This window comes from Achromobacter sp. 77 (genome assembly GCF_020541125.1).
Lineage (GTDB): Bacteria > Pseudomonadota > Gammaproteobacteria > Burkholderiales > Burkholderiaceae_B > Achromobacter > Achromobacter mucicolens.
The window spans coordinates 1,136,173-1,192,973 of record NZ_CP059848.1; the positions used below are offsets into that span (position 1 = coordinate 1,136,173).

At 66.3% G+C, this 56,801-nt stretch carries 50 protein-coding genes and 2 tRNA genes (1 of these 52 running past the window's edge); 32 read left to right on the forward strand and 20 right to left on the reverse strand.

Annotation, left to right across the window (positions count from 1 at the left end):
• The 5 genes in view from tssH to tssM are tightly spaced (at most 24 nt apart) and all read left to right on the forward strand, a layout consistent with a single transcriptional unit that may run on beyond the window.
• A protein-coding gene (tssH, locus tag H4P35_RS05145; protein ID WP_226848340.1) for a type VI secretion system ATPase TssH crosses the window boundary here: on the forward strand, window positions 1-2,196 show its 3' portion. It extends 381 nt beyond the left edge of the window; the window shows 2,196 of its 2,577 coding nt (coding positions 382-2,577); its start codon lies beyond the left edge, outside the window; it ends in the stop codon at window positions 2,194-2,196.
• Between the two features lie 9 nt (window positions 2,197-2,205).
• The gene (locus tag H4P35_RS05150; RefSeq protein WP_226848341.1) at window positions 2,206-3,771 is read left to right on the forward strand and encodes a sigma 54-interacting transcriptional regulator; all 1,566 of its coding nucleotides are present in this window, start codon (window positions 2,206-2,208) and stop codon (window positions 3,769-3,771) included.
• Window positions 3,768-4,457: a type VI secretion system-associated protein VasI gene (gene vasI, locus H4P35_RS05155; RefSeq protein WP_226848342.1), complete on the forward strand. Its 690-nt coding sequence runs from the start codon at window positions 3,768-3,770 to the stop codon at window positions 4,455-4,457. The genes H4P35_RS05150 and vasI overlap by 4 nt, the downstream gene beginning before the upstream one ends.
• A complete protein-coding gene (gene tssA, locus H4P35_RS05160) occupies window positions 4,445-5,899 on the forward strand; it encodes a type VI secretion system protein TssA (RefSeq protein WP_226848343.1) in 1,455 nt (484 codons plus the stop codon). The genes vasI and tssA overlap by 13 nt, the downstream gene beginning before the upstream one ends.
• Window positions 5,900-5,923: 24 nt before the next feature.
• A complete protein-coding gene (gene tssM / locus H4P35_RS05165) occupies window positions 5,924-9,625 on the forward strand; it encodes a type VI secretion system membrane subunit TssM (RefSeq protein WP_226848344.1) in 3,702 nt (1,233 codons plus the stop codon).
• An 8-nt stretch (window positions 9,626-9,633) separates the two neighbouring features.
• On the opposite strand, the gene H4P35_RS05170 is transcribed toward tssM, so the two are convergent.
• Window positions 9,634-10,299 carry an SOS response-associated peptidase gene (locus tag H4P35_RS05170; protein WP_226848345.1) on the reverse strand — a complete coding sequence of 222 codons (666 nt, stop codon included), beginning with the start codon at window positions 10,297-10,299 and terminating at the stop codon, window positions 9,634-9,636.
• A gap of 562 nt (window positions 10,300-10,861) precedes the next feature.
• Between H4P35_RS05170 and H4P35_RS05175 the strand changes: the two genes are divergently transcribed.
• The 4 genes from H4P35_RS05175 (at window position 10,862) to H4P35_RS05190 (ending at window position 15,127) form a co-directional block, all read left to right on the forward strand.
• Window positions 10,862-11,776, forward strand: coding sequence for a LysR family transcriptional regulator (locus tag H4P35_RS05175; RefSeq protein WP_142050530.1), 915 nt, complete (start codon window positions 10,862-10,864; stop codon window positions 11,774-11,776).
• A 173-nt stretch (window positions 11,777-11,949) separates the two neighbouring features.
• The gene (locus tag H4P35_RS05180) at window positions 11,950-13,158 is read left to right on the forward strand and encodes a CaiB/BaiF CoA-transferase family protein (protein ID WP_152383611.1); all 1,209 of its coding nucleotides are present in this window, start codon (window positions 11,950-11,952) and stop codon (window positions 13,156-13,158) included.
• Window positions 13,159-13,233: 75 nt separating this feature from the next.
• On the forward strand, window positions 13,234-14,193 hold the full coding sequence (locus tag H4P35_RS05185; RefSeq protein WP_180098962.1) for a tripartite tricarboxylate transporter substrate binding protein: 960 nt from the start codon (window positions 13,234-13,236) through the stop codon (window positions 14,191-14,193).
• A 16-nt stretch (window positions 14,194-14,209) separates the two neighbouring features.
• Window positions 14,210-15,127: a hydroxymethylglutaryl-CoA lyase gene (locus tag H4P35_RS05190; protein WP_226848346.1), complete on the forward strand. Its 918-nt coding sequence runs from the start codon at window positions 14,210-14,212 to the stop codon at window positions 15,125-15,127.
• 1 nt (window position 15,128) lies between these two features.
• On the opposite strand, the gene H4P35_RS05195 is transcribed toward H4P35_RS05190, so the two are convergent.
• Together H4P35_RS05195 and H4P35_RS05200 are read right to left on the reverse strand one after the other, a co-directional pair.
• Window positions 15,129-15,566, reverse strand: coding sequence for a universal stress protein (locus H4P35_RS05195; protein WP_062840446.1), 438 nt, complete (start codon window positions 15,564-15,566; stop codon window positions 15,129-15,131).
• 63 nt (window positions 15,567-15,629) lie between these two features.
• Window positions 15,630-15,717, reverse strand: a tRNA-Ser gene (locus tag H4P35_RS05200).
• A gap of 124 nt (window positions 15,718-15,841) precedes the next feature.
• On the opposite strand from H4P35_RS05200, the gene H4P35_RS05205 reads away from it, so the two are divergent.
• The 14 genes from H4P35_RS05205 (at window position 15,842) to H4P35_RS05270 (ending at window position 30,000) form a co-directional block, all read left to right on the forward strand.
• A complete protein-coding gene (locus H4P35_RS05205) occupies window positions 15,842-16,819 on the forward strand; it encodes an NAD(P)H-quinone oxidoreductase (RefSeq protein WP_062840447.1) in 978 nt (325 codons plus the stop codon).
• A 152-nt stretch (window positions 16,820-16,971) separates the two neighbouring features.
• Complete coding sequence (gene tpiA / locus H4P35_RS05210) at window positions 16,972-17,718, forward strand: triose-phosphate isomerase (protein WP_056321524.1); 747 nt, start codon at window positions 16,972-16,974, stop codon at window positions 17,716-17,718.
• Window positions 17,719-17,739: 21 nt separating this feature from the next.
• Window positions 17,740-18,222, forward strand: coding sequence for a preprotein translocase subunit SecG (gene secG / locus H4P35_RS05215; protein WP_062840449.1), 483 nt, complete (start codon window positions 17,740-17,742; stop codon window positions 18,220-18,222).
• A gap of 77 nt (window positions 18,223-18,299) precedes the next feature.
• A complete protein-coding gene (locus H4P35_RS05220) occupies window positions 18,300-19,241 on the forward strand; it encodes a LysR substrate-binding domain-containing protein (RefSeq protein ID WP_226848347.1) in 942 nt (313 codons plus the stop codon).
• An 82-nt stretch (window positions 19,242-19,323) separates the two neighbouring features.
• Window positions 19,324-20,709 (forward strand): VOC family protein, encoded by a 1,386-nt coding sequence (locus H4P35_RS05225; RefSeq protein ID WP_226848348.1) that lies wholly within the window; start codon window positions 19,324-19,326, stop codon window positions 20,707-20,709.
• Window positions 20,706-21,899: an alpha-hydroxy acid oxidase gene (locus H4P35_RS05230; protein ID WP_226848349.1), complete on the forward strand. Its 1,194-nt coding sequence runs from the start codon at window positions 20,706-20,708 to the stop codon at window positions 21,897-21,899. The genes H4P35_RS05225 and H4P35_RS05230 overlap by 4 nt, the downstream gene beginning before the upstream one ends.
• A gap of 84 nt (window positions 21,900-21,983) precedes the next feature.
• Window positions 21,984-22,973, forward strand: a complete 990-nt coding sequence (locus H4P35_RS05235) for a tripartite tricarboxylate transporter substrate binding protein (RefSeq protein ID WP_180098969.1) — start codon at window positions 21,984-21,986, stop codon at window positions 22,971-22,973.
• A 140-nt stretch (window positions 22,974-23,113) separates the two neighbouring features.
• Window positions 23,114-23,198, forward strand: a tRNA-Leu gene (locus H4P35_RS05240).
• Window positions 23,199-23,602: 404 nt separating this feature from the next.
• On the forward strand, window positions 23,603-25,093 hold the full coding sequence (locus H4P35_RS05245) for a hypothetical protein (RefSeq protein WP_226848350.1): 1,491 nt from the start codon (window positions 23,603-23,605) through the stop codon (window positions 25,091-25,093).
• A gap of 1 nt (window position 25,094) precedes the next feature.
• Window positions 25,095-25,538, forward strand: coding sequence for a hypothetical protein (locus H4P35_RS05250; protein ID WP_180098972.1), 444 nt, complete (start codon window positions 25,095-25,097; stop codon window positions 25,536-25,538).
• Window positions 25,539-25,551: 13 nt separating this feature from the next.
• A complete protein-coding gene (locus tag H4P35_RS05255; protein WP_056321546.1) occupies window positions 25,552-26,172 on the forward strand; it encodes a penicillin-binding protein activator LpoB in 621 nt (206 codons plus the stop codon).
• 11 nt (window positions 26,173-26,183) lie between these two features.
• Window positions 26,184-27,671, forward strand: coding sequence for a DUF6844 domain-containing protein (locus tag H4P35_RS05260; protein WP_175156786.1), 1,488 nt, complete (start codon window positions 26,184-26,186; stop codon window positions 27,669-27,671).
• Window positions 27,672-27,702: 31 nt separating this feature from the next.
• Complete coding sequence (locus H4P35_RS05265; RefSeq protein ID WP_226848351.1) at window positions 27,703-28,962, forward strand: hypothetical protein; 1,260 nt, start codon at window positions 27,703-27,705, stop codon at window positions 28,960-28,962.
• Between the two features lie 294 nt (window positions 28,963-29,256).
• The gene (locus tag H4P35_RS05270) at window positions 29,257-30,000 is read left to right on the forward strand and encodes a YrbL family protein (protein WP_217617767.1); all 744 of its coding nucleotides are present in this window, start codon (window positions 29,257-29,259) and stop codon (window positions 29,998-30,000) included.
• 20 nt (window positions 30,001-30,020) lie between these two features.
• Here the strand turns inward: H4P35_RS05270 and H4P35_RS05275 are convergent, their stop codons facing one another.
• The 12 genes from H4P35_RS05275 to H4P35_RS05330 all read right to left on the reverse strand — a co-directional run bounded on the left by H4P35_RS05275 (window position 30,021) and on the right by H4P35_RS05330 (window position 42,498).
• Entirely contained in the window at window positions 30,021-30,650 is a 630-nt protein-coding gene (locus tag H4P35_RS05275) for a helix-turn-helix domain-containing protein (protein WP_056321556.1), read from the reverse strand.
• 86 nt (window positions 30,651-30,736) lie between these two features.
• Entirely contained in the window at window positions 30,737-31,663 is a 927-nt protein-coding gene (locus H4P35_RS05280) for an N-carbamoyl-D-amino-acid hydrolase (protein ID WP_152383623.1), read from the reverse strand.
• On the reverse strand, window positions 31,660-33,132 hold the full coding sequence (locus H4P35_RS05285) for an amidohydrolase family protein (RefSeq protein WP_226848352.1): 1,473 nt from the start codon (window positions 33,130-33,132) through the stop codon (window positions 31,660-31,662). The genes H4P35_RS05280 and H4P35_RS05285 overlap by 4 nt, the downstream gene beginning before the upstream one ends.
• 37 nt (window positions 33,133-33,169) lie before the next feature.
• The gene (locus H4P35_RS05290) at window positions 33,170-34,168 is read right to left on the reverse strand and encodes an ABC transporter ATP-binding protein (protein ID WP_226848353.1); all 999 of its coding nucleotides are present in this window, start codon (window positions 34,166-34,168) and stop codon (window positions 33,170-33,172) included.
• A 17-nt stretch (window positions 34,169-34,185) separates the two neighbouring features.
• The gene (locus tag H4P35_RS05295; RefSeq protein WP_152383625.1) at window positions 34,186-35,193 is read right to left on the reverse strand and encodes an ABC transporter ATP-binding protein; all 1,008 of its coding nucleotides are present in this window, start codon (window positions 35,191-35,193) and stop codon (window positions 34,186-34,188) included.
• Window positions 35,194-35,201: 8 nt separating this feature from the next.
• On the reverse strand, window positions 35,202-36,077 hold the full coding sequence (locus tag H4P35_RS05300) for an ABC transporter permease (protein WP_180098977.1): 876 nt from the start codon (window positions 36,075-36,077) through the stop codon (window positions 35,202-35,204).
• A 13-nt stretch (window positions 36,078-36,090) separates the two neighbouring features.
• Window positions 36,091-37,026: an ABC transporter permease gene (locus H4P35_RS05305; RefSeq protein WP_056321574.1), complete on the reverse strand. Its 936-nt coding sequence runs from the start codon at window positions 37,024-37,026 to the stop codon at window positions 36,091-36,093.
• Window positions 37,027-37,078: 52 nt separating this feature from the next.
• Window positions 37,079-38,650, reverse strand: a complete 1,572-nt coding sequence (locus H4P35_RS05310) for an ABC transporter substrate-binding protein (protein ID WP_226848354.1) — start codon at window positions 38,648-38,650, stop codon at window positions 37,079-37,081.
• Between the two features lie 70 nt (window positions 38,651-38,720).
• Entirely contained in the window at window positions 38,721-40,166 is a 1,446-nt protein-coding gene (locus H4P35_RS05315) for a M81 family metallopeptidase (protein WP_226848355.1), read from the reverse strand.
• A 119-nt stretch (window positions 40,167-40,285) separates the two neighbouring features.
• Window positions 40,286-40,681: a RidA family protein gene (locus H4P35_RS05320; RefSeq protein ID WP_152383630.1), complete on the reverse strand. Its 396-nt coding sequence runs from the start codon at window positions 40,679-40,681 to the stop codon at window positions 40,286-40,288.
• A gap of 31 nt (window positions 40,682-40,712) precedes the next feature.
• Window positions 40,713-41,849 (reverse strand): FAD-binding oxidoreductase, encoded by a 1,137-nt coding sequence (locus H4P35_RS05325; protein WP_152383631.1) that lies wholly within the window; start codon window positions 41,847-41,849, stop codon window positions 40,713-40,715.
• Window positions 41,850-42,006: 157 nt separating this feature from the next.
• Window positions 42,007-42,498 carry a MarR family winged helix-turn-helix transcriptional regulator gene (locus H4P35_RS05330; RefSeq protein ID WP_180098982.1) on the reverse strand — a complete coding sequence of 164 codons (492 nt, stop codon included), beginning with the start codon at window positions 42,496-42,498 and terminating at the stop codon, window positions 42,007-42,009.
• Window positions 42,499-42,631: 133 nt separating this feature from the next.
• Between H4P35_RS05330 and H4P35_RS05335 the strand changes: the two genes are divergently transcribed.
• The 8 genes from H4P35_RS05335 (at window position 42,632) to H4P35_RS05370 (ending at window position 50,837) form a co-directional block, all read left to right on the forward strand.
• A complete protein-coding gene (locus H4P35_RS05335) occupies window positions 42,632-43,897 on the forward strand; it encodes a flavin-dependent oxidoreductase (RefSeq protein WP_226848356.1) in 1,266 nt (421 codons plus the stop codon).
• Entirely contained in the window at window positions 43,894-44,379 is a 486-nt protein-coding gene (locus H4P35_RS05340) for a DUF3237 domain-containing protein (protein ID WP_226848357.1), read from the forward strand. Before H4P35_RS05335 ends, H4P35_RS05340 begins: the two co-directional genes overlap by 4 nt.
• Window positions 44,380-44,423: 44 nt before the next feature.
• Window positions 44,424-45,389, forward strand: coding sequence for a tripartite tricarboxylate transporter substrate binding protein (locus H4P35_RS05345; RefSeq protein ID WP_226848358.1), 966 nt, complete (start codon window positions 44,424-44,426; stop codon window positions 45,387-45,389).
• 155 nt (window positions 45,390-45,544) lie between these two features.
• On the forward strand, window positions 45,545-46,144 hold the full coding sequence (locus H4P35_RS05350) for a nitroreductase family protein (protein ID WP_226848359.1): 600 nt from the start codon (window positions 45,545-45,547) through the stop codon (window positions 46,142-46,144).
• 143 nt (window positions 46,145-46,287) lie between these two features.
• On the forward strand, window positions 46,288-46,716 hold the full coding sequence (locus tag H4P35_RS05355; protein WP_152383634.1) for a VOC family protein: 429 nt from the start codon (window positions 46,288-46,290) through the stop codon (window positions 46,714-46,716).
• Between the two features lie 13 nt (window positions 46,717-46,729).
• Window positions 46,730-47,656 carry a LysR substrate-binding domain-containing protein gene (locus H4P35_RS05360; protein ID WP_226848360.1) on the forward strand — a complete coding sequence of 309 codons (927 nt, stop codon included), beginning with the start codon at window positions 46,730-46,732 and terminating at the stop codon, window positions 47,654-47,656.
• 143 nt (window positions 47,657-47,799) lie between these two features.
• Entirely contained in the window at window positions 47,800-49,881 is a 2,082-nt protein-coding gene (locus H4P35_RS05365; protein WP_226848361.1) for a DUF4387 family protein, read from the forward strand.
• A 128-nt stretch (window positions 49,882-50,009) separates the two neighbouring features.
• Entirely contained in the window at window positions 50,010-50,837 is an 828-nt protein-coding gene (locus tag H4P35_RS05370; RefSeq protein WP_226848362.1) for a lysozyme inhibitor LprI family protein, read from the forward strand.
• Between the two features lie 43 nt (window positions 50,838-50,880).
• On the opposite strand, the gene H4P35_RS05375 is transcribed toward H4P35_RS05370, so the two are convergent.
• Window positions 50,881-51,102 carry a hypothetical protein gene (locus H4P35_RS05375; protein WP_175156759.1) on the reverse strand — a complete coding sequence of 74 codons (222 nt, stop codon included), beginning with the start codon at window positions 51,100-51,102 and terminating at the stop codon, window positions 50,881-50,883.
• On the opposite strand from H4P35_RS05375, the gene H4P35_RS05380 reads away from it, so the two are divergent.
• Window positions 51,101-51,835, forward strand: coding sequence for an META and DUF4377 domain-containing protein (locus H4P35_RS05380; RefSeq protein ID WP_062840471.1), 735 nt, complete (start codon window positions 51,101-51,103; stop codon window positions 51,833-51,835). The genes H4P35_RS05375 and H4P35_RS05380 overlap by 2 nt on opposite strands.
• A 14-nt stretch (window positions 51,836-51,849) precedes the next feature.
• Here H4P35_RS05380 and H4P35_RS05385 read toward each other — a convergent pair whose 3' ends face one another.
• The 4 genes from H4P35_RS05385 to H4P35_RS05400 form a co-directional block, all read right to left on the reverse strand.
• Window positions 51,850-52,293 (reverse strand): CopD family copper resistance protein, encoded by a 444-nt coding sequence (locus H4P35_RS05385; protein ID WP_226848363.1) that lies wholly within the window; start codon window positions 52,291-52,293, stop codon window positions 51,850-51,852.
• Window positions 52,294-52,406: 113 nt separating this feature from the next.
• Window positions 52,407-54,869, reverse strand: a complete 2,463-nt coding sequence (locus H4P35_RS05390) for a penicillin acylase family protein (protein WP_226848364.1) — start codon at window positions 54,867-54,869, stop codon at window positions 52,407-52,409.
• 287 nt (window positions 54,870-55,156) lie between these two features.
• Window positions 55,157-55,486, reverse strand: coding sequence for a DUF4148 domain-containing protein (locus H4P35_RS05395; protein WP_175156774.1), 330 nt, complete (start codon window positions 55,484-55,486; stop codon window positions 55,157-55,159).
• Between the two features lie 204 nt (window positions 55,487-55,690).
• A complete protein-coding gene (locus H4P35_RS05400; protein ID WP_180098989.1) occupies window positions 55,691-56,776 on the reverse strand; it encodes a LuxR C-terminal-related transcriptional regulator in 1,086 nt (361 codons plus the stop codon).
• Between the last annotated feature and the right edge of the window lie 25 nt (window positions 56,777-56,801).

The window sequence follows — 56,801 nt, forward strand, 5'->3', positions numbered from 1 at the left end:
TATCTGCCCCTGGAGGCGGTCTCGTATTTCGAGAGCGTCAACCGCGAAGCGCTGCGCAAGAATTTCGGCGTAGTGCTGGCGGATTCGTCGGAAACACCCGCCCAGGTCGGCGCGGCGGCATCGCTGCCCGCCCCACACAGTGACGACAGCGCGCTGGGCCGGTTCGGCCATGACCTCACGGCTCAGGCGCGCGAGGGACGCATAGATCCGGTGCTTTGCCGCGACGCGGAGATCGATCTGGTGATCGACATTCTGTCGCGCCGCCGGAAAAACAATCCCATCGTGGTGGGAGACGCCGGGGTCGGCAAAAGTGCCGTCATCGAGGGGCTGGCGCTACGCATCGCCGAGGGGCGCGTGCCCGAAGCGCTGCAACAGGTTGCGATCTGGGTGTTGGACTTGGGCGCGCTGCAGGCCGGTGCGTCCGTCAAGGGTGAATTCGAAAAGCGGCTGAAGGCGGTCATCGACGAAGTCAGGTCGTCGGCGCGGCCGATCATTCTGTTCATCGACGAAGCGCACACGCTGATCGGCGCCGGTAATGCAGCAGGAAGTGGCGATGCAGCCAATCTTCTCAAGCCCGCGCTGGCGCGCGGCGAACTGCGCACCATCGCCGCCACGACGTGGTCGGAATATAAGAAATACTTCGAGAGGGACCCGGCCCTTGCGCGCCGCTTCCAACTGGTCAAGGTAAACGAACCCAGCGCCGAAAGCGCCGTTCACATCCTGCGCGGCCTGCGCCAGACCTATGAGGAGGCACACGGCGTCTATATCGGCGAAGACGCCCTGCAGGCGGCAGTCGCATTGTCGGCGCGCTATCTGTCGGGACGTCAATTGCCGGACAAGGCAATCGACGTCCTGGACACGGCCTGCGCTCGCGTGGCCACCGCGTTGGCCGAGCCACCTCGCAAACTGGCAAATCTGATGCAGGAGCAGACTCAGATCGAGGCGGAGTCAGCCTTGCTGCGGCGCGACGCGCGGGCAGGGAAAAAAGCCAATCCCGCACGATTGGCGGCCCTGGAGGAAATGTCAGGCGACGTGCAGCGGCGGACCGGACACGTTCAGGCGTCCTGGGCAAGCCAAAGGCAACTGGTCGACGATATTCTGGCCTTGAGAAGCGGCCAAGGCGAAAGCGCGTCGGTCCAAGAGGATGCGGACCTCGCCTCGGCGGTCGCCGAGCTGGCCGAATTGCAGCGCGGCGGCGCGTTGCTGCATGCGGATGTTGGCCGGGAGCAGATCGCGCAAGTCATCGCGGACTGGACAGGAATTCCGGTGACGACTCTGGACAGCAGCCAGACGGAACGTCTGGCGCAACTGCCGATCTTGCTTCGCGAGCGCGTCAAGGGCCAGGAAGCGGCGATAGACCGCGTGCACAGGCATTTGCTCACCGCGATGGCGGATCTGCGACGGCCCGGCACCCCACTGGGCGCATTTCTGCTTGCCGGTCCCAGCGGTGTCGGCAAGACCGAGACGGCGCTCGTGCTGGCCGAGGTGCTGTTCGGCGGCAAGCATTTCCTCTCGGTCATCAACATGTCCGAATTTCAGGAAAAGCACACCGTGTCCCGCCTGCTGGGTGCACCGCCGGGCTATGTCGGCTACGGTGAAGGCGGTGTGCTGACCGAAGCCATCCGCAGGCAACCGTACGCCGTGGTGTTGTTGGACGAGGTGGAGAAGGCCCACCCCGAAGTGCTGAACATTTTCTACCAGGCTTTCGACAAGGGCGAACTAGCCGATGGGGAAGGGAGACAGATCGACTGCAGGAACGTGCTGTTCATCCTGACGTCGAATCTAGGCTTCGACGAGCAGGGCGGTGAGCTGGCGGATTTGACTGACGAAGCGCTGCGCCAGCGGCTGTTGGCGTTTTTCAAGCCCGCGCTGCTTGCCCGCATGCAGGTCGTTCCCTACCGCTACCTGGACGAAGCCGTGCTGGGCGAGATTGTCGATGCACGGTTGGCGCGGCTTCAAGCCCAATTCCGCACGCGCTATGACGCCGTGCTGGACATCGATACAGAGGCACGGGCTGAGTTGCGCAGGCGCTGCAACCGCCACGCGAACGGCGCCCGATTGCTGGACGCGAGCATTGACGGCGAACTGCTCCCGCCGTTGTCCCTGGCGGTTTTGCAGCGCCTGGCCACCGGCGCGCCGTTTGGCAACGCGAGATTGCAGTGGCAATCCAGCGCTTTCACGGCCAGTCTGGACTGAGGCGCGGCGATGAACGCGCATGACGTGGCCGAGATCGCCAGGAATCTGGCCATGGCCCCCCATCCGCAGGCGCTGGCGGTTGCTTTCCTGTCCGCTCTCACCCGATTCGCAAGTTTGCGCGCCGCCTGTGTGTACGTGAGCGATGCGGCGGGAGATCAGTTGCTGCCACTCGCCAGCGTCCCCCCGGAAATAGAACCGTTTCCGGCGATAGACCTGGAGGCGCTGGACGATCCGGTCGTCTATAGCCTGACGGCGGGCCAGCCATGTTTTGTGGAGCGCCTGTCTGCGCTGGTCGCGGTGGGCGCCGGCTTTGAACGCCTGACGCAGTGCTTGGGACCGCAAAGCGCGCTGCTTGCGCTGCCGCAGCGCGACAGTCGCCAGCATGTCGCCTCCGTGCTGGTATTGGCTGGCGATGCGCGCCGCCTGCAGACCTGGCGTGCCGATCCGCTTTGGCGATTGTTGCTGCAGACCCATGAGCTTCTGGCGGCGCGCCTGAGTGCGCAGATGAGCGCGTCCGAAAACGCGCGCTACCAGAACAGCTTGCGCCAGCCGCAGGAGGAGCGCCGCGGCGTTCGCACGGCGCGCTTGCTGGCGGCGGAATTCATCGGCGTCAGCCCTGCGGCCAGGCAGGTTCGCGAGGACATCCTGCGCTTTGCCGACTCCACGCTCGCCGTGCTGTTGACGGGTGAAACAGGAACGGGCAAGGACCACGCCGCCTGGTTGATCCATCAGGCGTCACCGCGCGGAGGAAAGTTCGTGCCGGTGAATTGCGCCGCGATTCCCAAGGACCTGATCGAGGCCGAGCTGTTCGGCAATGTGCGCGGGGCCTTCACCGGCGCGACGCACGCGCGCGCAGGGTTGGTGGCGCAGGCCGATGGCGGGACGCTGTTCCTGGATGAGATCGGTGACATGCCGCTTGCCCTGCAGGCCGCCTTGCTACGGTTGCTCAACGAAAAGAAGTATCGGCCGCTTGGAGGCGATCGGGAGCACGCCTCGGACTTTCGGCTGATCTGCGCGACGCATCAGCCCTTGGCGCAGTTGATCCAGGCGGGACGATTCCGCGAGGACCTTTATTTTCGGATTCGCCAGCAGACGCTTCACCTGCCCGCGCTGCGCGACCGGCCAGGTGACATTGCCGCGCTGGCGTCGCACGTGATCCTCAGGCACAACCGCGAGCAACGCACCCATGTTCAGGGGCTGGAGGCACGCGCGCTGGCTTTCCTGGAGGGCCATCCCTTTCCCGGCAACGTGCGAGAACTGCGCAGCATGTTGCTGGTTGCCGCCGAGCGGGCCGGCGCCGGCGTGGCGATCGGCTTGCAGCACCTGCATCAACCGGAGGCTGGCGGCAACGCCCTCGAATGCGCCGATCAGGTGCATCGCCATCTGCATGGACTGCTTCACACCGACAACTTGCCGCATGCGGTTCACACCTTCGAACGCCTGCTCGTCACCGCACGCCTGCAATCACTGCAAGGTTCGCGCAGCCGGGCGGCGCAGAGCCTGGGCATTCCCAAGCGCACGCTGGCACGCCGATGCCAGGCCTGGAACCTGGACCGCGAGGACTCTTCCCGATGAAATTTCCGACCACCTTTTGCCTTCTGATGCTGGCGGCAGCGACTTGCCATGCGGAGACGCCGCCCATTCCTTCCGCGAGCGATTGCACGGCGATCGTGTCAGGGCTGCAGCGGCTCGCGTGCTTTGATCGCATCGCCGGCACGCCGCCAGAGCCGATGCCGGCAGTTGATTCGCCCTCCGTAATCGCTCCCGCAGCGACATCCGCCGTGCCGCGCCCGTCCGCCCTGGTTGACCTGATCCGCCAGAACGAGGCGCAGCGAAGCAACGGCGACAACACATTTCTTGTTTCTCGCCAGGAAGATGCCTCGCCCGGGCAGACGCAGATCTTCATCTCGGCGCCTGCACTTGACGGCGCGGCCGACTCCGTCTATCTCGCCCTCAGTTGCATCGCCAATATCTCGCGGCTCCAACTGCTCTTGCCAGCACCTGCGGATCGCAACCAGGTCCGCATTCGGCTGTTTATCGACGAACGGCCATTGTCGGCGTCTCGGACGTGGCAGGTAATCGAGCCCGGCAACGTGGTCGACGCCGGGCGGGGACTCGTGGCCATCGACCTGCTGCGCCAGTTTGTCACGGGGGGGCGGCTGCGCGTCGAGAGCGATTACGCCGTCGTTCACGGACTGATGTTCGACGCGGCTGGGTTGACCGGGCTGATCGCGCAGCAACGGGAGGCATGTCATTGGTGATCGACTACCCTGCGCTGGACCTGGAAGCGTTGCTTGCGCCGCTGGATGTCGCCAGTCCTGCTGGCTGGTTCGATGAGGAAGATGAGACGTTCCAAGGCATTGACCATGAGATGGTCAAGCTGGGCGGCCTGCACGAGCCGCGGCTGGACTGGTCCTATGTCGACGAGGCTTCGCGCCAGTATCTGGCGTCGCAGTGCAAGCACTTTCGCGTGGCAGGGCATCTGATCGCGGCCCGATTGCGGGCCGGTTCCTGGCGAACTTGGGCTGAGGCCGCCCACGTACTGGCCGGCATGGTCGAGCGCTATTGGGAGGCAGGCTTTCCCAAGCCCGGCCCGACCGGATTCCTGGTCAAGCGCCGGTTCGTCGCGTTGCAGGTCGAGCGGCTGGGTGCGGCGTTGGGTGGCTTGCGAGCGCAGGACGACGCCCGGCAACACCAGGAGTTTGCCTCCAAGGCGCTCGATGCGCTGCAAGCGCAGGCGGCTGCGGCAAAGCTGGACGTTGCCATGCTGGCGCGGTTGGAAGCGCAATTCGCCCGACGTGTGGAGCAGTTCCGGTATCCGGAGCCGGCCGCCGTCGCGCCCGCCTTGGGGCAGCAGGGCGGCCAGGCCATCAGCGAGGCCTTCTTCAACGTGCCCGGCGAGGCGTTGAAGCAGGGAGACGAACGCGAGAGCCGGCGCTCTTTGTTGAGCGTGGCCGACTTCATCAATCAGCAAGATGCTTACGATCCGGCCGGCTATCAGCTTCGCCGCTTTGCGCTGTGGGCGCATCTGCACGCGGCGCCGCCCGTGCGAAAGGAGATGCGCACGGAACTGATGGCGGTGCCCAACGACATTGCACACGGGTATGGCGAGGCACTGACCGCCAACACGGTCACGCCGGCGCTGCTCCAGCGTGTCGAGAAAAGCGTGGTGGCGTCGCCGTATTGGATCCGCGGGAGCTTTCTGGCCGCCAGCATCGCGCGGCGGTTGGAAATGAAGGAAGTGGCGTCGGCGATCCGTTCGGCGACTGAGCGCTTCGTGCGCCGCATTCCGGTTTTGGTCGACTTGCAGTTCAACGATGGCCGCCCTTTCGTTGACGCCGAGACGCTGGGTTGGCTAAGCGGCGCAGATGCGGAAAACGCCGCGCAGCCTGCCACGTTGGAGTTCCGCGTCTTGCGCGAGGAATTGTCGGCACAGCTTGCGAGCGATGGCGTGGAAGCCGTTTTGCGGCGCCTGCAGGAATTACAGGGCGAGGACGCCACGCCGAGGCAGCGGGGGCACGCCCGCGTCATCGCGGCGGAGATGCTTGCCGTGCGCGGCCTGTCGTGGCTGGCGCAAGACCTGTATGCGGGCGTCGGACGGCTCATGCAGGACACGCCTGCCAGCCAGTGGGAGCCGGAGCTGTTCGGCCCACTGAGCCAATACGTGCCGGCCCGATCGGGCGCGGAAGAACCACAACGTTAAAGCTGGGTTTTAGAAGGAAACGCGATGTCGAGGATCTGGGCGTATTTCAAGCGATTTGGCGGGCCGGTGCTGCGCCAGTTCAAGAGTGCGATGCCGGTGCTGGTGCTGTTGGGCGTGCTGTTCGTGTTGATCGGAATCTGGTGGCTTGGCCCCTCACTAAGCTGGAACGGCCGCCGTCCGCTGGACGAGGCGCCGGCCAGACTGCTGGCCATGCTCGCGGTCCTGATGTTGCCGCTGATCGTTTGGCTGGCCGCGTTGCGCCGACGCAACCGTCGGCTGGAGACCGAACGCGAGCAGGCGGGGCAACGACAGGAGGACCCGGCATTGCGGTTCGTCCAGGCGCAGGAGCGTGCGCTCGACGCGAGTCTTGCTGCCTTGCGGGCCAATCTGGACGGCCGCAATGCCCTGTACGCGCTGCCCTGGTACCTGGTTCTGGGACAACAGAACTCGGGCAAGACCAGCTTCATCAACCGGTCGGGTCAGCGATTTTCGCTGACGGGGGAGATCAAGTCGGGCAGCGTCCGCGCGCCGGCAGACCCGGACCTGGCCTATGGCATCGATTGGTGGATGGGCGGCGAGGCAGTGTTGATCGACCCGCCTGGGGAGCTGATCAGCCAGATCGAAACGGCAAATGAGGAGGCGCCGGCAAACGGGGAAGTGGCCCAGGACGCCCGCGCCGACGGTGCCGCCAAGCCTGGCAAGCACTGGCCCGCCGGCCTGCACGGGCGCCTGTGGGAAGGCCTTATCGACTGGCTTGGCCGCAACCGCAGCCGGCGGCCGCTCAATGGCGTGGTGCTGATGGTCGATCTGGTGACATTGCTGAACCAGAAGGCGAGCGACCGTAAGGCGCTGGCGATCCTTTTGCGAACGCGCCTGAGCGAACTGAGCCGGCACCTGGGTACGCGCCCGCCGCTGTATGTGGTGCTGAGCAAGTTCGATCTGTTGGCTGGATTCGAGCCGTTTTTCTCACGCCTGCCGCGCGCGGTGCGCGAAGAGATCTTCGGGTTCACGTTCACGCTTGATTCCGTGAAGCAGTACGACGCATGGCTCGAGGAACTGGCCAGCCGCTATGACGGCTTCATCGCCCGGTTGAACGAACGCGTGTTCGACGCGCTGGCGGATGCCAACGCATTGGAAACCCGGGAAGCGCTGTTTTCACTTGTCGGCCAACTGGCCGGCATGCGCCCCGTGCTGCTGGGCTTTCTGGGGGAGGTGCTGGGCAGCGATCGCTACACGACGCCGGCGCTGCCGCGTGGTGTGTACTTTTCTTCGGTCTATCAGCAAGGATTGCTCTGCAATGCCTTCATCAATGCTGCGTCGCAATCATATGGACTGGCAGAACCGCTGGCGGACACTCAACCGGCCGGCCACTCCGTGGTCTATTTTGCGCAGCGGGTCTTCCAGCGCATCATCTATCCCGAAGCAGGTCTGGCTGGCGACAACCTGAAAGTGCTGGCCGCCAAGCGTCGGGTTTTGCGGTTGGGGTTCGCCGTGGCGGCGCTGGGCAGCCTGGTGTTGATCGGTGGCTGGTATCGCTACTACGACATCAATCGCGATCTTGCGACGCGGGTGCTGGAGCGCAGCCGGGACTTCAGTGCTTTCCAGATTGATGGCAGCGCTGATCCGACCGGCCGAAACTTGCTGGCGCCGCTGGACCAGATCCGTAGCGCGGTTTCGGTGTTTGGCGACTATCGCGACGCATGGCCGGTGGTGTCGGACCTGGGGCTGTACCAAGGCCGCAAGATCGGCCCGAAGGTCGATGAAGCGTACCTGCAGCTGCTGTCGCGGCGGTTTCTGCCCGAACTTGCCGGGGGGGTAATGCAAGCCGTCAACGCGGCGCCGGCCGGCAGCGACGAGCAGTTGGCCGCGCTGCGCGTTTACCGGATGATCGAGGATATCGACAATCGCCGCGCGCCCGTCGTGCAGGATTGGATGAGCACACGATGGCAGGCGGCGTTTCCGGGCGACGGGGATGTGCAGAACGGGCTGATGCGCCATCTGGCCTATGCCATGAAGTACGCCCGCACCGATCTGCCGGCGCATCGCGACCGCGTGGCGCAGATCCAGGCCCGGCTGCGGCAGGTCCCCATGCCTCAGCGCGTATACATGAGCATGCGCGAGCAGGCCGGCAAGGCCTTGCAATCGCCGCTGGACCTGCGCAATGAGGTCGGTCCCGCCTTCGACATCGTTTACCGGAATGTGGACGCCGGCAACGCCGCTGGTCCGGATACGCGAATCGCTGCCCTGCTTACCGCGCGCGGTTACCAGAGGTACTTTGAACCGCGCAGCGAGGACTTCACCGACCTGGCGCTCATCGATCAATGGACGTTGGGCGAGCGCGCGCGCATCGAGTATTCGGAAGCCGACAAACAGGCGCTCGCCATCCGGGTTCGCGCGATCTACAACCGCGACTACATCGACACGTGGCAGCGCAGCTTGAATCGTCTGGAGGTAGCCGACTTTGACGACATTGCCCAGGCGGTGAGCGTCCTGGGCAGCGTCATCAGCCCTGCAGCCCCCTTGCGGCGGCTGGTGGAGACGGTACGCGACAACACCAGCCTGCAACCTTTGGATGCGCGCATGCCGCTGGACAAGCCGGAGGGCGACGCGGCATCTCCCGCCCGCGTGGCCAAGGACCAGCAGATTGCCGCGATCGCGCGTCCCTTCCGTTCGTTGACCGATGTGCTGCGCGCAACGGAACTTAAACCTTCGTATCTGGACGAGAGCATCGCTGCCGTGGCTCGGGTCCATGACGTTGTGAAGAGCGTTCAGGACAGCCCGGACCCGGGCAAGGCGGCCCTCAGCGTGGTGCTGGAGCGATTCACTCTCAAGGGCGATGACCCCATCGGCAACCTTCAGCGCATCGCCGCGGGTATGCCGGAGCCGCTCAACCGGCAGGTGAAAAAGCTGGCGGATGAATCGTCGCAGGTTCTCGTGATCGAGGCGCTCAAGGAGCTGGAACGGCGCTGGAACACCGAGGTCTATCGCTTTTACGACGAACGTTTGGCCAACCGCTATCCGTTCAATCCGGCGGGCCGGACCGACGCGTCGCTCGAGGATTTCACCGCCATGTTTGGGCCGCAAGGACGGCTGGCCCAATTCAAGGAGCAATACCTGAAGCTGTTTCTGGAAGACAACCTCGAGGCGTTGCATTCCGAGCGGCACGGAGGCTATTTGGTGCGCATGGACGTCCTTGAACAGCTCGAAGCCGCAGACCGGATCCAGGATGCGTTTTTCAATAGCCGGGGGGCGTTGAGCGTTCAGTTCAGCGTGGAGCCCTTGGGACTGGCGGCAACGCGACGAAGCAGCGTTCTGAGCGTGGAGGGCCAGTTGATCTCCTACAGCCATGGGGCGGCCAACAGCGTCGTGCTGATCTGGCCCAACAGCTTGGGCGCCAACACGGAAAGCCGCGTCACATTGGTGCGCAGTAACGGCACCAGCAGCACGCTTGCGTATCGCGGGCCTTGGTCGTTGTTCCGCCTGTTGAGCCAGGCGCGGCTGGACAGCGCCAACGCGACCAGCGTGGACCTGAGCTTCGGCGCCAGCGATGGTGCGATGCGTTACCGGGTGTCTGCTGAAAAGTCCCACAATCCATTCACACACCCGCTCTTCCAGGGATTCGCCCTGCCTCGGACCTTGTTGGCGGACCTGCCGCGCAAGGAGAAGGCCGTTGCCGTCGTGAATGCCCGGCAGGCCAACGGAAGGTCCGCATCGCTCACGCGCTGAGTTGGCGCTCAACCCAGCGGCGTGGCCGTCAGCTGTTCCGCCGGAAACGGGACCAGCATTTCGCGGCTTCGCTCCGCTGCGGCGGTCAGCCAGTCGCCGTATGCGCCTTCAGGCAGGATCACGACCATGCGCTTTTCCGTGCCGGGTTGGTGGTAGCGGCTGAACAGGGGATCGAGGTCGGCGTTGATGGTGAGCATGGTGTAGGTCTCGTGCCATTGCCGCGCCGCATCGCGATACCGGTCCCACAGCCCCGCGATGCCCATGGGCTTGCCGTCGGCGCGGGTGAAGCGGGTGGCCACGGCCTTGCCGGAGGTCCAGTCGGGTTCGAAGATCGCGTCGGCGGGGATGATGCAGCGTTGCGCGCGGCGCCAGGCGTTGCCGAAGGTGTAGGACGCGGCGGCCGTCTCGGCGCGGGCGTTGAAGGTCGACAGCTTGCTGGCGCGGTCCAGGCCGCCCGTGCGGGTCATGGCGCTGATCAAGCCCCAGCGGCCGGTGACCGCCTCGCGTTCCGGGACCGCATCGTCGCCCGCGTCGTGTTCGGGCGGGCGGCGCACGAACAGCCCTTCGTATCGAGGCCACATGTCGTACTTGCCGATGGCGGCGGGTTTGCGGCGCACGCCGAACTTCTGCAGCAGCAGTTCGGCGTCTTTCAGCGTCTGATAGTGCGAACACATGGACGGCTCCCGGTGTAACGGGCGGCGCGCTGGGAGCGCGTCTCGAAGTCCAAGCTTGCCGCGCCGGTGCGCGGTTTGTCCAGTGCGGGGGTGATGCGAGGGGTGGTGCCCGAGACCGGAATCGAACCGGTACGGCCGCGAGGCCGAGGGATTTTCTTACCACTTCGGCTTTCGCCGCCAGCACAGGCTTGCTGTTCGTGGTCTGGAGCACGCCTTCACCATAGCCTTGCCGGCCTTAGGTGCCCGCCGTCTGCTCTCTACACCTTCCCCGGTTGGCCACCGGGGCTTGGCTCGGCATTAGCGCGGACGGGGTCCAGGGCCTTCACCGAGTTTGACGGGCTACACCTTTGGAGTTTCCTCCAAAGGGCTCAAATTTGTTCAAGTCCCTTGTGTCTACCAATTTCACCACTCGGGCGATGCGCGGTCCGCGTGGGGCCGGCAGCGGGCGAGACTATACCATCTAGACCGCATGGCCGCGCGTGCGGCGGTGAATTGTTGCCGCGGCCGCGCGCGGGTAAACCCCGATCCCTGCGGGCCCGGACTCCGGACGACACTTTGCGCCATGAAACCCAGTCCGCCCGCCCCGCCATCCCGCGACATCGACCCCGTTTCCCTGCGCCTGTTCCTGGCGGCCTTGGAAGAGGGCAGCCTGGCGCGCGCCGCCGCCCGTGAAAACATCGTGCCGTCCGCAGTCAGCAAGCGCATGTCGGAGATGGAGGACGCGTTTGGCGTGCCGCTGCTCGAGCGCGGCGTGAAGGGCGTGCAGCCGACGCCGGCGGGCGATGCGCTGGCCGCGCACGTGCGCCGCGTGCTGGAAGACATGGACCGCATGCACCGCGACATGGCGGGATTCGCGACCGGGGTGCGCGGGCATATCCGGCTGGCGGTCAGTTTCGCGGCCCTGTCGGGTGACCTGCCGGCGCAGATCCAGTCTTTTCGCCGCGCGAACCCGCAGATCGATATCTCGTTGGAAGAGGACACCACGCAGACGGCCTTTCGTGCGGTGCTGGAAGGGCAGGCGGACGTGGCGGCGGGATCGGACTTCGGCCATGACGGTCTGCAGGTATTTCCCTTTGGCCATTGCGAACTGGCGGCGGTGGTGCCCGGCCGGCACCTGCTGGCCGATCGCGAGACGCTGGGGTACGCGCAATTGCTGCCGTTCGAATTGATCGAGCTGAACCGGGACAACGGCATCAGCAGCGTGTTCGACCAGGCCGCGCGCGACGCGGGCATGACGCGTCGCATCAGCGCGCGGGTCAGTTCGCACGAGACCATCTGCCTGCTGGTGGCGCGCGGCATGGGCGTGGCCGTGGTGCCCCATTACCTGAAGGCGCGGCTGGCGCACCTGGACATCCGCTTCATTCCGCTGGAGGGGCCCTGGTCCAGCACGCCGCTGTGCGTCGCGGTGCGGGATCCGGACGCCTTGTCGCCGGCCGCCCGCGCGCTGCTGGCGCATCTGGGCGTGCTGGGCAGCTGACGGGCGTCTCAGGGGTAACCCGGACGTTCCCAAACGAGAATGCCCCCGTGCTGAAAGACCGCTACCCGCCCTGGCCGCCCGCCCGCGATCATGCAGGCAGGCGGGCGGCGGCGGGCGAGTGTCCCTGGCTGCCGCTGCGCTTCCATCGAACAGGCTGGCAAGAGGAACCCGAGATGACAGCAGCACCGGCTTCACCCTTCATGGACAGCACCGAACTGCCCCTGCGCGGCATCAAGGTCCTGGAACTGTCCCACATGATCATGGGGCCGGCCGCCGGCCTGTCGCTGGCGGACCTGGGCGCCGACGTCATCAAGGTGGAACCCATCGATGGCGACCGCACGCGCCGCCTGAAGGGATCCGGCAGCGGCTACTTTCCCGTCTTCAACCGCAACAAGCAGAGCCTGGCGATCGACCTGAAGTCGCCCGAGGGGCAGGAGGTCGTGCGCAAGCTGGCGCTTCAGACCGACATGATCGTGGAGAACTTCCGCGACGGCAGCCTGGCGCAGTACGGCCTGGATTATGAATCGCTGTCGGCCGAGAACCCGGGGCTGATCTATGTGTCGCTCAAGGGCTTTCTGTCCGGTCCCTACAAGCACCGCACAGCCCTGGACGAGGTGGTGCAGATGATGGGCGGGCTGGCCTACATCAACGGCGGCGCGGACACGCCGCAGCGTGTGGCGGCGTCTGTCAACGACATCCTGGGCGGCACGTTCGGGGTGGTGGGCGCGCTGGCCGCGCTGCACGACCGCCACGCGACGGGCCGCGGACGCCATGTCCGGTCCGGGCTCTTTGAAAACAATCTTCTACTCGTTGCGCAGTTCATCGCGCAGTTCCAGTTGACGGGCACGGCGCCCAAACCCATGGGCGCGGAGCGCAAGCCGCCATGGGGCGTGTACGACGTCTTCGAGACGGCGGATGGCCGCGTGTTCGTCGCGGTGGTGGGCGATGCGCAATGGCGCAACTTCGCGCAGAAATTCCTGCCGCCCGAGTGGGCCGCGGACCCGCGCCTGGCGACCGCCGTCGATCGCGAAGCCGCGCGGTCGTGGCTGGTGCCGGGCGTGGGCGAGATCCTGAAGGCCTGGAAGACCGACGACCTGTGCGCCGCGCTGGAAGAGGCCAACCTGTCGTATGGCCCGATCCGCCAGCCGCACGACCTGCTCGACGATGCGCACTTGAACGCTGGCGGGGCGCTCTTGAAAACGCGGCTGCCGGACGGCGGAGAAATCTCGGCCGCCGCGCTGCCCATCGAGTTCGACGGCCGCAAGGCGGGCAAGCGGTTCGATCCGCCCACGCAGGGCGCGCAGACTCACGCGATTCTGCAGGGCCTGGGGCTGGATGCGGCCCGCATCGACGCGTTGCGCGCTTCGGGAGTGATTGCATGAACGACGGGCAGTAGCGCCCGATCCCTGTCGAGGCGGCGCCAGACCGCCAAGACGTCCATCAAAGAGGAGACAACCATGATCCGCAAACTCGTTGCGCTGGCCGCATTGGCCGTGGCATGTGCTGCAAACGCGCAGGACTATCCCAGCAAGCCCATCCGCATCATCATCCCGTCCACCCCAGGCGGCGGCACCGACTACATCGGCCGCCTGATGAGCACCAAGCTGCACGAGCTGAACGGCTGGGCGGTGGTGCCCGAGAACAAACCTGGTGCTGGCACCGCGCTGGGCCTGGCGGAGGCCGCGCGGTCGCCTGCGCAGGGCTATGACCTGGTGATCGGCCAGTCCGACAACGTCACGCTGATTCCGCTGCTGATGAAAGTGGCCTACGACCCCGTCAAGGACCTGACGCCCGTGGCGCTGGTGGCCACCACGCCGATGGTGCTGCTGGTGGCCGACGGATCGCCCTACAAGACGCTGCCCGAGGTGATCGAGGCGGCCAGGAAGGAACCCAACAAGATCTCGTACGGCACGTCGGGCACGGGCGGCGGCGTGCACATCGCCATGGAGATGCTGCAGCACGAAGCCGGCTTCAAGATGCAGCACGTGCCCTACAAGGGGTCTGCGCCGGCATTGGCCGACCTGATGGGCGGCCATTTGCAGTTCGCGGGTTCGTCGATTTCCTCGGCGGCCACGCTGATCAAGTCCGGCAAGGTGCGCGCGCTGGCGGTGACTTCGCCCAAGCGCAATCCCGCCTTGCCCGACGTGCCGACCGTGGCCGAGCTGGGCTACAAGGATTTCAGCGTGGTGACCTACTACGGCGTGCTTGCCCCGGCCAAGACGCCCGACGCCATCGTGACTCGCTTGAACACCGACTTCAACAAGCTGCTTGCCCGGCAGGACGTGAAGGACGCGCTGGCGGCACAGGGACTGGAGACCGATCCGGTGTCCAGCGCGCAGTTTGCGGCGCTGATCCAGTCGGACATCGGCAAGGCGCGGCAAACCATCAAGAGCGCCGGCATCGTCATTCAGCAATAGGATCACGGGAACGCATATGAACCAGGAAGTCAGGCTTTGCGAGGTCGGGCCGCGCGACGGGTTGCAGATGGCCAACGGCATGATGGCGGGCGCCGACAAGCTGCGCTGGATCCGGCAGTTGGCCGACGCCGGCCTGCGCGAGATCGAGGTGGGCAGCTTCGTGTCGCCGCGCCTCGTGCCGCAGATGGCGGACACCGGCGACATCCTGCCCGAGGTCCTGAAGATCGATGGGCTGACCGTGTGCGCGCTGGCCTGCAACCTGAAGGGCGCGATCGCGGCGTATGAGGCGGGCGCGCATGTGCTGGCGTTTCCGGTGTCGGTCAGCGACACGCATAGCCGCGCCAACGTCGGCAAGGGCACCGACGCGCAGGTCGACATGCTGGCCGCCATCGTCGACTGGGTTCGCGCACAGGCGCGGCCCATGCGCATCGACGCGGCCGTTGCCACGGCGTTCGGTTGTTCGATGGAAGGAGAGGTGCCGGTGCGGCGCGTGGCCGACGTCGCGCAAGCCGTGGCGCGGGCCGGCGCCGATGAAATCGCCCTGGCCGATACCGTGGGCTATGCCCACCCCGGGCGAGTGCGCGATGCGGTGCGGGCCGCGCAGGACGCGGTGGGAGCACGGCTGACCAAGCTGCATCTGCACGACACGATGGGGTTGGGTCTGGCCAACGCCCTGGCGGGGCTGGACGAAGGCATCCGCGCCTTCGATTCCTGCCTGGGCGGCCTGGGGGGATGCCCGTTCGCGCCGGGGGCGTCGGGCAACATCGTCACGGAAGATCTGGTGTTCATGCTGGAAAGCATGGGCTTTCGAACCGGCGTCGACCTGTCCCGCCTGCTGGCGGCCCGGCCGCTTCTGGCCGATTCACTGCCGCAGGAAAGACTGCGCAGCGGCGTGGCCGCCGCCGGCATTCCCAAGACCTACGCGGTCGCGTAGCTCAGCGATACACCAGCACCGGAAGCGTGCTGTGCGCCAGCACCTTCTGAGTCTGGCTGCCCAGCAGCAGCGCGGCCATGCCCCCGCGGCCGTGCGAGGACATGGCGATCAGGTCGCAATTGCGCGTCATGGCCACGTCCACGATCACCTGGTACGGCGACTCGCTTTCGCGCATTTCCGTAACGCAGGCCACCCCCGCGGTGCTGGCCTTGCCGGCGGCTTCAGACAAATAGGAACTGGCCAGTTCGCGCGCCTGGTTTTCGTAGACGCCGCGCATGCCTTCGAGCTGCACGGTTTCCATGGAAGGCATCTGGAAAGGGCTGTACACGGTCAGGACCGTGACGCTGGCGCCCAACTCACGGGCAAGCGCAAGCGCCTGCTCCAGACCGGAATTGGCCAGGCTGGATCCGTCGATGGGGATGAGTATGTGCTTGTACATGGCAACCTCCAGGGGGAATCTCCCGTCCATGGTACGCCCGAAGGGGACAGTTGCCGTTGATTCTGGCGGAAGCGGTGAGATTCGAACTCACGAACGGTTGCCCGTTGCCGGTTTTCAAGACCGGTGCAATCGACCACTCTGCCACGCTTCCGGGGGGGCTTGCCTGGGTGGTCACCCAGGTATCGCGGCCGCCAGGCAAACATTCTGCCCGATCAAAACCACGATATGCCGCAAAGGGCGCAATAATAATCCATTTGCTGCAAAGGAGGCACGCGATGCACGCTGTTGAAATCACCCGCCCCGGCGGCCCCGAGGTTCTCGTCCCCGTGGAACGTCCCACGCCCGAGGCCGGCGCCGGCGAAGTTCTCATCAAAGTGACCGCTGCGGGCATCAACCGCCCCGACGTGTTCCAGCGCAAGGGCAACTATGCCCCGCCGCGTGGCGCGTCCGATCTGCCGGGCCTGGAAGTCGCCGGCGAGATCGTCGGCGGCGACGTGGCTGGCAGCGGTTTTGCCGTGGGCGACAAGGTCTGCGCCCTGGTGGCCGGCGGCGGCTATGCCGAATACTGCGTTGCGCCCGTGGCGCAGTGCCTGCCGATTCCCAAGGGCTTGTCCGACATCGAGGCCGCGGGCCTGCCCGAGACGTATTTCACGGTGTGGAGCAACGTGTTCGACCGCGGGCGCCTGTCCGAGGGCGAGGCGCTGCTGGTTCACGGCGGCGCCAGCGGCATCGGCACCACGGCCATCCAGCTGGCGCGTGCGATGGGGCATAAGGTGTATGCGACCGTCGGCAGCGATGATCGCGCACGCGCCGTCGAGGCGTTGGGCGCCGACAAGGGCATCAACTACAAGACGCAGGATTTCGTGAAGGAAGTGCTGGACGCCACCGGCGGACGCGGCGTGGACGTGATCCTGGACATGGTGGCAGGCGACTACATCGCCCGCGACATGCAGTGCCTGGCCGATGACGGCCGCATCGTCATCATTGCGCAGTTGGGCGGCTCGCACGCCAATGTGGATACCGCCCAGGTCATGCGCCGCCGCCTGACCATTACCGGCTCGACCTTGCGTCCCCGTCCGGTGGCCTTCAAGGGCGCCATCGCGCGTGCCCTGCGCGAGCACGCCTGGCCGTTGTTGGAAAAAGGGGCCATCAAGCCCATCGTCCATGCCACCTTCCCGCTGGCCGAGGCATCCAAGGCGCACGCCATGATGGAAGGCGGGGAAAACATCGGCAAAATCATCCTGACCATGTAAGAAACGCGCGGCGTTCGGCGTATCGCCGCGCAACAGGATACAATCTCGGGTTTCGCCTGGAATTTTTTCCAGGCAGGCCCGTGGGCGGTTGCTGCACAAAGCCCCTGTAACAGGTCCTCCCACCTCAGACACAATCGTCAGACAAATTCGCCATGACTTCAGTCGAAAATCGCGCCCGCCTTGTGCTGGGCAACTGGAAGATGCACGGCAATCTCGCCGAGAACGCCGCGTTGCTGACCGAGCTTCGTGCCGCGGATGCGGCGGGCCACTGCGAAATCGGCATCTGCGTTCCGTTTCCCTACCTGGCGCAGGCCGCGTCGGCCCTGACCGGCAGCAGCGTGTCCTGGGGCGCGCAAGACGTCAGCGCGCACGACAAGGGCGCGTACACGGGTGAAGTCTCCGGTTCGATGCTGAAAGAGTTCGGCTGCCGCTGGGCGCTGGCCGGCCATTCTGAGCGCCGCGTCCTGCACGGCGAAACCGACGAGATCGTGGCCGCCAAGGCGCAAGCCGCGTTGGCCGCCGGCCTGACGCCCGTGGTCTGCGTGGGCGAATCCCTGGCTGACCGCGAAGCCGGCAACACGCTGGCCGTGATCGAACGGCAGCTCAAGCCCGTGCTGGCGCTGGGCGCCGACGCCGTCTCGCGCATGGTTCTCGCTTACGAACCCGTCTGGGCCATCGGCACCGGCCGCACGGCCTCGCCGGAGCAGGCCCAGGAAGTCCATGGCGCCATCCGCGCCGCCCTGCGCGCGCTCGGCGCTGCGCAGGTTCAGGTGTTGTACGGCGGCAGCGTCAAGGCCGCCAACGCCTCCAGTTTGTTCGCCATGACTGATATCGACGGAGCCCTGGTCGGCGGCGCGTCGCTCGTGGCCGAAGAGTTTTTGCGAATTGCCGCCATCTAAGTTTCCGTTCCGGAGTCTGTAATGCCCCTGATGCTCAAAATTCTGCTGGCCGTCCAAGTGATCTCGGCGCTGGCTATCATCGTCCTGGTCCTGCTTCAGCAGGGCAAAGGCGCCGACATGGGCTCCGCTTTCGGTAGCGGCTCGTCGGGCAGCCTGTTCGGCGCCACCGGCGCGGCGAACTTCCTGTCGCGCGCCACCAAGTGGTCCGCAGTCGTGTTCTTTGCCTCCACCGCTGGCCTGGCTTACTTCAGCCACAAGGGCACCAGCGGTCCCGCCGTGGATTCCGGCGTGATGCAAAGCTTCCCGGCCGACCGTTCGGTTCCGCAGGCCCCGGGCGCCTCGGTGCCCGCCACGCCGGGCGCATCGTCCGTGCCGGGCGCGTCGTCGGTGCCTGCCACCCCGGCTCCCGCCACGCCCGACGCCTCCGTGCCCGCGGCCCCGGCCACGCCGGCTGCGCCTGCCGCTGAAAAGCCGGCGCAAGCCCCCGCCGCTCCGGCAAAGTAAGGGACTGCAGCAGAAAGGCCGGCGCAAGCCGGCTTTTTTTATGCTTGCGATATTGAAGCGATCCGCGTGGGGAAACCATGGAAAAGCGATTGATGCCGTCGATGATGGCGCTCCAGTGTTTCGAGGCGGTGGCGCGGCACATGAGCGTCACGCGTGCCGCCGAAGAGCTGCACATGACGCAAAGCGCGATCAGCAAACAGATTGCGCAGCTTGAGGCGTTGCTGCGCAATCCGCTGTTCCTGCGCGTGCGCCGCCGGCTGCAACTGACGCCTGCCGGCGCGCTGTACCAATCCGAGGTCAGGACCATCCTGAACCAGGTGGACATGTCCTCGCGGTACATCCTGACCTACGGGAGTGAAACGCAGGTGCTGACGATCGGCACCCAGCCCACCTTCGGCTCGCGCTGGCTCATCCCGCGGCTGCAGCGCTTCATGGCCGCGCACCCGGACATCCAGGTCAAGGTGCGCAGCGAAACCCGCCCGTTCGACCTGATGCAGGCCAAGATCGACATCTCGTTCTTCTTTGGCCATGGCACGTTGCCCGGCGCGCAATGCCTGGAACTCTTCGAGGCCGACGTCGTGCCGGTGTGCGCGCCCGGTTTCCTGCGCGGCGGCCGGATTGCCAGCCTGGACGAACTGAGCCAACAGACGTTGATCCAGTGCGCGTCGCGTCCCGAGGCGTGGCACGACTACTTCTCGCATCAGCAGTATCAGTCGGACAGCAGCTATCACGGTCCGCGGTTCGACACCTTCTACATGTGCGTGCGAGCGGCCGAGGGCGGCTGCGGCATCGCGCTCACGCCGCGTCTGCTGGCCGAGGAAGAGCTGCAAGCCGGCAAGCTGGTCATCCCATGGGGCTATGTGCAGCCCAGTGACGGCGCGTACTTTGTGGCGTATTCCGAACACTCCGCCGAGGTGCCCAAGATCAAGCAGTTCGTCGGGTGGGTGCGCGACGAGGCGCGCCAGCAGGAGGCGCGGGGCGGCACGCGCGGGCAGTCCATGAAAAAACGGACTGATTAAGCCGATTTTTTTCATTTGATCGAGCCCCGGCGGGCGTGATCTCATGCGGGCCATCCTTGTTTACCGATGTGCCGAGCCCGCCATGAGTCAGAACTTCGTCAATCCCGATCAGATCCGCGCCTGGTTTTCGCGCGCCATGTCCGACATGTACAAGCAGGAAGTCCCGCTGTACGACACCCTGCTGGACCTTGTAGCGCAGGTCAATGCGCGGACGATGTCCGAGCAGCCGGAACTGGCCGCGCAACTGGCGCGCACCGGCGAGATCGAACGCCTGGACATCGAACGCCACGGCGCGATCCGCGTCGGTACGCCCGACGAACTGGCGAACATGCGCCGCGTGTTTGCCGTGATGGGCATGCAGCCGGTCGGCTACTACGATCTGTCGCCTGCGGGCGTGCCCGTGCATTCGACGGCCTTTCGCGCCACGCACGAGGCGGCGCTGCAGGCCAGCCCGTTCCGCGTTTTCACGTCGCTGCTGCGCCTGGAACTGATCGATGACGTGGCGCTGCGTGAGAAGGCCGCCCGCATCCTGGCGGCGCGCCAGATCTTCACGGACGGCGCGCTGGCGCTGACCGCCCGCTTTGAGGCGGAAGGCGGCCTCACCGAGGCCGACGCCCGCGAATTTGTCGCCGAGGCGCTGCATACGTTCCGCTGGCACAGCGAGTCCACGGTCAGCCTGGACGACTACCGCGAGCTGCACGGCCAGCATCGCCTGATCGCCGACGTGGTGGCGTTCAAGGGGCCCCACATCAACCACCTGACGCCGCGCACGCTGGACATCGACGAAGCGCAGGCCGAGATGCCGCGGCGCGGCGTGTCGGCCAAGGCCGTCATCGAAGGCCCGCCGCCGCGCAGGTGCCCGATCCTGCTGCGTCAGACCAGCTTCAAGGCGCTGGAAGAGCCCGTGCGTTTTGCGGGCGCCGAGGGCACCAGTGCGGTGGGCAGCCACACGGCCCGCTTTGGCGAGATCGAGCAGCGTGGCGTGGCGTTGACTCGCAAGGGCCGTGCGCTGTACGACCAGCTGCTGGATCTGGCCCGCAGCCGCATCAGCGGCGCGCCCAACGAAGGCAACGCAGCCGCCTACATGCAGAACCTGCAGGATTGCTTTGCGGCATTTCCCGACAATTACGCGGCGTTGCATGACCAGGGGCTGGCGTACTTCCGCTACTTCCTGACGGGCAAGGCCGGCACGCCGGAGACGTCCGAGCTGTCCGCCTTGATCGACGCGGGGTTCATCCAATACGAACCGCTGGTGTATGAAGACTTCCTGCCGGTCAGCGCGGCCGGCATCTTCCAGTCGAACCTGGGCGACAAGGCGCAGGCCGAGTACGCGCAGAATGCCAGCCAGACGGCATTTGAAGCCGCGCTGGGCGCCCGCGTGCTGGATGAGCTGGCGCTTTACGACGACACGCAGGCGCGCTCGCTCGAGGCCTGCCTGCAGGCGCTCGCCGCGCCCGTGGACGCATGAGCCGGCTGGACCGCTGCCTGTCGGTGGGTGACTTCGAACGCGAGGCGCGGCGCATCATGCCGCGCTGCGTCGAAGGCTACATCTGCGGCGGCACGGAAGACGGCGCGTCGCTGGCCGAGAGCGTACGCGCCCCGCGCGACATCGGCTTTCGGCCGCGCGGGCTGCGCGTGGTGGACCAGCGCAGCAGCCAGGTCAGCCTGTTTGGCCAGGATTACGCCATGCCGGTGGGCTTCGCGCCGACCGGCTTCTCGGCCATCGTCATGCACGAATGCGATCTGGCGCTGGCGCGCGAGGCCCAGGAGGCACGGATTCCGTTCATCATCAGCGGCGCCTCCAGCGTGCCTCTCGAACGCCTGCAGGCGGCGACCGGCAACCGCTGCTGGTACCAGGCCTACCTGCCGGGCAACATCGATCGTATCGGCAAGCTGCTGGCGCGGCTGCGCGCGGCCAGCATTCCCGTGCTGGTGGTCACCATCGACACCTGCGTGGGCGCCAACCGCGAGAACCTGCAACGGCTGGCCTTCACCGTCCCGTTCAAGATGAGCGGCCGCGTCGTGCTGGACGGCATGCTGCATCCGGGCTGGACGCTGAACGTCTTCATGCGCACGTTGCTGGGCAGCGGGGTACCCCGGTTTTCGAATCTGTACGAAGAGATCGGCCCACCCATCACGCAGGACCCGCCCAACGGCTTTCGCGGCGAGCGCGACAAGCTGTCGTGGGAACACATCCGCTGGATCCGCGAGAACTGGCCGGGCAAGCTGGTGCTCAAGGGCGTCATGCACCCCGACGATGCGCGGATGGCGCATGCGGCGGGCGCGGACGGCGTGATCGTGTCGAACCACGGCGGCCGCCAGCTCGACGGCTGCATTTCGCCGCTGCAGGCATTGCACGATGTGGTGGCCGCGGTGCCCGAAGGCTTTCCCGTGATGGTCGACGGGGGCTTCCGGCGCGGCGCCGACGTGCTCAAGGCCGTGGCCCTGGGCGCGCGAATGGTATTCACCGGCCGCCCGCAGCTCTTTGGCGCGGCGGTGGCGGGCGCCGCCGGCATCCGCAAGGTGGCGCGGATCTTTCACAGTGAGATCTCCACGAACATGGCGCTGCTGGGCTGCGCCACGCTCGCCGACGTCACCCCGGACCTGATCGCGCCGGTGCAACCGGCCGGACCCTGGAACCCTCGGCCGGCCGTCTGATTCCCACCGGGCCGCACGGCCCGGACAACAACAAGAAATGGCGCGGCGTAACGTCGCGCCCCACCGCTTTCAACAGGAGGAAACATGAAAAAAATCTATTCCAAGCTGGCAGGCGTTGCCGCGGCGCTCGCGTGCGTCGTGGGCGGCCCCGTCCAGGCCCAGGCAAACGGATATCCCACCAAGCCCGTGCGGTTGGTCGTGGGCTACGCGCCCGGCGGCACGACCGACATCAGCGCCCGCATGATCGCGGACGTGCTGGGCAAGGAATTCGGCCAGACCTTCGTGGTCGAGAACAAGCCGGGCGCCAACAGCAACATCGGCGCCGAGACCGTCGCCCGCGCGCAGCCGGACGGCTACACGTTCTTCGTGGGGTCTATCTCCACGGCGATCAACCAGTCGCTGTATTCCAAGATGTCCTATGACGCGCTCAAGGACCTGGACGCGGTCGCGCTGCTGAACGTGGTGCCCAACATCCTCGCGGTCAACGCGAACGTGCCGGTCAAGACCGTGCAGGAATACATCGAGTACGCCAAGAAGAATCCCGGCAAGCTGACCTGCGCCTCGCCCGGCAACGGTTCGTCCGCCCACCTGGGCTGCGAGCTCTTCAAGATGAAGACCGGCATCGACATCCTGCACGTTCCGTACCGCGGCAGCGGTCCGGCCGTGGCCGACCTGCTGGGCGGCCAGGTGGACTCCATCTTCGACAACCTGCCGCCGCTCCTGCCGCACGTGCGCGCCGGCAAACTGACGGGCCTGGCCGTCACCACCGGCAGCCGCGTGCCGTTCGCGCCCGAGATCCCGACCATCGCCGAGTCCGGTGTGCCGGGCTTTGACGTGGCGGCCTGGTTTGGCCTCTTCGCGCCCGCCGGCACCCCGCCGGAGATCGTGCAGAAGGTCAACGCTGCCATCAACAAGGCCCTGACCTCCGATTCGGCGCTGGCCGCCAGCTACCAGACCAACGGCTTTTTGCTTCCCCCGCCGCCCAACACCCCGCAGGCGTTCAAGGCATTCATGGAAAGCGAAACCCGCAAGTGGGGCGACGTGGTCAAGGCGACGAATCTGCAGATCAACTGATCGGCGGGGCAGGGGGCGAGGGCAGCGATGACCCTCGCGTCAGCCGCTTCACGGATAAAGCGGGACAGCTTTCCCGCTTTCAAAATTACGTGATAGAATGCTCGACTTTCCAGCAAGGTTCGCCTTGTTGGAGTGGTCAAGCCGACGTGGTGAAATTGGTAGACACGCTATCTTGAGGGGGTAGTGGCGAAAGCTGTGCGAGTTCGAGTCTCGCCGTCGGCACCAAGAAATTCCTCGCAATGAACCCGCATCTCTCTTTGAGGATGCGGGTTTTTTGTTGTTCAGATGGCGCCGGGCTCGGCATCAAGCTCCGTCGGGCTCGGCACCCCATCGGCCGGGCTCCGCCTGGCTCGGTTGCATCCCCGTCGTCATCTTCGCCGATCTCCCCGGCGACATCCCCTTCGATCCGCTATCCGCCTGCTCGTCCTGATGGGCGATTCCCTCGTGACTCCCCGTCCGTTTCCCGATCTCCGCAAACCGCTCACGCCCTGAGCGTGCGCGCTGAAGGCCCCCGACCTGTCACAAGCGGGATACAAACTACGCTTGAAATGTGCTGAAAAATAACCATGTGTTACCATCGCACCCGATCTATGTAACCAAGTATTTGAATTAACTACAAGGAGAGCAGGATGCGCCGCATGGGGTGGGTGGGAAAGGGGCTGCTGGTTGCGGCTGTTGCCGTGCTGTCAGGTTGCGCGGGGACGCGGACCGTAAGCGAGAAAGACGCTTCCATCCATCTCGCCGCGTCGGATTACCAGGCGTATGCCGCGCGCTACCTGGACGCGAAGGGCCAACCGACGTATGACCCGGCCAGCCTGCTGGACGCGCTGGAAGCGGGCAAGGCGTTCAACGACGCCGGCATGTGGGCGCTGAGCCGCGACGCCTTCAACGCCGCGGCCACCCAGCTCAACTGGAAGGAAGACACGGTCGAAACGCCGGCCGAAGTCGCCAACCTGATCGGCACGACCCTGACCAGCAGCGCGTTCGGCGCCTATCAGGGCAAGATCTACCAAGGCTCGCTCGTCGACTACTACCAGGCAATCAACCATCTGATGCTGGGCGACGAGAGCAATGCCCGGGTGGACTTCAACCGCTTGCAGGTCCGGCAGGGCAACGCGCAGACCCAGCTCAAGGCCTATTCCGATACCGTCAACGCGTCGGTGAAGACCGGTCTGGCCGACGAGAAGAGCGAAGGCGCCAAGAAAAGCCTGGGCGAGGTGGGCCCGAAGATCGCCGACGGCGTGAAAGATCTGCCTAGTGGATTGAAGTCGTCGAAGATCCGCCTGTCGGCGGGTGACGCAATGAGCGCCGTCTTCCGTGCGACGTCCTCGTCCACGTCCGACAAACGCTCGAACGTGTCCCGGGACATGTTGAAAAGCGCCAACGCCGCCAGCGCCACGCGCGGCGGCAATGCGGTTCTTGCCTACCTGAGTCGGGAGCTGCAGCAGGGCAAAGGCGTGTTGAAGAACAAGGTCATCGTGCTGTACGAAGACGGCGTCGGACCCGGGTTCAAGGAGTTTCGCATTGACCTGCCCCTGTTCATCGTCAGCGACAAGGTCACCTATAGCGGCATCGCGCTGCCCCAGTTTGTCCGCGGACAGGCCGCCTACGGCAGCCTGAAGGTGGGTTCGGGCAAGACGCAGCAGGAAACCGCCGTCCTGACCGACCTGAACGAAGTGGCCGGGCTGGAGTTCGATGCCGGCTACAAGGGCGTGGTGGCCAAAGCCGTGATTTCCACAGTTTTGAAGACCACCGCCCAGGCCGCTGTGAACAACCAGATCGACAAGCAGAAGGCGGATCCGCTGGTGGCCGGGCTGCTGAAGCTGGGAACCGGCGCCGTGCAATACGCCCTGACCAAGGCGGACGTTCGCGCCTGGGCCAATCTGCCTGACACGCTGCAAATGGTGGTGGTCGACCGCCCGAAAGACGGTCTGCTGACGCTGGCCGCCGCCCAGGGCGAATCCCTTGCACAGATCCCGCTGCAGGAAGACGTCAATACGCTGGTGCTGGTGAAAGCGTCCGGCACGGCGGGCAAGCCGGCTGTGTACGTGCAGCCGCTGCCGGCCCAGGCGCCGGTCACCCAAGCTGCCGCGCCGGTCAAAGTTGCCGGTGGTCTCTGACATGCGGCCGCTTGTTCAAGGATTGGCCATCGTCCTGTTGGCGGGGATTGCTGGCGGGGTGCAGGGGGAAACACGCGTGCCGCTCGCGGCGCCCCGGGTCATCACCTGCGACATGACACTGGCCCCCGAAACGGCCCTTCAGGTCGTGGATGAGGCCAGCCCGCAAGGGGCAGCGGTGGAGGGCGCGGCGTTGATAGACCTGCGCAACGGCATGAAGGCGGTGCAGTTCTCTGTCCGCAACGCGCGCGACCCCCAGCCCTTCGGCGTGATTCTGCGCGTCCGATACGCGGTCCAGTGGTTTGACGATTGCGGACGCCGCGTCGTCAACGGCGCCCAGGTCGTCGATGGCCTGGCGTTGGACCCCCGGCGTCAGGAAATCATCCAGTCCACGGCCATGGATCCCCTGGCCACGCGCGCCATCGTGCGCATATACGTTGAAAACTGAGCATCAAACATCCATGAAAAAAGCATCTCTCATCGCCCTCCTGGCGCTGTCGCTGGCGGGCTGCCAGAACATGGCAGTGGTTTCCAGCAACCCGAATGGCGATCTCAGCCGCACCGGCCAGCCAGGCATGGTGTCCTTCGGTCTGCAGAACACGGATTTTGAGTACGCGTCGAAGAAGGCCGTGCAGGAGTTCCTGGAATCTCCCTACGCCAAGAAGCCGGGCGGCGGCCGCTGGGTCGTGCAGATGGGCGAAGTGGTCAACGACACGACGTTCCGCATCGACACCGCCAGCATGACCTCGCGCATGAAGATCGCGCTGACGAAGACCGGCCAATTCATCTTTACCGGCGCGACGGGCGCCGAACGCACGGACTTCGTGAAGGACTCGCGTCAACTCAGCAAGTCCAAGATGTTCAACCAGAAGACGGTCGCCCGTAATGGCACCGTGGTCGCGTCCGACCTGGAAATGGGGGGCGCGATCCGTCAGCGTACGGTTGTCGACGGCGCGCAGAAGCAGCAGCAGCTGGAGTACGAATTTGATTTCCGCGTGGTTGAGCGTGATACCGGCCTGGAAATTTTCCAATCCCTGATCCCCATCGAGAAGCTGGGGCCGAATCAGAATTTCGCTTGGTAAGAGGCCGCGTCATGTTCAAATTCACCCCGATCGTCCTGGCGTTGTCCCTGCTTGCCGCAGCCGGCACGCCGATGCAAACCGCGCGGGCGCAAACCCCGGCCCAACCCGCAGCACAGCCCGCAGCACAACCCGCAGCGGGCGCGCACGCCGTGACCCCCGTTCCCGGCCAGGCGCCGGAGGCGTTGCTTGACAAGGCCACCGGCGCCAATGCCATGGGCGATGAGCCCGTCCAGAGCTACGAAGACTGGGTGGCCGAATTCGAAGAGCAGTTCGGCCAGGCGATGGGCAAGGCCCAGGATGGGCGAGTCTTCTACGCCGGCTTTGCGCCGCTGTCGGTCGACAGTGCGGCCAATCCGCATTACGGCACGCAGTTGGCCCTGGCCTACGAGCGCGCCGTGTTCGACATGCAGGCCGATTACATCCTGTCGACCTATGGCCGCCTGACCACCCAGACGATCCTGACGCGTTTTGAGGACCAGTCCAGCAACAAGGACGTCTTCGATCCGGTGGAGCTTGAAGCCGCGCTGAAAGCCGGTGGCGGACGCTTGGAAGCCTTGATCGACAAGGCGCTGACGCTGCTCGACAAGAAACTCGATAACGCATTGGTCGAGGAAGGCGTCCCGGCGGAGGACGTCAAGAAGATGACCGTGGAACAGAAAAAAACGCTGTTCAAGGACAACTTGAGCAAGAGCGTCACCAAGTCGGCATACCAGAACATGCAAGGCCTCGTGCCGGTGCAGACGCGCATCTTCTCGCAGACGGCAAATGGCAAGAAGGCCATGCTGGTGGCGGTGATTGCGGTGCAGTCCGAAAAGACCCGGCAATTTGCGCAGGACATCGCGCGCAAGCGGCCGACGCTGGTCAAGGGCGACCCCAAGGTGCTTAAGGATCTGCTGCCCGCCAATGAAAAGGGCTATCTGAACGAGGTCGGCCTGCGATTTACCTACGACGAGGCCGGTCGTCCGATGCTGCTGTCCTATGGCCGCGCATCGGTGCCGATGGACCCGAGCTGGAGCGCGTCGCGCGCGATTCGCGCCAAGCAGACGGCCCAGGGTATCGCGCAGGCGATGGCCGAGGCGAACATCGTTGCCTTCATGAACAACAACATCCGGATCTCCGAGAACACGGAGACGGGCGACGTCAACGAAGACCTGGCCCGCCAGGTGACCGAGATCGAGAACGGCAAGGTTGGCCAGAGCCAGCAGATCAAGGAACAGATCGCCGAAACGATCCAGAAGCGGTCGCGCACCGGCACGGCCTCGGCAAGCGGCGAGTTGCGCGGCACCAGCATCGTCAAGCGCTGGTCGACGCAGGACGCCAACGGCGTCGAACACGTGGGAACCGTGGTGGGTTGGACCTACGGACAACTGGAGAACGCCAACGCCGTCGACGCGCAGATGCGCGGGCGCGGCAACGGCGCGCAGCCGAACGGCGCGGCCGCCACGGCGACCGACCAGAACCGCTCGTCGAAGTCCATCAACAGCAAGCATGACTTTTAACGGCGGTTGACCGCCCCTACAGGATCACTGCATGAAAGCCATTCTTTCGACCCTGCTGGTTTCGTTGGCGATTTGTCTTGGCCTGATGCCGAGCGCCCAGGCGCAAGTCACGGAGGCTACCGTGACGGCCGATGGCCAGGGCATGAGCCGCGAAGAGGCCATTCAGGCCGCGCTGGTCAGCGCGGCCGGGCAGGCGTTTGGCGTGCGCTTGTCGGCGCAGTTCGTGACGCAGAACGTGTCTGTCGATGCGTCCGTGGACAATCAGGATCATTCCACGGTCGTCAGCGCCATGAACAAGAACATTCGCCAGACGCTCAATACGCCGCAAAATGCGCCGATACTCGGTTACGACGTCAACAACGTGGCTGAGTTTCCGGGCCGCGGCTGGGAAGCCACCGTCACGCTGCGCTACGCCAAGTACGAACGCCTGGGCGCGGACAGCAACCGCCGTAGCGTGGTCGTGGTCAGCAACAGCAGGCAGTTTCGTCCTCAGTTGATCCAGACCGTCGGCGAATCGCTGGTGGGCACGCGGCGCTTCGATGTGCTGAATCGGGAAAACGACAGGCTCTTCCAGGATGAGAAGGAGTTCATCCTGGGCGACGCGGCGGCTAATCCCGAGGTCGCCCGCCTGTCGCAGGCCAGTGGCGCCGATTATCTGGTGGTGGCCCAGTTGCAGAGTCTTGGCGTCAGCAACAACCAGCGCGAAACCATTGCCATGACGGGCGAAGTCCTGGTCAACAGCAGCGCCAGCGGCACGCTGCAATTGCAAGTGATCGAGTTCTCTTCCCGCAAGATCAAATGGTCGGGGTCGCAGAAGTTCGGCGGCAACTATGCGGGCGCCACCAGTGTGGGCGCCGATACCCTGAACAAGCTGATCGGCGGCGCTGCCGACAAGCTGGTTGCCCGCATGGTGGATGCGATCTATCCGATGCAGGTCATCAAGGTGATGGGCGATACGGCCATCATCAATCGCGGAGAAGGCGGCATCGCAGCGGGCGACACCTACGCGGTCTTCCTGGTGGGCGAAGAGCTGCGCGATCCGCAGAGCGGAGAATCCCTGGGTGCGATGGAATCCGAAGTCGGGCTGGGGCGCGTCACGGAGGTCAAGCCCAAGTTCTCTTTCCTGAAGATGGCGTCGGGCACCCTGAGCGAAGGCGGCAGTTACATCGTGCGCAAGACCGACAAGAAGGTCCAGGCGCCGGCGGCCGCCAGGCCCGCCCCGAAGCGCGCATCGGCCGCTGCCGAGAAATCCCAGGCCCCGGATCGCGCGAACGTGTTTCTCAATAATTGAGGCGTATCGGCCAGCCAATCCGGAAAATGTTTCCGGATTGGCCTGGAAAACAGATTTCCATGTTGGGAAACAATCGGCCGCCGCCCGGGATCGTCTAGGAAACCGGGCCCATTCCGGCGAAATCCGCGGGTCGGCCGTGCCAAACGCGCGCTTGTGCGCGGGCAGATGCCCGCATACCATATGGCCACCACGCGCCTGCGCCATCCTGCATCCGTTCGTTTGGATAGAACGGTTCGCCGCGCTACCCCGCAAGTTTTCAACGACACAGTGCAGCAGTCGTCTCCAGAGATTGCCATGCTAAATGCGTCCGTCCGGCGCGATATTGCCGAACTGACCCCGCTACCGAATGAACTGAGCGTCCTGCCGCGGATGACGTTTCATGACGCGTGGGCGGCCAGTCCCTTCGACGTCCTGGACTTGAGACCGCTCTCGATCGCGGCGGCGGGCAGCGAACGGGATGTGTATCTGCACCCGGCCGACAGCTCGCTGCTCATCAAGATCATCAATGGCGCGCGCCGCAGCCAGCCGGACCGCAAGCGGGCCTGGTACAAGCGCTTTCAGCGGGATGACGCGCACCGGGTGTTCATCATGGAGACCGTCGAGTACATCGCCACGTCCGCGCGCCAAGGAGCGCACGTGGGCAATGTGCTCATGGCGCGCATCTTTGGCCTGGTGCTGACCTCGAAGGGGTTGGGGCTGGTGGTCGAGCGCATCGTCGACGCCCACGGGAACCTGGCGCCCACCCTGAAAGAGGTGGTGGCGCGGCACGGGTTTTCCCCAGAACTGCGGCATCGCGTGCATGACTTCATCATGGCGCTGATCGATGCGCACGTCATCTTCAACGACGTCAGCGCCAGCAATATCGTCGTAGGCTTCAATGCCGAAGGCCGGGAAGGCCTTTATCTGGTGGACGGCTACGGCTCCAAGCAGCTGATTCCCGTGTATTCGTGGAGCAAGGCGCTCAATGGCCGGCGCATCCTGCGCCGCTACGACACGATGACGAAAAAGCTGCTGGCCGCGAGCGCGCGCCGCCTTTAGGCGCTTAGGCGCTTAGGCGCTCAGCCCTTCAGTCTGTCCGGCACGTCGTCCATGTCGCTGCACACCGCCAGCACCTCGGCCGGCTTTCTGCTCAGCGACAGATACACATGCCCGATACTGCTGTCGAAGTACGCCGATTCCAGGCGGTTCAGCACGACGCTGTCGCCATTTTCAAACTGGATGCGGACCTTGCCCGACAGGACCACGACGAATTCCTGCCCGGGATGGCGGATGTAGTCCTCGAATTCCACCACCTTGCGCGAGTCGATCATGGCGACCATCGGCAGCATCTTCTTGCCGGGGTATTCGCCCATCAGCAGCCGGTAGTGATAGTTCTCGGTGATGTAGTCGCGGGCGTCGCTGAGCCGGTTCTTGACGAAGGTGGGGGCAACCGCGGCCTGCGCGGCGTCGCGCAGCATGAACATGCGGGTCATGTCGATGTCGAGCGCGCGGGCCAGGGCGGCGAATTTTTCGTAGCTGAGGGCGATCTGGCCGAGTTCAGCCTTTGATAGGGTCGATACCGCGATGCCGCTGGCCTTGGACAGCGCCTGCAAGGTCATTTTCCTGGCCTTGCGCTCGGCGCGCAGGCGGGCGCCCATTTCTTCCTTGCCCACGATCTCTGGCGGGGATGTGTTGCCGGTTGGGGCCATGTAGCGGTCTGGCTGATAGGGTTGAAGGCTGGGGCAGGGCCCGCAAGCCCCGCCGCGTGTAGCCGGATTGTAAGGGGTGGGCCGGATCAGGCGGGTGGTTGGGCGCCGGTGCGTTCGACGATCATCCGGTAATGCTCGGGCCGGCGGTGGGCGGCGAAATTGAAGATGTTGGCGCGGTAGTGATCCGACACTGACAGGTCGCAGACGAAATTGATGACCTCGTCGTCCTCGGAAAAGGTGCGCACCATGATTTCGCCGGTGGGCGCGACGATGCAGGACCCGCCGATCATGGGGTTGCCTTCCTCGACGCCGGCCTTGGCTGCCGCCGCCACCCAGCAGGCGTTCTGGTAGGCGCCGGCCTGCAGCGACAGCAGGTGATGGTGCATGCGCAGGTGGATCGGCTCGTTCCATTGCACGTAGCCCGATGGCGTGTTGTAGCCGGCCATGACGACCTCCACGCCCTGCAGGCCCATGACGCGAAACGTCTCGGGCCAGCGGCGGTCGTTGCAGATGCACATGCCGATGGCAGCGTCCGGGGTCTGCCACACGGGAAATCCCAGGTCGCCGACGGCGAAGTACTTCTTTTCCAGGTGCTGCAAGGGCGCGCCGTCGACAGTCTGCGCGTCGCCGGGGATGTGGATCTTGCGGTACTTGCCCACGATCTGCCCGTCGCGGCCCACCAGGATGCTGGTGTTGTACTGCGCGCCGTCCGCGAGCTCGGCGTAACCCAGGTAAAAACCGATGCCCTTGTCGCGCGCCGCGTCGAACAGGGGGCGGGTCAGCGGGCCCGGCATCTCGGTCTCGAAAAATTCCTGCACTTCGCGGGGTTCGTCCAGGGACCAGCGCGGAAAGAAGGTGGTCAGGGCCAGTTCCGGAAACGTCACCCAGGCGGCGCCGCGGCTGTGCGCGTCTTCCAGCAGGTCGATCAGACGGCGCACGACCTGAACGCGGGTGTCGCTGCGCTGCACAGGGCCCAGCTGCGCGACGGCAAGGTGGAGCTTGCGGGCGCTCATGCGGCGTTCCCGGCGGCGGTACGGGCCAGAACGCGGCCGGCGTGCTGGCCGGTGAAGGCCTGCTCCTCCCAGACGGGCGCGCCGTTGACGTAGACCGAATGGATGCCGGCCGCGCGTTCGGTGGGGCGTTCGAAGGTGGCGGCGTCCGCCACGGTGGCCGGGTCGAAGACGACGAGGTCGGCAAAGTAGCCGGGCTGCACCTGCCCGCGCTCGGCCAGCCCGAACTTGGCGGCGGTCAGGCCCGTCATCTTCCAGACGGCGGTTTCCAGCGGGAACAGCCCCAGGTCTCGCGAATAATGGCCCAGCACGCGCGGGAAGGTGCCCCACAGCCGGGGATGCGGGCGCTCGTCGTGGGGCAGGCCGTCCGAGCCGATCATGGTCGGGCCGAACTTGAGGATGCGCTGCACGTCGGGCTCGTCCATCATGAAATAGATGGCGCCGGCCGGTTGCAGGTCCGGGACGACGTCGTACTTGGACTTGCCGCGCTCGGCGGCCACTTCGTCCAGGTCGCGGCCGCTCAGCTCTGGATACGGCTTGCACCAGGTGATGATGGTGCGGCCGGCCAGCAGGACGCGGTCCTGCTTGAGCATCGTGGATCCGGCCACGTAGGGGTAGGCGTCCAGCGAGACATCCTGCTTGGCCATCGCGGCTTCGATCAGCGGCAGGGTTTCGGCGGACCGCCCGAAGTTGGGCTGGCCCATGACCTTGTGATGCGAGATTACGACGGGCACGTCCAGTTCGCGGCCGATGCGGAAGGTCTCTTCCAGCGCTTGCACGATGTGTTCGCCTTCGTCGCGCATGTGCGTGGCGTAGATGCCGCCGTGCGTGTTGAGCGGCCGGCAGACCTCGATGATCTCCTCGGTGGTGGCCTGGGCCGCCGGCGGATAGAACGTGCCGGTGGAGATGCCGATGGCGCCGCTGGACAGCGCGTCGTCGGCCAGCGATTGCATAGCCTGCACTTCGTCGGGCGTGGCGGCGCGCTGCAGGTCGGACATGACGGCCGCGCGCAGCGTCGAATGGCCGACCATGCAGGCGGCATTGACGGCGGCGGGCGTGGCGCGCAGCGCATCCAGGTAGTCGGAGAAACGTTCGAAGCGGTAGGAGCCGCCTTCGTCCAGCAGGTCCAGCGGCGCCGGCGGGCTGGCGTGGGCGTGGGCCAGCGGCGCCAGGCTGATGCCGCAGTTGCCGGTGACGACGGTGGTGACACCCTGCGAGATCTTGGGCGTCATGTCGCGGCGCTTGAGCAGGTAGTTGTCGTCGTGCGTGTGCGAGTCGATGAACCCGGGGGCCACCACCTTGCCCGATACGTCGATGCGGCGGCGCGCGGCGCTGCCACTGAGGTCGCCCACGGCGGCGATGCGGTCGCCGCGCACGCCCACGTCGGCGCGCTGGCCCGGGGCGTTGGTGCCGTCGATGACGGTACCGCCGGCGAGGATGTAGTCAAACGGGGTGGCGTCGGGCTGGGACATGCGGTTCTCCGGCAAGGTGGGATCGGGCAATGGGGGATCAGGCAAAGTGGCAGGCGACCTGCTGTTCGGCGGCGACCTGGCGCGGCTGGGGCGTTTCTTCGGCGCAGCGCGGCTGCGCCATGGGGCAGCGGGTACGGAACGCGCATCCGGACGGGGGCGACAGCGGGCTGGGGATTTCGCCCTTCAGCACCTCGACGGGGTTGCGCTCCCCGTGGCGCGCGGACGGCACGGCCGCTAGCAGGGCCCGGGTGTAAGGGTGGGCCGGACGGTCGAAGATCGCATCGCGGGTGCCGATCTCCACGATCTTGCCCAAATACATCACGGCCACGCGGTGGCTGATGTGGCGCACGACGCTCAGGTCGTGCGAGATGAACACGTAGGTCAGCCCCAGGTCGCGCTGCAGGTCCATCAGCAGGTTGATGACCTGCGCCTGCACCGACACGTCAAGCGCCGACACGGGCTCGTCGCAGACGATGAGCCCCGGGTCCAGCGCCAGGGCGCGCGCGATCACGATGCGCTGGCGCTGGCCGCCCGAGAATTCGTGCGGATACTTGTCGGCGGCGTCGGGCCGCAGGCTGACGCGCGCCAGCAACTGCGACACGCGTTCGCGGATGGCCTCGCGGTCGTGGCCGAAGTTGCGCAGCGGCTCGCCGATGATGTCGCGCACGCGCATGCGCGGATTCATCGACGAAAACGGGTCCTGGAAGATGAACTGCATGCGGCGGCGCATGGCGCGCAGCTGGCTGCTGTTCATCTTGGCGAGGTCTTCGCCCTCCAGCAGGATGCGGCCTTCGGTGGGATCGGTCAGGCGGATCAGGCACTTGCCGGTGGTGGACTTACCGCAGCCGGACTCGCCGACCAGGCTGAGCGTCTGGCCGCGGGGCACCGACAGCGAGATGCCGTCGACCGCGCGCAGCACCTTGGCGCCGCGCCTGCTATCCACGGGAAAGTGCTTCTTCAGGCCGATGACTTCCAGCATGGGCACCGCGGCGGCGGCGGGCACGGAAGACGCGAGGGGAATGTCGTGCAGGTTCATGGCGGGTCTCATGCGTCTCAGGCGGTCAGGGCGGCGGGTGCCGGTGCGTCCTGGCGGGCCCAGCACCAGACGCGGTGGCGGGCGCCCGCGTCGGTCGCGCCGGGCGCTTCCTCGGTGCAGCGCGGCAGGGCCTCGGGGCAGCGCGCCGCAAAGGCGCAGCCGCGCGAGGCGGGTGTGCGCACCGGAACGATGCCGGGCAGCTCGGCCAGCCGCGCGGTGTGGTCCTGCCCGTCGACGAAGTCGGGCAGCGAACGGATCAGCGCCTGCGTGTACGGGTGCTGCGGGCGGTCCAGCACGTCGTCCACGCTGCCTTCCTCGACCTTGCGGCCGGCGTACATGACGATCACGCGTTGGCACATCTGCGCGACCACGCCCAGGTCGTGCGTGATCAGCACGATGGCCGTGCCCAGCCTTGCCTGGATGTCGCGCAACAGATGCAGGATCTGAGCCTGGATGGTGACGTCCAGCGCCGTGGTGGGCTCGTCGGCGATCAGCACCTTGGGCTGACAGGCCAGCGCCATGGCGATCATGGCGCGTTGCCGCATGCCGCCCGAGAGCTGATAGGGATACTCGCGCACGCGGCGCGCCGGGTCGGAGATCTGCACCAGGTCCAGCAGCGCCTCGGCCTGCGTCAGCGCCTCGCGCCGTGACAGGCCCTGGTGCAGCATGAGCGATTCGCTGATCTGCTTGCCCACCGTGATCACGGGATTCAAGGAGGTCATGGGCTCTTGGAAAATCATCGAGATCTTGTTGCCGCGAATGGCGCGCATCGATTTCTCGGGCAGGGCCAGGAGATCGCTGCCGTCGAACTCGATGCTGCCGCTGGCGACGCGGCCGGGGGCGCGCAGCAGCCGCATGATGGACAGCGACGTGACGCTCTTGCCGCAGCCCGATTCGCCAACCAGCCCCAGGGTTTCACCGGGCAGAAGGTCGAACGAGAGCTTGTCGACGGCCAGCACGGTCGTGTCGTCGCCGTCGAAACAGGTGGTGAGGTCTTGCACGCGCAGGACGGGATGGGGTTGCATGTGCGCTCCTACAGCTTCTTGGCCAGGCGGGGATCGAGCATGTCGCGCAGCCCGTCGCCGACCAGATTGACGGCCAGGACGGCCACGCCCAGAAAGAGGCCCGGATACAGGATGATGTGGAACGCCACGGCCACGAAGTTGCGGCCTTCGGCCATGATGTTGCCCCAACTCGGGATGTGCGGCGGAATGCCCACGCCCAGAAAGCTCAGCACGGCTTCGGTCAGGATGGCGGAGGCCGCGATGAACGTGGCCTGCACCATCAGCGGCGCAAACAGGTTGGGCAGGATGTGGCGCATCAGGATCGACGGCACCCGCGTGCCGACCGAGACGGCGGCTTCGATGTAGGGCTGCTCGCGGATGGTCAGGACCAGCGCGCGCACCAGGCGCACGACGCGCGGCACTTCGGGAATGACGATGGCGATGATGACGGTGCCCAGCCCGCCCTTCAGCGTGGCCATCAGCGCAATCGCCAGCAGCACGCCGGGGATGGCCATCAGGCCGTCCATGATGCGCATGATGACGGCGTCGATGCGGCGGAAGTAGCCGGCCATCATGCCCAGCACCACGCCGGCGGCGGTGGAGACGACGGCGACCACGATGCCGACCAGCAGCGAGATGCGGGCGCCCCAGACGGTGCGCGAATAGACGTCGCGGCCCAGCGCGTCGGTGCCGAACAGGTGTTCGGCCGAGGGCGGCTTCATGCGCGCCAGCGGATTGATTTCCTGCGGGTCGACGGTGGCCAGCCACGGCGCGGCCAGCGCGATGGCCGCGAGGATGATGAGGATCGCGCCGCCGGCGTACAGCATGGGATGGCGGCGCACCGACCGGAACGCGCGCCGCAGGCGCGGCCGCGTGGCGGGAAGGGGCAGGGTGGTCGTGTTCATGCGTGGCCTCTTCTCAATAGCGGATGCGGGGATCGAAGAGCCGGTAGCTCAGGTCGACCAGCAGGTTGATCAGCACGTAGATGCCCGAGGCCACCAGCAACACGCCCTGGATGACCGGATAGTCGTGGCGCAGCACGGCGTCGATGGTCAGGCGGCCCAGGCCGGGGATCGCAAACACCGTCTCGGTCACGACGACGCCGCCGATCAGCAGCGCCACGCCGACGCCGATGGTCGTGACAATGGGATTGGCGGCGTTCTTGAGCGCATGCCAGACGATGGGACCGGACGACAGGCCCTTGGCGCGCGCGGTGCGGATGTAGTCTTCGGACAGGGCCTCCAGCATGGTGGCGCGCGTCATGCGGGTCAGCAGCGCCATGTACACCAGGCCCAGCGACAGACAGGGCAGCACCAGGTGGCGCAAGTAAGGCACGAGGCCATCGGCTAGGGGTTTGTAGCCCTGCACCGGCAGCCAGCCCAGCTTGATGGAAAAGCCGTACACCAGGCTGTAGCCGATCAGGAATACGGGCACTGAGAACGCGCACACCGCGCCTACCATCACCAGCCTGTCCAGCCACTTGCCGGCGTTCCATGCCGCCAGCACACCCAGGGGAATTGCCGCCAGCACGGCGAACAGCATCGTGAAGAGCGCGATCGAGATCGTCGGCCCCATGCGCTGGGCGATGAGCTGCGAGACGGGCATCTGCGTGGACATCGACGTGCCCAGGTCGCCCGTGGCGATATGGCTGACCCAGATGACGAACTGCTGCAGCAGCGGCTTGTCCAGGCCCAGGTTCTGGCGGATTTTCTCGACGTCGTCGGCGGTGGCGTTGTCGCCCGCGATCACCGCCGCGGGATCGCCCGGCGACAGGTGTATCAGCAGGAACACCACAACCGCCACGACGGCCATGACGGGTATGACGGCCGCGATGCGGCGCAGGATGAATTTCACGCTGGATTCCCCCCGGCTTGCGGCCGGGCGCGCGCGGCGCCCGGCGTCGGCCTTACGGTTTTTCGATGTTCCACATCACCGGGATGCCGGACTTGACCAGCTCGGTGTGCTTGAGGCCGCGCACGGCAAAGACGGGCTTGAACTCGCCCCACATCACGTAAGGCACCGTCTGGTAGGCGCGCGCCTGGATCTGCGCGGCGATGTCCTTGCGCTTGGCGGCGTCCGTTTCGCGGATCCAGCTGGTGCGCAGGGTGTCCAGGTCCTTGTCGCAGGGCCAGCCCGGCAGGCTGTTGCCGCAGGCGGCGGACAGCCACGGGTTGGTCACCGGCGTGCTGGCGTCGAAGTAACCGCCCCAGGTCAGGAAGATGTTCCAGCCGCCTTGCGCGGGCGGATCCTTCTTCAGGCGGCGTCCGGCAAGCGAGGCCCAGTCCATGGACTGCAGGTCCACGTTCACGCCCGCCTTCTTCATGTTCTGCGCCAGCACCATCACGGCGGGGGCGCTCAGGTGGTCGGTGGGGTACAGCAGCACGACCTTCTCGCCCTTGTAGCCCGATTCCTGCAGCAATTGCTTGGCGCGGGCCACGTCCGGCTTGGCGTAGGGCGCGGCGCCCGCGTCCGTGGCCAGGGGCGAACCGCAGATGTACATGGTGGGGCAGTAGTCGACGCGGTACTTGTCCGGGTAGCCCATCGCGGTCAGCATTTCCTTCTGGCTGACCAGGTGATACAGCGCCTGGCGTGCCAGCGGGTTGTTGAACGGCGGATGCAGGGCGTTGAGAATCACCATGCCTTGCGAGGCAACCGACGTGCTCAGCGTGATGTCGGGATTGGTTTCGAGCACCGGCAGGAAGTCGGGCGTGACCTGTTCGATCATGTCGACCTCGCCGTTCATCAGTGCGGCCGTCGACGTGTTGCCGTCGGGGATGTAGACCCACTCCACGCGGTCCACCTTCACGTTCTTGCCGCCCGCCAGGCCGTCCGGCGCTTCTGACCGCGGCACGTAGGCCGGGTTCTTCACGTAGACCACCTTGTTGCCGGGCACCCATTCATCCCGCTTGAACAGGAACGGACCAGACCCGACCATCTCGGTCACCTGGGTGTTCGGATCGGTGGCGGCCAGCCGCTTGGGCATGATGAAGGGCGGCATGCCGGAGGGTTTGGACAGCGCATCCAGCACCAGGCCGAAGGGCTCTTTCAGGGTCAGCGTGAACGTGTTCTCGTTGGTGGCCGCCAGTTCCGCGCCCGCCGCCATCATGGCCTGGCCCAACGTGTCCTTCTTGGCCCAGCGCTGGATCGAGGCAATGCAGTCCTCGGCCGTCACCGGCGTGCCGTCGTTGAACTTCAGGCCGGGGCGCAGCGTGAACGTCCAGGTCTTGCCGTCCTCGGACTTGGTCCAGGTGTCCACCATCTGCGGCTTGACCTGGCCTTGGCTGTCCTGGGCGAACAGGGTATCGAACACCATGTAGCCGTGGTTGCGCGTGATGTAGGCGGTGTTAAAGAGCGGATCCAGCGTCTTTAGGTCCGCATGCGGCACGAGGCGCAGGGTTTTGGTCTGGGCGAGCGCGCCGGTTGCGGCGCTCATGGCCAGGAGCGCGGCGGCTCCCAGCAGGCTGAAACGTCTGATCATGGATTTCCCCTTGTTGATTCTGGTCTGCCCATCACGGGCGGCTTGGGTGGTTGGTCCTGGGCCTCGGGTCTTACTGTTTGAACGGCCACTTGGGCAGCTTGCGCTTGACGAACGGCAGCGTGTTGAGGTCATTCGTGATGGCGCCGGGCGTCTCGACGTAGATGACGTGGCGGCCCACCTTGGAGTACGAGGCGTAGAAATGCTGCGAGGACTTCACGATGATGAGTTTCATCGCGGCCAGGTCCACGCCGAATTGGGTAAAGAGGTCGGTGCCCATCGCCTGGGTGCGCGAGGTGGTCATCACAAGCGTCACGCCGCGGGTGCGCACGACGGCAACGTCGCCCAGCAGCGCGGGCGTGCCGGCCAGGCCGGTCATGACGGCGTCGCGCTTGAGCGCCAGGATCTCGCAGTCCAGGTCCAGCGGCTGGCCGGACACCGGCGCCACCTTGCCGCCCACGCGCAGCCTGATCTGCGCGCCTTCACCGGCCTCAAAGCACAGCTGCACGGCCACCGGGTCCCAGAACGGGCCCGTGGCGACATCGGTGATACCGCGCGCCAGCACGCGTTCCAGAATGAACGTGGCATCGCTGGGCGCGCCGCCGCCCGCGTTGTCGGCCGAATCGGCCAGCACCACGGGAAATTCGGTGTGCGCCAGCGCCTGGTCCAGCGCTTCGTCGGCGCCGGGGTAGGGCGGCGCAAGCTGGTCGCGGAACCCGATGATCTCTTCGCCCAGCGTGCGCGCCAGCGCCTCGGCCTGCGCGGGGTTGCCGTCGGTATAGACCAGCACCTTCGAGCCCATGTCCGGCGTGTCGCCCCACGGAAAGCCGTGGGCGATGGACACGGACAGCACGCCTTCCTTGCCCTCCATGGCCAGCAGGCGGTCCACGAAGCTGCGCATCGGCTCGCGGCTGGTGTGCATGATGGAAATCATCTCGCAGTCGAAGACCGCACGCGCGGGCTTGATGCGGCCCTCGGCGCGCGCCACGCACAGGTCGACCAGGTCGAAGGCGCGCTCCAGGATGTCGGTGTGGGGGTATTCCTTGAAACAGACCAGGAAGTCGGCGCTCTGGACCATCGTGTCCGTCAGGTGGCAGTGCGGGTCGAGCTCCGCGCCGATCACGGTATCGGGGCCCACGATCTCGCGCGCGCGGCGCAGCAGGTCGCCTTCGCAGTCGTCATAGCCGTCGGCGACCATCGCGCCGTGCAGGCCAAAGAGGGCGATATCGACCTTGCCCGCGCGGCGCAGATCGTCCAGCAGCTCGTCGCGCAGCGTCTCATAGGCGTGTCGGGTCGTGATGCCGGCCGGCGTCGCGCCGGCCGTCAGCCCTTCGATGAGCGTCCAGTCCTTGCCCGCGGCGCGCTGGCGCGCCGCCCACAGCGGTCCCGAGAACATCTGCATGCGGTCCGGATGCTGGCCGGCCGGAAAGTAGCCGCGCGCCCGGTAGGAGGCCAGGCCCGTCGGAATGGGAGAAAAGGTGTTGGTCTCGGTCGCCAGGGACCCGGAAAAGATCTTCATGAATGACGCTCCGCGCAAAAAGTGGGGCTTTAGGGCGCGGGCATCGGGGCGCGCGCTTGGGGGTGTCGCCCCGCCAGGCGCTGCGCCTGGCGGTGTCATGCAATCGAACGGGACAGCGTTCAGGCGGCAGGCGTCGTGGACTGGGCATCGCCCAGCCACGCCTGCACTTCGATCTCGACGTCCACGTCCATGGCCAGCTTGGCCTCGACGGTGGAGCGCGAGGGGAAATCGGAAGAGAAATGGCTGCGATAGGCCTCGTTGAACTGCGCGAAATGCGCCAGGTCGGTCAGCCACACGGTCACGCGCACGACGTCCTTCAGGCTTGCGCCGGCCAGGGCCAGGGTTTCCTTGATGCGGTCGATGGCGGCATGCGTCTGGGTGGCGACGTCGCCGCGCACCACCTGGCCGGCGGCATCCATCGGGATCTGGCCGGACAGGAACAGGAAGCCGCCCGCCTGGGTGGCGCGCGAGAAAGGCAGGGGCAGGGTGCTGGGGTAGCGGGTAATGGCGGTCATTTGGGCAATCTCGGTGTCGTAGGCAATAAGGTCAGCGCAGGCGCTCGGGCCGCACGGCGTCGGCATTGACGCCGTGCGCCTGCAGGTGGTCGGGAATGGGCTGGTGCGTCAGCAATGCGGCCGCCAGCTCGGACGTGGCCGCCGCGGTCTGGATGCCGTAGCCGCCTTGCGCCGCCAGCCAGAAGAACGCCGGCGTGGCCGCGTCCCAGCCCACCACGAAGTCACCGTCGCGCACGAACGAGCGCAGGCCGGCCCAGGTGTGTTTCGGGCGGCGGATGGTCAGCGACGTGGCGGTTTCGATGCGGTAGATGCCGGTGGCGACATCCAGTTCCTCGGGCACCACGTCGTGCGCATCGACCGGATCGGCATTGGCGGGCGAGCCCAGCAACTGCCCCGCGTCGGGCTTGAAGTAGTAGCTTTCGTCCACGCCCACTACCGCGGGCCAGTGCGAGAAATCGACGTCTTCCGGACCGCTGAAGGTGAACGCGGTGCGGCGGCACGGCTGCAGGCCAACGGGGGCGGCGCCGCACAAGCCGGCCGTGTGGTCGGCCCAGGCGCCCGCGGCGTTGACGACGGCCCGCGCGCGGATCTGCCGGCCATCGGCCAGGGTCAGCGTCCAGACATCGTTCTCGAAAGCGGCGCCCGCCAGTTCGGCGTTGTTGTGCAGCACGGCGCCCTGGCGGCTCATCCCGCGCAGGAAACCCTGGTGCAGCGCATGCACGTCGATGTCGCGCGCATCCGGTTCCTCGATCGCGCCGCACAGCTGGTCTTCGCGCAGGCAGGGCACGCGCTTGACGGCCTGGCTGGCGTCGATGAGGGTGACGTTTGGCGACTGGCGGTGGAAGTCTTCGAAGGCGTCCTGCAGCAGATCCTTCTGATCCGGCGTCCCGATGTACAGCACGCCGCGAGGGCTGAGCAGCGGATGTTCGCAGAAGCCTTCCGGCGGATGCTCGTAGAACGCGCGGCTGGCGCGCGTAAGCGCCTTGATCTGCGTGGTGCCGTAGGTCTCCATGAACATGGCCGCCGAACGGCCGGTGGAGTGATAACCGGGTTGGGACTCGCGTTCCAGCACCACCACGGACGCCGAGGCGCTCAGGCGGTAGGCCACGGAGGCGCCGGCGATGCCCGCGCCGATCACGGCAAAATCGTATAGGGTTTCAGCAATCATTTTGTCGGAAGCGAGAATTCTCTTATTTGATAATTCTCGAATACGATAGTTTTTTGACGCGGCGGGGGTAATAGGGGAATGCCCGCATCGGGGCAGAAAGCACGCAATGGGGCGCGGACGCGCGAATCGGGGACGCCGCGCGATGCGGGCGGTTGCTTCAGCCCAGCTTGCCCAGCAAGCCGATCAGCTTGCGCCGCTCTGCCGCGCCCAGATTGGCGCTGATGCGCGCGTCGTGGGCCTGCACGGCCTCGGTGATGGCGGCCAGCGCATCGTGGCCGGTCTGTGTCATGGCCAGCGCGTACGCGCGCCGGTCGTGCTCGGCCTCCTGGCGTTCCACGTAGCCCAGGTCCTGCAGCTGGTTCACGATCTGCACCGCGCCCGATCGCGCAATGCCCAGGATGCGGGCCAGGTCGGTGAGCTTGAGGTTTTCGTTCGCGGCGATCAGCGTCAGCGCCGAGTACCGCTGCGGCGTGATGTCCCACGGCGCCAGCGCGGCCAGGAAGTCCTCGTAGATCAGGATCTGCGCGCGCCGGATCGCGTAGCCGACCAGGTCGTCCAGTGCGCCGTACTGAACGCCCGGCACGTGCGGATCGAAGTGTTCGCCACGGGCCGCGGGGCGGCGAGGGCGTTGGACGGATGCTCTGGACATGGGGGCGGATCGCGGACGGGGCCTCAACACTAATGCAGGCATTGTCGCCGCGCCACCGGATTGCGGGAAATCCCTCGTGCGGAACGCGGGGTAATTTTGTTATGTTGCATAACAAATAAGACCAGGAGTAGACATGCAAATCGTCATTGCCGGCGCGGGTATTGGCGGGCTGACTCTCGCGCTGATGCTGCACCGCCGCGGCATCGGCTGCCGCATTTATGAAAGCGCGCAGGAACTGCGCCCGCTCGGCGTCGGCATCAACCTGCTGCCGCATGCCGTCAGCGAGATCGAACAGCTGGGCCTGATGCCCGCGCTGGCCGAACGCGCCATCGAGACCTCGCAGCTGCACTATTACAACAAGCTGGGCCAGCCGATCTGGCGCGAGCCGCGCGGCCGCGAGGCCGGCTATCCGCTGCCGCAGTTCTCGGTGCATCGCGGCGAGTTCCAGATGCTGCTTGCGCAGGCCGTGCGCGAGCGCCTGGGTCCGGATGCCATCGTCCCCGGCATGGTGCTGGAGTCCGCCACCCAGGACGCGGACGGCGTGCAGGCGCAGTTCCGCAGCCGCGCGGACAACACGCTGCATACCGCGCAGGGCGACATCCTGGTGGGCGCCGACGGCATCCATTCCGCGCTGCGGCGCCAGCTCCATCCCGTGGGGGACGAGCCCCGGTTCTCCGGCCGCATGCTGTGGCGCGCGGTGACCGAGGCGCCGCCGTATCTGGACGGGCGCAGCATGTTCATGGCGGGGCACCAGGATCAGAAGTTCGTCTGCTACCCGATTTCGGAACCGCTGCGCCGGCAAGGCCGCTCGCTCATCAACTGGATTGCCGAGCTGTCCATCCCGGGCGCGGAACTGCCCGCCACCGACTGGAACCGCAAGGTCGACAAGTCCGTCTTCGCGGACCGCTTCGCCGACTGGCGCTGGGACTGGATCGACATCCCGGCCATCATCGACGGCGCCGAGGCGATCTACGAATTTCCGCTTGTGGATCGCGACCCCTTGCCGCGCTGGACGCGCGGGCGCTTCACGCTGCTGGGCGACGCCGCACATCCGATGTATCCCATCGGCTCCAACGGATCGGCCCAGGCCATCCTGGACGCGCGCTGCCTGGCCGACTGGCTGGATCAGGCCGTGCGCGGCAAGGCGCGCTCGGCGGAGATCGCGCTGCTGGAGTACGAAGCCGAACGCCTGCCGCGTACCGCGGGCATTGTGCTGCGCAACCGCCTGAATGGCCCCGAGCAGGTGATGCAGATGGCCGAAGAGCGCGCGCCGGCAGGGTTCGCGAACATCAACGACGTGATTTCGGGCGAGGAGCTGGCGGCGGTGTCGCTGCGCTACAAGCAGCTTGCGGGCTTTGACCCGGCGGCGCTGCGCCTTGCCCGCGGAGAGAAACCATGAGCGGCGCCGATGCCATGAACGACGCGCAGGCCCCCCGGCTTGAACACGTGGCCACCGTCGTGGTCGACGTGGGCGCGCCGCAGGAAGTGGGCGATACGCCGCAGGGGCGCCGCCGCGTGATCCCCATCACCGGCGGCACGGTCCAGGGACCGCGCCTGTCGGGCAAGGTGCTGCCCGGCGGCGCGGACTTCCAGATCATCCGGTCGGCCACCTTCACGGACATCCACGCGCGCTACGTCATCGAGACGCCCGCGGGCGAACGCGTGTATGTCGAAAACACCGGCATCCGCACCGGCAGCGCCGAGGACATTGCGCGGCTGGCGCGCGGCGAAGCCGTCGATCCGGCGCGCATCTACTTTCGCAGCTATCCCCGTTTCGAGACGTCCTCGCCCACGCTGGGCTGGATGAACGAAAGCCTTTTCATCGGCACCGGCGCGCGCTATCCCGATCGCGTCGAGCTGCGCTTCTATCGCATTTGCTGACCCCGCGGCAGCCGCCGCGGCATTAAAAAAACCAGGAGACAACCATGCAAACAATGCTGCGCCGCCTGCTGGGCGGCTTACTGCTGTGCGTGCCGCTTGCCGCGGCCGCGCAATTTCCCAATGGACCCGTGCGCCTGAACGTGGGCTTTCCGCCCGGCACCGGGCCCGATATCGTGGCGCGCACCCTGTCCCAGCACATGGGGCCGCTGCTGGGCGAAAGCGTGGTGGTGGAAAACAAGGTGGGCGCGGGCGGGCAGATCGCCGCGCAGACCGTGGCTCGCAGTCCGGCCGACGGCCAGACGCTGCTGCTGGGCGAGGTCGGGTCGATCAGCATTTCGCCCGCCACGTACCGCAACCTGAATTACGATCCGCCGCGCGATTTCGCCCCGATTTCCGAGGTGGTGCGCGCCGACTTCGTGCTGGTCGTGCCGGCCACGTCGCCCTACAAGGACCTAGCGGCGTTCATCGACGCCGCGAAAAAGGCGCCGGACCGCCTGAATTTCGCCACCTTCGGCGCGGGCACGCCGGGCCATTTCGGCGCCGAGCTCTTTGCGCGCGAGGCCGGCCTGAAGATCGAAGCCATCCACTACCGTTCGACCGGCGACGCCGTCTCCGGGCTGGTGTCCGGCGGCGTGCAGGCGGCGTTCGTGACGACCGCGCTGGCCGCGCCCCAGGTGCAGGGCGGCAAGCTGCGCGCGCTGGCCACCACGGGCGCGCAACGCACCCAGGCCCTGGCCGATGTGCCGACTTTTGCCGAGCGCGGCTTGCCAGCGGTCAACTTCGGCGCCTGGTTCGCGCTGTTCGCCCCGGCCGGCACGCCCGACGCCGCGCTGACCCGCCTGCAGGCCGACAGCGCGGCCGCGCTGCGCCAGCCCGCCGCCGTGAAGACGCTGGGCGAGGCCGGCTTCGTGGTCGTGGGTTCGGACCGGCAGGCCCTGCAGGCGCTGCTGACCGCCGAATCTAAGCGCTGGACCGAGGTGGTGAAGGCGACGGGGTTCCGCGCCGACTGAATTAACCGCCCCAACGCACCGATTTCACCCGTTTGATCTCACCGGTGGAACAGTTTGTTCCAGCCGAAGTGCGGTTGAACGGGTATTCGCGTCATGGTCCAGCCGGTAGAATGCCTCCAATCGTCATCTCTATCTACTGGTCGAAAGGTCAAAACATGAGCAACGCATATCTCGAAGCGCTCAAGCAGCGCCGCACGCAGTATTCGCTGGGCCGCAACCTGTCGGCCTCCAAGGAAGAACTGACCACGCTGACCCAGGAAGCGATCAAGCACAGCCCGTCGTCCTTCAACTCGCAAAGCTCGCGCGCCGTGATCCTGTTTGGCGCCGAAAGCGAAAAGCTCTGGAACCTGACCACGGAAGAAGTGCGCAAGGTTGCGCCGGCCGAAGGTTTCGACAAGACCGAAGCCAAGCTCAAGAGCTTTGCCGCCGGCGTGGGCACGATCCTGTTCTTCGAAGACCAGGACGTGGTGCGCAGCCTGCAGGAAAAGTTTGCGCTGTACGCCGACAACTTCCCCGTGTGGTCCGAGCAGTCGGGCGGCATGGCCCAGCTTTCCGTCTGGACCGCGCTGGCCAACGCCGGCGTCGGCGCCAGCCTGCAGCACTACAACCCGCTGATCGACGCCGCCGTGGCGCGTGAGTGGAACGTCCCCGCCTACTGGAAGCTGCGCGCGCAGATGCCGTTCGGCTCGAACGAAGCCGGTTTCGGCGACAAGCCGTTCATGGACGACGCCGAACGCTTCCGCGTGTTTGGCTGATCGCCTCGGGCGCGCCGCGCGCGCCCGGCATGACCGCGGTCTTCAGGCCCGCATGGCTCGACAGCGCCATGCGGGCTTTGTCATTTTCGGGCGGCGGATGGCGCTATAGTCGACGGAGCCCTGTCAACCCGAAAGGAGACGTCATGCAGACCAATGAGATCCATCGCGGCCGCCTGATCGATCACATCCAGCTTGTCGTGCGGGACCTGCCCGCCAGCCAGCGCTTTTACCAGGCAGTGTTCGACGCCCTGGAGGTGCCCATGGGCGGCACGGCCGCCGACTACTTCTGGGCGGACGAACTGTTCGTGTCGACGGCCGACAGCCAGGCCGCGCTGGGCCAGTTGACGGGTCGCCACCATCTTGCGTTCCAGGCGCGCGACCAGGCGATGGTCGACGCGTTCTACAAGGCGGCGCTGGCCCACGGCGGCCAGGACAACGGCGCGCCGGGATTTCGCGATTACCACCCCGGCTATTACGGCGCATTCGTGCTGGATCCGGACGGCAACAACATCGAAGCTGTGTTCCACGGCGAAGCCCGGCGCAGCGCGCCGTCCGTCACGGTGACATTCTGAACGGAGCGCGTCCGTGCAACTGCGCCATCTCCGGTATTTCGTGAAGATCGTCGAAGCGGGCAGTTTCTCCCGCGCGGCGGCGCTCATTCCGGTGGCGCAGCCGGCGCTCAGCCAGCAGATCGCGGCGCTCGAAGAAGAGCTGGGCGTGACGCTATTGCACCGCAGTGCGCGGGGCGCGCGTCCCACGGCCGCCGGCGCCGCGCTGTACACGGAAGCCGCGTCCATCCTGAGCCGCATGGAGCGCATCCCGCAGATCGTGCGCTCGCTGGGCGGCGACATCCAGGGCGTCGTGCGGATCGGCATGTCGTCCACGCTGGCGTCGTTCCTGGCGGGCGAACTGATGGAAAAGTGCCGGGCATCGCTGCCCAAGATCAGCCTGCGCTTCAGCAGCGACGCAAGCGGCCAGCTGGGCGCCCGGAGCCGCGACAGCTCGCTCGACCTGGCGCTGGTGTTCGAGGACGAGCCCACCACCGGCTTTGCGCGCCAGCCGCTCTTCCGGCAACGGCTGTTCGTGGTCAGCCCGCGCAAGCCGGGGCGCCGGCCTTGCGCCATGCGCTTTGAGCAGCTGGCCGGCATGCCGCTCATCCTGCCCGCCCATCCCAATATGACGCGCAACCTGCTGGACCGGCTGTTTTCCGAAGCCGGCATCGTGCCGCAGGTGGTCGCGGAAACCGAGGTCTTTTCGGGCATGCTGTCGGCGGTACAGGCGGGCATCGGCCACACCATCCTGCCGCTGGGCGACTTCTCGCGCGCGCCCGGGCATGCCCAGGTGTCGGCGGCGATGATCGAGCCGCCCGTCTATCTGACCGCGGCGGTCATCGCCTCCAGCGACGTGCCGCTGGCGCCGCCGGCCGAGGCGGTGCGCACACTGCTCAGCGAATTCGTCATGCGCCACGTCGCGGATAACGGACTGGCCGGCGCGGAACCGCTGGCGTCCTGACGCGCCGCCAACAGGCCAGACAGCCATATCGGCGGCCGATACCCGCATATCGACATAGTATTTTTCCTGCCGCCGACGCCGGCGCAAAGTGCACTCCCAGGCAGCAACCGCAATGTCCGCGGCCTGCAAACAGGAGAGTGACGATGGCAAAGCTGGTTTATCGCGTCGTGTCCGCGTGCGGCGCGCTGGGATATGGATTTCCCCGTGAATCGCTGCAAAAGGCGCTGGAAGGGCGTATCGACGCCGTGATCTCGGATGCGGGGTCGATGGACGCCGGCCCGTATTACCTGGGCACGGGCACCGAATACTTCGAACGCGAGGCCGTGAAGGCGGACTTTCGCCACATGGTCGAGGCGGGCGAACGCATCGACGGACCGGTCATCCTGGGCAGCTGCGGCATGGCCGGCGGCAACCGCAACCTGGATTGGATGATCGACGTCGCCAAGGAAGTCTTTGACGAGCTGGGCGTGAAGGACCGCACCGTGGCCGTCATCCGGTCCGAGCTGGACCCGGCCAGCGTGATCCGGGAATTCCGGGCGGGCGCGTTGCGGCCCACGGGCGCGGGCCCCGAGCTGGACGCCGCGGCGCTGGAAGAGAGCACCATCGTGGGACAGATGGGCGTGCATCCCCTCATCACGGCATTGGACAGCGGCGCGAAGTATGTGCTGGTCGGCCGGTCGTGCGACATTGCGCTGTTCGCGTCCGACATGATCCGCCGCGGCATCGACCCGGGGCTGGCCTATCACGTCGGCCACGTGCTGGAATGCGGCGCGCTGGCCTGCGACCCGGGCTCGCCGTCGGATTGCCTGGTCGCGGAAATCTACGACGACGGCACAGCGCTTTTCGTGGCGCCGGATCCGGGACGGCGCTGCACGCCGTATTCGATTGCCGCGCATTCGCTCTACGAGGAAAGCCATCCCCAGCTCCAGTTCTATCCCGAGGGGATCCTGGCGATGGAGCACACCGAATTCTTCGCGCGCGATGCGCGCACCGCCGGCATCCGCAACAGCCAGTTCGTGCGGGCAGGCAAACCCTGGCCGTGGAGCATCAAGCTGGAAGGCGCGCGGCGGCTGGGCAAGCGCAAGGTGTCGCTGGTCCACCTGGATCCCGCGGATCTGCCGCGCGTGCCCGCCGACGTGCTGGTCTACGGCCGCAACGGGGTGCAGACCGTGCCGCTGCGCGAGGGCGAAGCGGAGCTGGGCCTGATCGTGGAAACCTGCGCAGCCACGCCGCAGGCGGCCGAAACGCTGGCCAGCCTGCTGACCCACTACCTGATCCACTACGGTTATGCCGGCCGCAAGGCCACCGCGGGCAACATCGCCTATCCGCTGTCGCCCAACCTGGTGAGCTTTCAGCGCGAGGACGGGCAGTATGGCGCGGTGGTTCCCAGCGGCACGCGCGATCCGGTGTTCCAGGCCAACTACCCGATGATCAAGGACGCCGTGCTCAAGCTGGTGCAGGCGGAGTTTCCGGACGCATTGCGCGCCGCAACGTGGAAGATCCATGAAGCCGACGCCAGCCGGCCGGTGGCGCTGGTTCGCACCATTGACCGCGATCCCGCGCAGCTTGCCGAGCGGCATCAGGCCGTCCTGAAACGCCTGTTGTCGCTGGCCCCCGCCCGTGACGGCTCGCGCCTGAACATGGACGCGGGCGACGCGTACGAATGGACGCTCTATCACCTATTGCAGAACGAGGACATCATCAAGAACCGCCTGTTCCCGATCACGTACTTCCACGTCAACGGCGCGGCGTGGACGGAAAGCGGATCCGAACGGCCGCGGTATGCGGACATCGGCATCACGGGCTACGAGGGCAACCTGGACGATCGCACGCTGTCCCTGATCGCCGACGTGCCGCCTGCAGGAACGCCGCAGCGCGAACAGCCGCTGCTGGACATGGCCGTGGTGGTGCGCAGCAAGGACGCCGGCATCAACCGGCTGACGTTCGACATCGTGTTCAATTCCGCCGCCGACTACGAGGCCGCGCTGCGCTCGAACGTGTTCTGCGCGGCCAACGTGGCGCGTGTGCTGGGCGTGGCGCCCGAGCGCGTGGTGGGCACGTTCTTCGTGGACAGTTGCAATGCCATCAAGCTGACGATCGACCGCCCGAACATTTCGGCCTCGCCCGACGAGCGCGACGTGTTTGGCGCGCAGCAGCAGGCCGTCATCGAGCGCCTGTCGATACCGCACTACGCAGAGCGCCTGGCGATGGCCTCGGCGTTGTAGCGCGCATCGCCCGGCCCGCCGCTCGCCCAAGACCAGGGCGGACGGCGGGTTTGCCGTTTTCAAGGCGTCCCCGGTTTCATGCCAGAATGGCACGCTGTTCAACCGCCATCGAACCCGAGAAGAATCCGATGAGACCTGGAATTCCCGCACTACGGTTGCTGTCCCTGGCTGGCTTGTTCGCGTTGTCCGCGCCTGCGCTGGCCATCGATTGCAAGAAGGCCGCCACCGGCGTCGAGAAGCTGATCTGCGCCGACCGCGGCGCGGTATCCGCCGACGCGGAATTGAACCGCAGCTACAGCGCACTGTTGAAATCCGCGCCCGATGCCGAGATCCGCACGATGCTGGTCGAGGGCCAGAAGCGTTGGCTGGCGGCGCGCGACAACGCACTGGAAAGATTGATCGAGTCGCCCGACCTGCTGCCCGACGGCAAGACCCCCGCACAGGCGGCGCGCAGCCTGATTCTTGCGCGTAGCGCCCAGCTCAAGGAAAAGGCCAAGGGGTCCGACACCCCGGCCCTGATCGCGCGGGCGCTGGAACAGCGCAAGTTCCGGGCGCAGTTCACCGGCGGCCCGTTTGCCGGCTTCGCGTCGTCGTGCGACGTGCTGCCGCCCGACTACAACAACTACACCTGCTTTGCCACCCGCCATTACCAGAACAAGGACCGCGTCTGCACGATCGACGAGTACTGGGCGTCCGGCGGCGTCTACACGAAGCGCTACGTGGCCGACGTGGAGAACGGCAAGCCCAAGGTCATCGCGTCGTGCTCGTTCAGCAGCGCCGACGAGGCGTGCAGCGACGGCAATGGCAAGACCCATTGGAACCGGTCGCCGGCAAAGCCGGATTTCGCGTATGCCGACAAGCCGCTGCCGAAGATCGACGGCGAGATCTTCGATACCGACGACTACGAATGGGCGCAGGCCTGCCTGGCGAGTCCGTCCTATCCCGACGGACAGTAGTGCGGGCAGACGTCCGTGGTGGCGCGGACGGGCGATGAAAGTGTCAGACTGTAATTCGCGCGCCGCGCTCGCAAGATTTGGAAACGGTATGGCCGGCGCGCTGGCCATTTCGTCCACACCACGGACGTAGAATGCCGCTTTTCTTTCCGGCCAGCGGCTGACAGGAACCAATCATGAAAAAAACCCTCCTTCTTGCATCCGTTTGCGCCGCGCTGCTGTCTGCCTGCGCGCCCGCGACCTCTCCCCGTGAAGGATCGTCCGCCATGCCTGATTCCGCCGCCACGTCAGCCGCCACCCAAGCCGGCCTCACCGCCTACCACTGGCGCCTGACCGCCGCCACCGACCCCGCGGGCAAGGCCATCGCCGCGCTGCAAAAGGGGGTCGAACATCAGGTGCGGCTGACCTTCAAGGACGACGGCGTCAATGTCCGCGGCGGCTGCAACGCGCAGTTCGGCGGGTACACGTACAAGAATGGCGTGCTGACCATCGCGAACCTGGCCTCGACGATGAAGGCGTGCGAGCAGAGCCTGATGCAGCTCGATGCGGAAATCGCCCAGCGCCTCAAAGGGCAATTGCGCGTGACGCTGTCGGGCGACAAGGCCGAGCCCGCGTTGGAACTGGCCGCGCAGGACGGCAGCGTCCTGACGTTCATCGGCGAACCGACGCCCGAAACCCTGTACGGCAGCACGGGCCAGATCATGTTCCTGGAAGTGGCGGCCAAGCGTGCCGAGTGCAGCCATCCGATGATTCCGCACTACCAGTGCCTGATGGTGCGCGAGCGTAAATTCAACGAGGCGGGCATCGCCTTGCCCGCGCCGGACAAATGGCAGCCGCTGTATCAGTCGATCGAGGGATTCGAGCACCAGGATGGCGTGCGCACCGTGCTGCGCGTCAAGCGCTACGACTGGAAGAATCCGCCCGCCGATGCGCCGTCCAAGGTCTATGTGCTGGACATGGTGGTCGAGCAGGATGCGTCGGGCAAGGCAGCGAAGCGATAGCTGCCAGCGCCGGGTCACCAGGTGATGTAGAACATCGCCTTGGCCAGCACGACGATGGCGACCATGTGCAAGAACACGCTGGTGTGCAGCCGGCTTTGCAGCGGGCCGGTGAGCTTGCGCCGGCGTGCCAGTACCAACGCCGTCACGACGTGAACCAGCACGCTGACGGCCAGCAGGATCTTCACTGTCAGCAGCAGCCCGAACGATGAGGCCAGCGGCGCGGCAAGCGCGCCGCGATGCTGCCAAGCCAGCCCCAATCCCGCCAGGTACAGCACCAGCACCGACCAGGGCACCACCGCACGCACCCGGGGCCCAAGCTGGCTGCCCAGCGCCTTGCGCACGTCCGGCGGCAGGCGCCGGTGCACCGGTTCCAGGAACAGCACCTCGAAAGCGACGGTGCCGACGAACAGGAAGGCGGCAAGCAGGTGCAGGATGAGCAGCACGGGATAGAGGGTCATGGCGGTATTCTCCGCCGCCGGATGGCGGCGGGAAATGACATACATCAAGGGGGCGGGGCCCCGTCTGACACCGTACCCAGCAAGCAGCCCGATCAAAAAGCCGGGATGTCAGCTCACTTGCCCGCAGGCTGCAGCGTCAACGTATCCGAGCGCTGGCTGTCCACCTTGGCGCGGCTGAACGCCATGGGGAAATACTCGCCCGTCGCCCAGCCCTTGAGCAGATCCTGGTAGTGCGGGCTGCGCGGATCCGCCGATTGGCCCGGCACGTTCTGCACGCGCGAGTTGTCCCAGTCGGCCACGTCGATCACCTGGCGGTACGATGCGCCGCTGGTCTGGCGGAAGTCGCTCTTGCGGAACGTCGCGCGGTGCACGGTGTCGTTGTCGCCGCCCACCGGATAGCGCGGCGTGGCCCAAGCCTTGGCCGTGTCGGGCGGCAGAAGGCTGGCCAGGCTGTGATCGAACTGGATGTGGTGCAGCTTGCCCCACTGCCACTGTGTCGAATCCGGCCCCATCTTGGCGGTGAGCTTCGTCAGGCCGTCGGCCAGCGCCTGCAACAGCAGGGCGTCGCGGCCCTGTTCAGGCCGGGGGCCGAAAGCGGTGTCGGGCGTGGCCAGCTTTTCCAGTGTCCGGCGGGTGGAAAGGTCGCCGAACGCCGCGCGTCCGTTAGCCGGTACGTACAGGTCGGTCACGCGCTTGACGACTTCGGGCAGCCAGAACGCGTACACGGTCGCCGCCCGGGAGTCGGTCTCCATGCGGTAATCCCAGTCCTTCAAGAGGCTCAGCGCCGCGCCGACGTTCGGGTCCGCCGAGTTCAACGACTTGGCGTAACCGCCCAGCGTGCGGGCCGGGATCGACAGGTTGTCGAACTGCAAGTCCTGGGATTGCTGCACGGTCAGGCCCCGGCCGTCGGCCACCACTTCGCGGATGCGCTGCACGCGGAAGGGTTCGGCCCACGTGCGCGCCGACATGTCCTTGTACGGGTAGTTGGCGGGCAGGTTGTACTCATTGGCCGTGGCGACATAGCCTTCGGGCGGATTGAAGACGCGCGGCAGGGAACTGCCGGGCAGCACGCCCCGCCATTCGAAGTCGCCGTTGCCGGGCACGGGCAGCATGCCGGACCAGTCATTGCGCGGACGGATCGGCGCGATGCTGCCGCCAAACCAGCCGATGTTGCCGTCCACGTCGGCGTACACCATGTTTTCGCTGGGCGTGTAGTGCTTTTCCATGCCCGCCACGAACTCGTTCCAGTTCTGCGCCTGGTTCAGGCGAAGGCTGGCCAGGTAGGCCGCCGTCCCCGGAAATTCCAGATAGGCGGCGCGCAGGGCGTAGGCCTTGCGCCGCACCGGGTCTTCATGAATGACCGGCCCGTGGCGCGTGAATTTCAGGCTGCGTGTTGCAGGCGAGGCGCCGCGCACGGAAATGGTCTCGTCGATCTGGCGCATCTTTTCCCAGCCGCCCTGGTAGCGGTATTCGCTGGGGTTGGCGGGGTTGGTGTCGTAGACGTAGAGGTCTTCCTCGTCGCCGAAGGCGAAGATGGTCAGGCCGAACGCGATGCGGTCGTTGTGTCCCATCGAGACGCCGGGCAACGCCGGTTCGCCCGCGCCGATCACGTTCCAGCCCGGGGCATTCAGGTGAACCATGTAGCGCAGCGACGGCATGGTGATGGACCGGTGCGGGTCGCCCGCCAGAATGGGCTTGCCGGTCGCGGTGCGCTCGCCGCTCAGCGTCCAGTTGTTGCTTTCATAGCGCGGCGCCAGCGGGTCGAAGGCCGGATCCAGCGAGGCAAGCCGGCCCTCGGACAAGGCGCTGGCCAGCTTGGCCCGTTCGTCGGCGGCGAGCGGGCTGCGCGGGAAGTCGCCCGCCTCGAACTTCTGACCGTCGCGCGCCAGCCGGTAGGTGGCGAGCACGGACTTGTTGATCTGGCGCACGTCCAGACCGGCGGGCACCTGCAACGCCAGGGGCGGCTCGAAGGTGGTCAGCCCCTGCACGGCATTCAGCCCCAGTGCGGCGATCTGCTCGGACATCCGCACTTCCTCGCTGACGTTGCGCGTCAGCCCGTAGATGCGGATCAGCGAAGTCTCCGGGCTCCAGTAGCCGGGCTCGGTGCCGGTCAGCTTGAACTCCGGCGGCATCTGGTCGGGATTGGCCTTGACCCAGTTCACGTAGGCGTTGATGCCATTGGCGAACGCCGTGAGGATGGCCTGGCCGTCGGGGTGGTAGCTGGTGAATTCCGCCTGCATGTCGCCCCGGTAGCGGAAAAGCCGCGCCGCGCGGTCCTGCTCGATGAAGCGCGGGCCGAACTGTTCGGCCATCTTGCCTTCGCCCTGGCGGCGCCACAGGTCCAGCTGCCAGAGGCGGTCGCGCGCCGCGGAAAAGCCCTGGGCAAAGAACAGGTCGGCCTGATTCTTGGCGTAGATGTGGGACACGCCGTGCTTGTCCCTGACGATTTCCACGGGCTGCGACAGCCCCGCCATGGCGATCGTTTCCTTCTTGCCGCCTGGCGAGGCGCAGCCCGCCAGCACTGCGATCAGGCCGCTTGCCAGCAATGCGGCGGCCCTGCGCTTGAACGTACGCATAGACTTCTCCTCCGGGTTATTGATCTTTTCTATGCCGGCGGTACGCACGACGCAGGCAGCCGCGCCAAACGCAACACCATGCAACGGCTAGAACTAAAGCAGAAGCGCGGGGAGAAGTGTTTTATTTGATTAATTCTGGCAGGACTTGTAACGCCTTGGTGCAAGCCGTTCGCCGGGGACGCGCTGCCGGCCGGCCGCCCGGCCTGGACGTGCGCGATGTGATGACATTTTTCGTCACGACATCGGGGGTGGCCCAACCCGCAGAGTCGGGCCACGCGCCGCGGCAATCACCACCGTCGCTGCGAACCCGTCTGGCTGGCGGGCGGTTGGGCCATGTCGCCGCCGCGCACCGAGCTGACGTATTTCTGGTAGTCGGTGATATAGGTCGGGCTGTTGATGTTGGGGGTTTCTTCGCCGGCCCATTGGGCTTCGACGCCTGACTCCTTCCACGCCGCCAGATCGCGTTCGACCTCAGCGCGGGTAGGGGTGTAGTTGGACGGCGGCGCGGCCGTGGCGGGGGCGGAGGCCGCAGGTTGCGCACCGGCAGGGCCGGACAGCAGGGCAAAAGCCGCCAGCGCGGCCGGAACGAGGGCGCGTAAGGGAAGTAGGGGCTTCATGTGGGAACTCCTGGTGACGAACAGGGGCGCCGGACCGCGGCTCGGGCTCTCTCGCGCAAAGGCTTTTGGATGAGGCCGGCGCAGGCCGGGGGAAGGCATCCGGCGGACACGTGGCCGCCCGGTGCTCATGCCTTCGTGCTCATCGTAGGACCGCATGGGTGCAGACCACATACTCAAGATTGAGTACGCCGCGTCGTCCTTGCGCTACAGCAGCGAGGCCAGACGGACCAGTTCCGATTGCCGGCTGCATTCCATCTTGGTCAGCAGCGACGCCACCTGTTTGCGCACTGTCAGGACGGAGGCATGACGCAGGGTGGCAACCTCCTCGACGCTATGGCCTGCCGCCAATCCCGCCAGTACCGCGGCCTCGGCATGCGTGATGGAGAACACCGATTGCAGCTTGGTGACGTCCGGCATTGCAAAGGCGCTCTTCTTGCGCATGCGCATCAGCAGCATCCGGCCGCCGATGAGGCTGAGCGCAGGCGGCGCCGCGCTGATATCGACCCAGAAGAGTTCCCCCCACCCCGACGCGGTGGCCATCGACCGCATCTGGCCGTCGCGCGCCACCGCCGCGCAGTGCGCGTCGAACAGCCGCTGCACCTTGGCGTCGGCGTGGCGCAGCCTGCGGCCATGCAGGGTCCAGCCATTGACGTCGTCCAGAAATCCCACCGCCAACGGCGACAGCTTATCGACGATGCAATCCACGCTGATGAGCAGCACCGCTTCGTGGACTTCTGAAAATGCGCTTTCCAGCGATTTCCAGCCGATGGCGCGATTGCGCTCGCGCTGCGACAGCTGATGACGCAGCACGCGAAAGTACCGGCCAAAGTCTCCGGATTGCAGCCGGTCGCCGGCCTTTGCATCCACGGACGAACGCTGAAAGCCGATCGCCGCGTGCAGGACGGTGTTCGATTCGATGATGAGCGACAGCAGTTGCGCCATGCGATGCCGGACCATGAAGTCCGCGTAGAACTCGGTGCGGTGCAACTGGGCGGCGTCGTACATCCGCGCGGTGTCCAGCCACGTGCCGGCCGGGGCATGGCGCCCGTCCTGCTCAAGGATGTCGCAGCTGTAGAAATGCGCTTGGTAGTCCGACGCGCACGCGTCGGAGAAACCGATGGCGGACAGCGTCAACAGCTTGTTCCTGGCGTCGAACACGATGAGCGTTCCGCTGTCGGCCCCGACCAGATCGCGGGCCGTGCCCAGGATGTCGCGCCACGGCGGCTCGGGATCGGTCAGATGGTCCACGGCCTCGACGGCGCGGCGCAAGGCGATTCGATGATCGGGCATGGCGTGCCTCCAACTCTGGTTCAGA

Bases quoted from the DNA above. Each gene is read 5' to 3' on its own strand.
- H4P35_RS05150 (WP_226848341.1), top strand. From the start codon at position 2,206: ATGAACGCGCATGACGTGGCCGAGATCGCCAGGAATCTGGCCATGGCC.
- vasI (WP_226848342.1), top strand. From the start codon at position 3,768: ATGAAATTTCCGACCACCTTTTGCCTTCTGATGCTGGCGGCAGCGACT.
- tssA (WP_226848343.1), top strand. From the start codon at position 4,445: ATGTCATTGGTGATCGACTACCCTGCGCTGGACCTGGAAGCGTTGCTT.
- tssM (WP_226848344.1), top strand. From the start codon at position 5,924: ATGTCGAGGATCTGGGCGTATTTCAAGCGATTTGGCGGGCCGGTGCTG.
- H4P35_RS05170 (WP_226848345.1), bottom strand. From the start codon at position 10,299: ATGTGTTCGCACTATCAGACGCTGAAAGACGCCGAACTGCTGCTGCAG.
- H4P35_RS05175 (WP_142050530.1), top strand. From the start codon at position 10,862: ATGAAACCCAGTCCGCCCGCCCCGCCATCCCGCGACATCGACCCCGTT.
- H4P35_RS05180 (WP_152383611.1), top strand. From the start codon at position 11,950: ATGACAGCAGCACCGGCTTCACCCTTCATGGACAGCACCGAACTGCCC.
- H4P35_RS05185 (WP_180098962.1), top strand. From the start codon at position 13,234: ATGATCCGCAAACTCGTTGCGCTGGCCGCATTGGCCGTGGCATGTGCT.
- H4P35_RS05190 (WP_226848346.1), top strand. From the start codon at position 14,210: ATGAACCAGGAAGTCAGGCTTTGCGAGGTCGGGCCGCGCGACGGGTTG.
- H4P35_RS05195 (WP_062840446.1), bottom strand. From the start codon at position 15,566: ATGTACAAGCACATACTCATCCCCATCGACGGATCCAGCCTGGCCAAT.
- H4P35_RS05205 (WP_062840447.1), top strand. From the start codon at position 15,842: ATGCACGCTGTTGAAATCACCCGCCCCGGCGGCCCCGAGGTTCTCGTC.
- tpiA (WP_056321524.1), top strand. From the start codon at position 16,972: ATGACTTCAGTCGAAAATCGCGCCCGCCTTGTGCTGGGCAACTGGAAG.
- secG (WP_062840449.1), top strand. From the start codon at position 17,740: ATGCCCCTGATGCTCAAAATTCTGCTGGCCGTCCAAGTGATCTCGGCG.
- H4P35_RS05220 (WP_226848347.1), top strand. From the start codon at position 18,300: ATGGAAAAGCGATTGATGCCGTCGATGATGGCGCTCCAGTGTTTCGAG.
- H4P35_RS05225 (WP_226848348.1), top strand. From the start codon at position 19,324: ATGAGTCAGAACTTCGTCAATCCCGATCAGATCCGCGCCTGGTTTTCG.
- H4P35_RS05230 (WP_226848349.1), top strand. From the start codon at position 20,706: ATGAGCCGGCTGGACCGCTGCCTGTCGGTGGGTGACTTCGAACGCGAG.
- H4P35_RS05235 (WP_180098969.1), top strand. From the start codon at position 21,984: ATGAAAAAAATCTATTCCAAGCTGGCAGGCGTTGCCGCGGCGCTCGCG.
- H4P35_RS05245 (WP_226848350.1), top strand. From the start codon at position 23,603: ATGCGCCGCATGGGGTGGGTGGGAAAGGGGCTGCTGGTTGCGGCTGTT.
- H4P35_RS05250 (WP_180098972.1), top strand. From the start codon at position 25,095: ATGCGGCCGCTTGTTCAAGGATTGGCCATCGTCCTGTTGGCGGGGATT.
- H4P35_RS05255 (WP_056321546.1), top strand. From the start codon at position 25,552: ATGAAAAAAGCATCTCTCATCGCCCTCCTGGCGCTGTCGCTGGCGGGC.
- H4P35_RS05260 (WP_175156786.1), top strand. From the start codon at position 26,184: ATGTTCAAATTCACCCCGATCGTCCTGGCGTTGTCCCTGCTTGCCGCA.
- H4P35_RS05265 (WP_226848351.1), top strand. From the start codon at position 27,703: ATGAAAGCCATTCTTTCGACCCTGCTGGTTTCGTTGGCGATTTGTCTT.
- H4P35_RS05270 (WP_217617767.1), top strand. From the start codon at position 29,257: ATGCTAAATGCGTCCGTCCGGCGCGATATTGCCGAACTGACCCCGCTA.
- H4P35_RS05275 (WP_056321556.1), bottom strand. From the start codon at position 30,650: ATGGCCCCAACCGGCAACACATCCCCGCCAGAGATCGTGGGCAAGGAA.
- H4P35_RS05280 (WP_152383623.1), bottom strand. From the start codon at position 31,663: ATGAGCGCCCGCAAGCTCCACCTTGCCGTCGCGCAGCTGGGCCCTGTG.
- H4P35_RS05285 (WP_226848352.1), bottom strand. From the start codon at position 33,132: ATGTCCCAGCCCGACGCCACCCCGTTTGACTACATCCTCGCCGGCGGT.
- H4P35_RS05290 (WP_226848353.1), bottom strand. From the start codon at position 34,168: ATGAACCTGCACGACATTCCCCTCGCGTCTTCCGTGCCCGCCGCCGCC.
- H4P35_RS05295 (WP_152383625.1), bottom strand. From the start codon at position 35,193: ATGCAACCCCATCCCGTCCTGCGCGTGCAAGACCTCACCACCTGTTTC.
- H4P35_RS05300 (WP_180098977.1), bottom strand. From the start codon at position 36,077: ATGAACACGACCACCCTGCCCCTTCCCGCCACGCGGCCGCGCCTGCGG.
- H4P35_RS05310 (WP_226848354.1), bottom strand. From the start codon at position 38,650: ATGATCAGACGTTTCAGCCTGCTGGGAGCCGCCGCGCTCCTGGCCATG.
- H4P35_RS05315 (WP_226848355.1), bottom strand. From the start codon at position 40,166: ATGAAGATCTTTTCCGGGTCCCTGGCGACCGAGACCAACACCTTTTCT.
- H4P35_RS05320 (WP_152383630.1), bottom strand. From the start codon at position 40,681: ATGACCGCCATTACCCGCTACCCCAGCACCCTGCCCCTGCCTTTCTCG.
- H4P35_RS05325 (WP_152383631.1), bottom strand. From the start codon at position 41,849: ATGATTGCTGAAACCCTATACGATTTTGCCGTGATCGGCGCGGGCATC.
- H4P35_RS05330 (WP_180098982.1), bottom strand. From the start codon at position 42,498: ATGTCCAGAGCATCCGTCCAACGCCCTCGCCGCCCCGCGGCCCGTGGC.
- H4P35_RS05335 (WP_226848356.1), top strand. From the start codon at position 42,632: ATGCAAATCGTCATTGCCGGCGCGGGTATTGGCGGGCTGACTCTCGCG.
- H4P35_RS05340 (WP_226848357.1), top strand. From the start codon at position 43,894: ATGAGCGGCGCCGATGCCATGAACGACGCGCAGGCCCCCCGGCTTGAA.
- H4P35_RS05345 (WP_226848358.1), top strand. From the start codon at position 44,424: ATGCAAACAATGCTGCGCCGCCTGCTGGGCGGCTTACTGCTGTGCGTG.
- H4P35_RS05350 (WP_226848359.1), top strand. From the start codon at position 45,545: ATGAGCAACGCATATCTCGAAGCGCTCAAGCAGCGCCGCACGCAGTAT.
- H4P35_RS05355 (WP_152383634.1), top strand. From the start codon at position 46,288: ATGCAGACCAATGAGATCCATCGCGGCCGCCTGATCGATCACATCCAG.
- H4P35_RS05365 (WP_226848361.1), top strand. From the start codon at position 47,800: ATGGCAAAGCTGGTTTATCGCGTCGTGTCCGCGTGCGGCGCGCTGGGA.
- H4P35_RS05370 (WP_226848362.1), top strand. From the start codon at position 50,010: ATGAGACCTGGAATTCCCGCACTACGGTTGCTGTCCCTGGCTGGCTTG.
- H4P35_RS05380 (WP_062840471.1), top strand. From the start codon at position 51,101: ATGCCTGATTCCGCCGCCACGTCAGCCGCCACCCAAGCCGGCCTCACC.
- H4P35_RS05375 (WP_175156759.1), bottom strand. From the start codon at position 51,102: ATGGCGGACGATCCTTCACGGGGAGAGGTCGCGGGCGCGCAGGCAGAC.
- H4P35_RS05385 (WP_226848363.1), bottom strand. From the start codon at position 52,293: ATGACCCTCTATCCCGTGCTGCTCATCCTGCACCTGCTTGCCGCCTTC.
- H4P35_RS05390 (WP_226848364.1), bottom strand. From the start codon at position 54,869: ATGCGTACGTTCAAGCGCAGGGCCGCCGCATTGCTGGCAAGCGGCCTG.
- H4P35_RS05395 (WP_175156774.1), bottom strand. From the start codon at position 55,486: ATGAAGCCCCTACTTCCCTTACGCGCCCTCGTTCCGGCCGCGCTGGCG.
- H4P35_RS05400 (WP_180098989.1), bottom strand. From the start codon at position 56,776: ATGCCCGATCATCGAATCGCCTTGCGCCGCGCCGTCGAGGCCGTGGAC.